Annotated in this window: 51 protein-coding genes (1 of these 51 cut by a window edge); 28 read left to right on the forward strand and 23 right to left on the reverse strand. The window is 72.6% G+C overall.

What is annotated here, in order from left to right; all coding sequences use genetic code 11:
• Nucleotides 1-337, reverse strand: a 337-nt coding sequence (locus ACLBYB_RS27770) for an SAM-dependent methyltransferase (RefSeq protein ID WP_447700697.1), incomplete at its 3' end; no start/stop codon positions are given.
• A 245-nt stretch (nucleotides 338-582) separates the two neighbouring features.
• Nucleotides 583-1686, reverse strand: coding sequence for an S-methyl-5-thioribose-1-phosphate isomerase (gene mtnA, locus ACLBYB_RS27775; protein ID WP_447700698.1), 1104 nt, complete (start codon nucleotides 1684-1686; stop codon nucleotides 583-585).
• A gap of 167 nt (nucleotides 1687-1853) precedes the next feature.
• On the opposite strand from mtnA, the gene ACLBYB_RS27780 reads away from it, so the two are divergent.
• The 6 genes from ACLBYB_RS27780 to ACLBYB_RS27805 all read left to right on the forward strand — a co-directional run bounded on the left by ACLBYB_RS27780 (nucleotide 1854) and on the right by ACLBYB_RS27805 (nucleotide 7456).
• Nucleotides 1854-4508 (forward strand): DNA translocase FtsK, encoded by a 2655-nt coding sequence (locus tag ACLBYB_RS27780; protein WP_447700699.1) that lies wholly within the window; start codon nucleotides 1854-1856, stop codon nucleotides 4506-4508.
• A 488-nt stretch (nucleotides 4509-4996) separates the two neighbouring features.
• Nucleotides 4997-5479: an Hsp20 family protein gene (locus ACLBYB_RS27785; RefSeq protein ID WP_447700700.1), complete on the forward strand. Its 483-nt coding sequence runs from the start codon at nucleotides 4997-4999 to the stop codon at nucleotides 5477-5479.
• Nucleotides 5480-5622: 143 nt separating this feature from the next.
• Nucleotides 5623-6141, forward strand: coding sequence for an Hsp20/alpha crystallin family protein (locus ACLBYB_RS27790; protein WP_447700701.1), 519 nt, complete (start codon nucleotides 5623-5625; stop codon nucleotides 6139-6141).
• A gap of 132 nt (nucleotides 6142-6273) precedes the next feature.
• Nucleotides 6274-6702 carry a hypothetical protein gene (locus ACLBYB_RS27795; RefSeq protein WP_447700702.1) on the forward strand — a complete coding sequence of 143 codons (429 nt, stop codon included), beginning with the start codon at nucleotides 6274-6276 and terminating at the stop codon, nucleotides 6700-6702.
• A gap of 16 nt (nucleotides 6703-6718) precedes the next feature.
• Complete coding sequence (locus tag ACLBYB_RS27800) at nucleotides 6719-7075, forward strand: hypothetical protein (protein WP_447700703.1); 357 nt, start codon at nucleotides 6719-6721, stop codon at nucleotides 7073-7075.
• A 24-nt stretch (nucleotides 7076-7099) separates the two neighbouring features.
• Nucleotides 7100-7456 (forward strand): hypothetical protein, encoded by a 357-nt coding sequence (locus ACLBYB_RS27805; RefSeq protein WP_447700704.1) that lies wholly within the window; start codon nucleotides 7100-7102, stop codon nucleotides 7454-7456.
• A 25-nt stretch (nucleotides 7457-7481) separates the two neighbouring features.
• On the opposite strand, the gene ACLBYB_RS27810 is transcribed toward ACLBYB_RS27805, so the two are convergent.
• The 3 genes from ACLBYB_RS27810 to ACLBYB_RS27820 form a co-directional block, all read right to left on the reverse strand.
• The gene (locus ACLBYB_RS27810) at nucleotides 7482-8522 is read right to left on the reverse strand and encodes an aldose epimerase family protein (protein ID WP_447700705.1); all 1041 of its coding nucleotides are present in this window, start codon (nucleotides 8520-8522) and stop codon (nucleotides 7482-7484) included.
• A 4-nt stretch (nucleotides 8523-8526) separates the two neighbouring features.
• The gene (locus ACLBYB_RS27815) at nucleotides 8527-9801 is read right to left on the reverse strand and encodes a nuclease (protein ID WP_447700706.1); all 1275 of its coding nucleotides are present in this window, start codon (nucleotides 9799-9801) and stop codon (nucleotides 8527-8529) included.
• Nucleotides 9802-10046: 245 nt separating this feature from the next.
• The gene (locus ACLBYB_RS27820) at nucleotides 10047-10979 is read right to left on the reverse strand and encodes a hypothetical protein (RefSeq protein ID WP_447700707.1); all 933 of its coding nucleotides are present in this window, start codon (nucleotides 10977-10979) and stop codon (nucleotides 10047-10049) included.
• Between the two features lie 215 nt (nucleotides 10980-11194).
• On the opposite strand from ACLBYB_RS27820, the gene ACLBYB_RS27825 reads away from it, so the two are divergent.
• The 3 genes from ACLBYB_RS27825 to ACLBYB_RS27835 are packed head-to-tail and all read left to right on the forward strand — an operon-like array spanning nucleotide 11195 to nucleotide 13717.
• Nucleotides 11195-12148, forward strand: coding sequence for a lipid kinase (locus ACLBYB_RS27825; RefSeq protein ID WP_447700708.1), 954 nt, complete (start codon nucleotides 11195-11197; stop codon nucleotides 12146-12148).
• A complete protein-coding gene (locus ACLBYB_RS27830; RefSeq protein WP_447700709.1) occupies nucleotides 12145-12915 on the forward strand; it encodes a TerC family protein in 771 nt (256 codons plus the stop codon). The genes ACLBYB_RS27825 and ACLBYB_RS27830 overlap by 4 nt, the downstream gene beginning before the upstream one ends.
• 16 nt (nucleotides 12916-12931) lie before the next feature.
• The gene (locus ACLBYB_RS27835) at nucleotides 12932-13717 is read left to right on the forward strand and encodes an ABC transporter substrate-binding protein (RefSeq protein ID WP_447700710.1); all 786 of its coding nucleotides are present in this window, start codon (nucleotides 12932-12934) and stop codon (nucleotides 13715-13717) included.
• Between the two features lie 359 nt (nucleotides 13718-14076).
• On the opposite strand, the gene leuS is transcribed toward ACLBYB_RS27835, so the two are convergent.
• On the reverse strand, nucleotides 14077-16662 hold the full coding sequence (gene leuS, locus ACLBYB_RS27840; protein ID WP_447700711.1) for a leucine--tRNA ligase: 2586 nt from the start codon (nucleotides 16660-16662) through the stop codon (nucleotides 14077-14079).
• Between the two features lie 268 nt (nucleotides 16663-16930).
• Here leuS and ACLBYB_RS27845 point away from each other — a divergent pair, with 268 nt between their 5' ends.
• Nucleotides 16931-17638, forward strand: coding sequence for a YggS family pyridoxal phosphate-dependent enzyme (locus tag ACLBYB_RS27845; protein WP_447700739.1), 708 nt, complete (start codon nucleotides 16931-16933; stop codon nucleotides 17636-17638).
• A gap of 15 nt (nucleotides 17639-17653) precedes the next feature.
• Here ACLBYB_RS27845 and ACLBYB_RS27850 read toward each other — a convergent pair whose 3' ends face one another.
• Nucleotides 17654-18211, reverse strand: a complete 558-nt coding sequence (locus ACLBYB_RS27850; RefSeq protein ID WP_020094281.1) for a L,D-transpeptidase family protein — start codon at nucleotides 18209-18211, stop codon at nucleotides 17654-17656.
• Between the two features lie 377 nt (nucleotides 18212-18588).
• Between ACLBYB_RS27850 and ACLBYB_RS27855 the strand changes: the two genes are divergently transcribed.
• The 9 genes from ACLBYB_RS27855 (at nucleotide 18589) to holA (ending at nucleotide 27862) form a co-directional block, all read left to right on the forward strand.
• Nucleotides 18589-19275: a response regulator transcription factor gene (locus ACLBYB_RS27855; protein ID WP_020094282.1), complete on the forward strand. Its 687-nt coding sequence runs from the start codon at nucleotides 18589-18591 to the stop codon at nucleotides 19273-19275.
• A 65-nt stretch (nucleotides 19276-19340) separates the two neighbouring features.
• Nucleotides 19341-19832 (forward strand): cyclic nucleotide-binding domain-containing protein, encoded by a 492-nt coding sequence (locus tag ACLBYB_RS27860; RefSeq protein ID WP_447700712.1) that lies wholly within the window; start codon nucleotides 19341-19343, stop codon nucleotides 19830-19832.
• Nucleotides 19833-19868: 36 nt separating this feature from the next.
• Nucleotides 19869-20744: a 2,3,4,5-tetrahydropyridine-2,6-dicarboxylate N-succinyltransferase gene (gene dapD, locus ACLBYB_RS27865; RefSeq protein ID WP_447693171.1), complete on the forward strand. Its 876-nt coding sequence runs from the start codon at nucleotides 19869-19871 to the stop codon at nucleotides 20742-20744.
• 26 nt (nucleotides 20745-20770) lie between these two features.
• A complete protein-coding gene (locus tag ACLBYB_RS27870) occupies nucleotides 20771-21625 on the forward strand; it encodes an alpha/beta fold hydrolase (RefSeq protein WP_447700713.1) in 855 nt (284 codons plus the stop codon).
• Nucleotides 21626-21786: 161 nt separating this feature from the next.
• Nucleotides 21787-22674 carry an acid phosphatase gene (locus ACLBYB_RS27875; RefSeq protein ID WP_447700714.1) on the forward strand — a complete coding sequence of 296 codons (888 nt, stop codon included), beginning with the start codon at nucleotides 21787-21789 and terminating at the stop codon, nucleotides 22672-22674.
• A 130-nt stretch (nucleotides 22675-22804) separates the two neighbouring features.
• A complete protein-coding gene (locus ACLBYB_RS27880) occupies nucleotides 22805-25036 on the forward strand; it encodes a TonB-dependent siderophore receptor (protein WP_447700715.1) in 2232 nt (743 codons plus the stop codon).
• A 107-nt stretch (nucleotides 25037-25143) separates the two neighbouring features.
• The gene (locus tag ACLBYB_RS27885; protein ID WP_447700716.1) at nucleotides 25144-26103 is read left to right on the forward strand and encodes an AEC family transporter; all 960 of its coding nucleotides are present in this window, start codon (nucleotides 25144-25146) and stop codon (nucleotides 26101-26103) included.
• Between the two features lie 169 nt (nucleotides 26104-26272).
• Nucleotides 26273-26818 carry an LPS assembly lipoprotein LptE gene (gene lptE / locus ACLBYB_RS27890; protein WP_447682445.1) on the forward strand — a complete coding sequence of 182 codons (546 nt, stop codon included), beginning with the start codon at nucleotides 26273-26275 and terminating at the stop codon, nucleotides 26816-26818.
• Between the two features lie 6 nt (nucleotides 26819-26824).
• Nucleotides 26825-27862, forward strand: a complete 1038-nt coding sequence (gene holA, locus ACLBYB_RS27895) for a DNA polymerase III subunit delta (RefSeq protein WP_020094291.1) — start codon at nucleotides 26825-26827, stop codon at nucleotides 27860-27862.
• 280 nt (nucleotides 27863-28142) lie between these two features.
• Here the strand turns inward: holA and ACLBYB_RS27900 are convergent, their stop codons facing one another.
• The 4 genes from ACLBYB_RS27900 to mnmG form a co-directional block, all read right to left on the reverse strand.
• Complete coding sequence (locus ACLBYB_RS27900; protein WP_026605106.1) at nucleotides 28143-29036, reverse strand: ParB/RepB/Spo0J family partition protein; 894 nt, start codon at nucleotides 29034-29036, stop codon at nucleotides 28143-28145.
• Between the two features lie 61 nt (nucleotides 29037-29097).
• Entirely contained in the window at nucleotides 29098-29955 is an 858-nt protein-coding gene (locus ACLBYB_RS27905) for a ParA family protein (RefSeq protein WP_020094293.1), read from the reverse strand.
• Nucleotides 29952-30587: a 16S rRNA (guanine(527)-N(7))-methyltransferase RsmG gene (rsmG, locus tag ACLBYB_RS27910; RefSeq protein WP_091927653.1), complete on the reverse strand. Its 636-nt coding sequence runs from the start codon at nucleotides 30585-30587 to the stop codon at nucleotides 29952-29954. Before rsmG ends, ACLBYB_RS27905 begins: the two co-directional genes overlap by 4 nt.
• Nucleotides 30584-32485 carry a tRNA uridine-5-carboxymethylaminomethyl(34) synthesis enzyme MnmG gene (mnmG, locus tag ACLBYB_RS27915; RefSeq protein WP_447700717.1) on the reverse strand — a complete coding sequence of 634 codons (1902 nt, stop codon included), beginning with the start codon at nucleotides 32483-32485 and terminating at the stop codon, nucleotides 30584-30586. The genes rsmG and mnmG overlap by 4 nt, the downstream gene beginning before the upstream one ends.
• A gap of 406 nt (nucleotides 32486-32891) precedes the next feature.
• On the opposite strand from mnmG, the gene ACLBYB_RS27920 reads away from it, so the two are divergent.
• Nucleotides 32892-33041: a hypothetical protein gene (locus tag ACLBYB_RS27920; protein ID WP_020094296.1), complete on the forward strand. Its 150-nt coding sequence runs from the start codon at nucleotides 32892-32894 to the stop codon at nucleotides 33039-33041.
• Between the two features lie 133 nt (nucleotides 33042-33174).
• On the opposite strand, the gene ACLBYB_RS27925 is transcribed toward ACLBYB_RS27920, so the two are convergent.
• Both ACLBYB_RS27925 and ACLBYB_RS27930 read right to left on the reverse strand, forming a co-directional pair.
• The gene (locus ACLBYB_RS27925) at nucleotides 33175-33396 is read right to left on the reverse strand and encodes a heavy-metal-associated domain-containing protein (RefSeq protein WP_026605107.1); all 222 of its coding nucleotides are present in this window, start codon (nucleotides 33394-33396) and stop codon (nucleotides 33175-33177) included.
• A 68-nt stretch (nucleotides 33397-33464) separates the two neighbouring features.
• Complete coding sequence (locus ACLBYB_RS27930) at nucleotides 33465-34343, reverse strand: MipA/OmpV family protein (RefSeq protein ID WP_056533515.1); 879 nt, start codon at nucleotides 34341-34343, stop codon at nucleotides 33465-33467.
• Nucleotides 34344-34577: 234 nt separating this feature from the next.
• Between ACLBYB_RS27930 and ACLBYB_RS27935 the strand changes: the two genes are divergently transcribed.
• Nucleotides 34578-36119: an EAL domain-containing protein gene (locus tag ACLBYB_RS27935; protein ID WP_447700718.1), complete on the forward strand. Its 1542-nt coding sequence runs from the start codon at nucleotides 34578-34580 to the stop codon at nucleotides 36117-36119.
• 52 nt (nucleotides 36120-36171) lie between these two features.
• On the opposite strand, the gene ACLBYB_RS27940 is transcribed toward ACLBYB_RS27935, so the two are convergent.
• The 5 genes from ACLBYB_RS27940 to bla form a co-directional block, all read right to left on the reverse strand.
• Entirely contained in the window at nucleotides 36172-37458 is a 1287-nt protein-coding gene (locus ACLBYB_RS27940) for an OprO/OprP family phosphate-selective porin (protein WP_091927657.1), read from the reverse strand.
• A 117-nt stretch (nucleotides 37459-37575) separates the two neighbouring features.
• Entirely contained in the window at nucleotides 37576-38424 is an 849-nt protein-coding gene (gene panC / locus ACLBYB_RS27945; protein ID WP_447700719.1) for a pantoate--beta-alanine ligase, read from the reverse strand.
• 96 nt (nucleotides 38425-38520) lie between these two features.
• Nucleotides 38521-38877 carry a hypothetical protein gene (locus tag ACLBYB_RS27950; RefSeq protein WP_091682708.1) on the reverse strand — a complete coding sequence of 119 codons (357 nt, stop codon included), beginning with the start codon at nucleotides 38875-38877 and terminating at the stop codon, nucleotides 38521-38523.
• 78 nt (nucleotides 38878-38955) lie between these two features.
• A complete protein-coding gene (locus ACLBYB_RS27955) occupies nucleotides 38956-39465 on the reverse strand; it encodes an aminoacyl-tRNA deacylase (protein ID WP_447700720.1) in 510 nt (169 codons plus the stop codon).
• Between the two features lie 11 nt (nucleotides 39466-39476).
• Entirely contained in the window at nucleotides 39477-40379 is a 903-nt protein-coding gene (gene bla, locus ACLBYB_RS27960; RefSeq protein ID WP_447700721.1) for a class A beta-lactamase, read from the reverse strand.
• Nucleotides 40380-40501: 122 nt separating this feature from the next.
• Between bla and mnmE the strand changes: the two genes are divergently transcribed.
• On the forward strand, nucleotides 40502-41827 hold the full coding sequence (mnmE, locus tag ACLBYB_RS27965) for a tRNA uridine-5-carboxymethylaminomethyl(34) synthesis GTPase MnmE (RefSeq protein WP_447700722.1): 1326 nt from the start codon (nucleotides 40502-40504) through the stop codon (nucleotides 41825-41827).
• A gap of 50 nt (nucleotides 41828-41877) precedes the next feature.
• Here the strand turns inward: mnmE and ACLBYB_RS27970 are convergent, their stop codons facing one another.
• Together ACLBYB_RS27970 and ACLBYB_RS27975 are read right to left on the reverse strand one after the other, a co-directional pair.
• Nucleotides 41878-42357 carry a hypothetical protein gene (locus tag ACLBYB_RS27970; protein WP_447700723.1) on the reverse strand — a complete coding sequence of 160 codons (480 nt, stop codon included), beginning with the start codon at nucleotides 42355-42357 and terminating at the stop codon, nucleotides 41878-41880.
• 118 nt (nucleotides 42358-42475) lie between these two features.
• Nucleotides 42476-44098, reverse strand: a complete 1623-nt coding sequence (locus ACLBYB_RS27975; RefSeq protein ID WP_020094307.1) for an ABC-F family ATP-binding cassette domain-containing protein — start codon at nucleotides 44096-44098, stop codon at nucleotides 42476-42478.
• A gap of 195 nt (nucleotides 44099-44293) precedes the next feature.
• Here ACLBYB_RS27975 and ACLBYB_RS27980 point away from each other — a divergent pair, with 195 nt between their 5' ends.
• The gene (locus tag ACLBYB_RS27980) at nucleotides 44294-44554 is read left to right on the forward strand and encodes a hypothetical protein (RefSeq protein ID WP_020094308.1); all 261 of its coding nucleotides are present in this window, start codon (nucleotides 44294-44296) and stop codon (nucleotides 44552-44554) included.
• A 147-nt stretch (nucleotides 44555-44701) separates the two neighbouring features.
• On the opposite strand, the gene ypfJ is transcribed toward ACLBYB_RS27980, so the two are convergent.
• Together ypfJ and ACLBYB_RS27990 are read right to left on the reverse strand one after the other, a co-directional pair.
• The gene (ypfJ, locus tag ACLBYB_RS27985) at nucleotides 44702-45613 is read right to left on the reverse strand and encodes a KPN_02809 family neutral zinc metallopeptidase (RefSeq protein WP_020094309.1); all 912 of its coding nucleotides are present in this window, start codon (nucleotides 45611-45613) and stop codon (nucleotides 44702-44704) included.
• A 155-nt stretch (nucleotides 45614-45768) separates the two neighbouring features.
• Nucleotides 45769-46674 (reverse strand): uracil-DNA glycosylase, encoded by a 906-nt coding sequence (locus tag ACLBYB_RS27990; protein WP_447700724.1) that lies wholly within the window; start codon nucleotides 46672-46674, stop codon nucleotides 45769-45771.
• A gap of 237 nt (nucleotides 46675-46911) precedes the next feature.
• Between ACLBYB_RS27990 and ACLBYB_RS27995 the strand changes: the two genes are divergently transcribed.
• From ACLBYB_RS27995 to ACLBYB_RS28010, 4 genes are all read left to right on the forward strand, one after another.
• Nucleotides 46912-48585 carry an electron transfer flavoprotein-ubiquinone oxidoreductase gene (locus ACLBYB_RS27995; RefSeq protein ID WP_447700725.1) on the forward strand — a complete coding sequence of 558 codons (1674 nt, stop codon included), beginning with the start codon at nucleotides 46912-46914 and terminating at the stop codon, nucleotides 48583-48585.
• A 279-nt stretch (nucleotides 48586-48864) separates the two neighbouring features.
• Nucleotides 48865-50733 carry a tetratricopeptide repeat protein gene (locus tag ACLBYB_RS28000; RefSeq protein WP_020094312.1) on the forward strand — a complete coding sequence of 623 codons (1869 nt, stop codon included), beginning with the start codon at nucleotides 48865-48867 and terminating at the stop codon, nucleotides 50731-50733.
• A gap of 223 nt (nucleotides 50734-50956) precedes the next feature.
• Nucleotides 50957-51916 (forward strand): OmpA family protein, encoded by a 960-nt coding sequence (locus ACLBYB_RS28005; protein ID WP_447700726.1) that lies wholly within the window; start codon nucleotides 50957-50959, stop codon nucleotides 51914-51916.
• 260 nt (nucleotides 51917-52176) lie between these two features.
• The gene (locus ACLBYB_RS28010) at nucleotides 52177-53850 is read left to right on the forward strand and encodes a formate--tetrahydrofolate ligase (protein ID WP_020094314.1); all 1674 of its coding nucleotides are present in this window, start codon (nucleotides 52177-52179) and stop codon (nucleotides 53848-53850) included.
• A 154-nt stretch (nucleotides 53851-54004) separates the two neighbouring features.
• On the opposite strand, the gene ACLBYB_RS28015 is transcribed toward ACLBYB_RS28010, so the two are convergent.
• Nucleotides 54005-55372: an 8-oxoguanine deaminase gene (locus ACLBYB_RS28015; RefSeq protein ID WP_447700727.1), complete on the reverse strand. Its 1368-nt coding sequence runs from the start codon at nucleotides 55370-55372 to the stop codon at nucleotides 54005-54007.
• Nucleotides 55373-55587: 215 nt separating this feature from the next.
• Between ACLBYB_RS28015 and ACLBYB_RS28020 the strand changes: the two genes are divergently transcribed.
• Nucleotides 55588-55606, forward strand: partial view of a MarR family winged helix-turn-helix transcriptional regulator gene (locus ACLBYB_RS28020; RefSeq protein WP_091682725.1) — the start only. The gene runs 509 nt beyond the window's last position; only the first 19 of its 528 coding nucleotides appear in the window; it begins with the start codon at nucleotides 55588-55590; the stop codon falls past the right edge of the window.

Raw genomic sequence — 55606 nt, forward strand, 5'->3', positions numbered from 1 at the left:
CGACCGGCAGCGACAGCGCCGTGTTCCGGGCGAAGCGGTAGTCCCTGGGACAGCGGCGCTTCGCGTAGTCCAGCAGGTCCTGGACGACGTCGAGGCCCAGATACGCGACGCTCGCGGTGCGGGCGAGATGCACCGCCAGGCGCCCGGAGCCGCACCCGAAATCGACCACCGACTGGCCGTCCCGGAGCCCGAAATGCTGGAGGATCTCGCACTCGATCGCGCCGATGCGGTCGTAGTCGCCGCCCACCGCCACGCTCATCGCCTCGTCCAGGGGCAAGTCGCGCATCAGTTGGCGGACGTACGCCTCGTAATCCTCGACGAAATGAAATTTCGCCATCGCGGCCACCTCGAAGGTGTCGAGATCGGACTGGGATGATCAGTCCATCCGCCGTCGAGATTTGTTCTTCCCCACGACGCTCCGGCATCCGTTCTGCCGAACACCGTCGAGCCGCGAAAGCGGCTGCGCGGATACGGGGCGCGAATTGCCCCCGAGGCTGCCTTTTCGGTCACACCGCGTTCGGGAAGACCCGGATACTGCGCCGGGCGGCCGCGGCCGCGGGAGAATCCGCCCTCACGCCGCCCTCACGCCGCCCGGCGGCGCTCCGGGTAGAGCCCGTACAGGCCCTCGGCGCTGGCCTCGCAGATGCCGCGCTCGGTGATGATCCCGGTCACGAGGCGCGACGGCGTCACGTCGAAGGCGGGGTTGGCCACCGGGCTGCCGGGGGAGACGACCTCGATCGTGGCGAAGCCGCCGTCGGGCAGCCGGCCGGTCATGTGGGTGACCTCGCGCCCGTCGCGCTCCTCGATCGGGATCTCCTTCACCCCGTCGTCGAGGGTCCAGTCGATGGTCGAGAACGGCAGGGCGGCGTAGAACGGCACGCCGTTGTCGTGGGCTGCCAGCGCCTTCAGGTAGGTGCCGATCTTGTTGCAGACGTCGCCGCTCGCCGTGGTCCGGTCCGAGCCGACGATGCAGAGATCGACGCCGCCGTGCTGCATGAGGTGGCCGCCGGCATTGTCGGCGATGACCGTGTGCGGCACGCCGTGGCCGTTCAGCTCGAAGGCTGTGAGCGCGGCGCCCTGGCTGCGCGGCCGGGTCTCGTCGACCAGGACGTGGACCGGCACGCCCCGCTCGTGGGCGGCGTAGATCGGCGCGAGCGCCGTGCCCCAGTCCACCGTCGCCAGCCAGCCGGCATTGCAGTGGGTCAGGACCGTGACCGGCCGGTCGCCGCCCCTTGCCGCGTGGAGGTCGGCGATGATCTGGCCGCCGTGGGCGCCGATCGAGCGGCAGCTCGCCACGTCCTCCTCGGCGATGCGGCCGGCCTCCGCGAAGGCGCGGGCGAAGCGCTCGTCCGGCGCGACCTGGCGCAGGTTGGTGGAGACCCGGTCCAGTGCCCAGCGCAGGTTGATCGCGGTCGGCCGCGTCGCCGCGAGGGTCGCCACCGCCCGGTCGATCCCGTCGTGGGACGCGTCGGCGCGCATGGCGAGCGCCAGCCCGTAGGCGGCCGTGACGCCGATCAGCGGCGCGCCCCGCACGATCATCGTGCGGATCGCCACCGCGGCGTCCTCCAGCGTGGCGAGGCGCTTCAGCTCGAACGCGAAGGGCAGGCGGGTCTGGTCGATCACCTGGACGCTGAGGCCGTCCGGGTCCGGGAAGATCGTGCGGTAGGGCTGGCCGTCGATGTTCATGGCCGCTCCTGTGCCACAGCGGGGCGGATTTTGCACCCGTGGGCGCGGACGGCGGCAGCCTGGGGATGCGCGGCCGGGCGCCGGTGAGCCTTCCTCAACCTTAGCAGGTCGTTAAGGGGGTCGTGCCTAGCCTCGGGGGTAAGTCCCCGTCCTGCGTCCGGTCCCGCATGCGCTCGCTTCGCCGTCCCGCATCGCCCTACGAGACTTTCGTCGACAGCGTTCGCCCCTTCCTGGGCAAGCGCCTGACGGAGCTCGGCGGCTTCGTGCTGTTCACCGGCGCGGTCGCGCTGACCGTGGCCCTGGCCACGTGGTCGATCGACGACCCGAGCCTCAACCACGCCACCGACCACGCCGCCCACAACGTCCTCGGCCAGCCGGGCGCCGTCGTGGCCGACCTCGCCATGCAGATCCTGGGCCTGGGTTCCCTGGCCTTCGTGCTTCCGCCGGTGCTCTGGGGCATCCGGCTGATGCGGGAGCGCAACCTGCCCGAGGGCGGGCTGCGCATCGCCCTCTGGATCATCGGCTTCTGCGCCGCGAGCGCGGTGGCGAGCGCGCTCCCGCCGACGACCCGCTGGCCCCTGCCCACCGGCCTCGGCGGCGTGGCCGGCGACGGCCTGCTGTCGATGGCGCGGGTGATCGTCGGCGCGGTCTCGTCGGCGGCGGCCCACCTCGTCGGCTTCGGCTACGCCGCCGTGGCGATCCTCAGCCTGACCGGCGCCTGCCGGTTCGGCGCCGTCGAGGAGGACAGCCTGCACGACGATCCCTACCCCGTCCGGCGCGCGCCGGCGCGGGGCCGGGATTCCGGCCGCGACGAGCGCGAGGATTCCGACGAGCCGAGCCTCGGCCTCGTGGGTGTCGGCGCCCTGGCGCAGGGCCTGATGGGCCTGCGCGGCGCCGCGGCCGACCGGATCGCCGCGTGGCGCGCCGGCCGGGCCGAGCCGATCGACGGCGCGTCGCCCGCCCTCGCGGCCCGCCGCGCCTTCACGGACGCCGATCTCCCCTGGGCCGAGCACCTGCCCGAAGGCCGGCAGGCCGGCGCGAGCCGGCGCGAGCCCGTCTTCGACACGTCCGAGGACGCCCCCGCGGCGCCGGCCCGCCGCGCCGCGGGGGCGCGGGACGATGCGGAGGACGATCCGGAGGCTTTCGAGGCGCCGCAGCGCCCGGTCCCGCCGCGGGCGGAGCCGACCGCGTCCCGGGTGGCGCCGCCGCCCGCAGCGCCCGTGCCGGCACGGCGCGCGCCCGCGCCGCTCGTCCGTCCCGAGGATTACGCCCTGCCCGCCCTCGACCTGCTGGCGGCCCCCCGCGGCCCGTCCCAGGCGAGCCTGATCTCGGCGGACGCGCTGGAGCAGAACGCCACGCTGCTGGAGGCGACCCTCGGCGATTTCGGCGTGCGCGGCGACATCCTGGCGGTGCGGCCGGGCCCGGTTGTCACCCTCTACGAGCTCGAGCCCGCGCCCGGCACCAAGTCCAGCCGCGTGATCGCGCTCGCCGACGACATCGCCCGGTCGATGTCGGCGGTCTCGGCCCGCGTCGCGGTCGTCCCCGGCCGGAACGCCATCGGCATCGAGCTGCCGAACGCCAAGCGCGAGACGGTCTACCTGCGCGAGCTCCTGGCCTCGACGGACTTCGCCGAGAGCAAGCACAAGCTGGCGCTCTGCCTGGGCAAGAACATCGGCGGCGAGCCGATCATCGCCGACCTCGCGCGCATGCCGCACCTCCTGGTCGCCGGCACGACCGGCTCGGGCAAGTCGGTGGCGATCAACACCATGATCCTGTCGCTGCTCTACCGGCTGAAGCCGGAGGAGTGCCGCCTGATCATGGTCGACCCGAAGATGCTGGAGCTGTCGGTCTACGACGGCATCCCGCACCTGCTCTCCCCGGTCGTCACCGACCCCAAGAAGGCGGTCATCGCCCTCAAGTGGGCCGTGCGCGAGATGGAGGAGCGCTACAAGAAGATGGCCAAGATCGCGGTGCGCAACATCGACGGCTACAACGCCCGGGTCGCCGAGGCGGCGGCGCGCGGCGAGGTGCTGACCCGGACCGTGCAGACCGGCTTCGACCGCCACACCGGCGAGGCGGTGTACGAGGACGAGGCGATGGACCTGGCGCCTCTGCCGTACATCGTGATCGTGGTCGACGAGATGGCCGACCTGATGATGGTGGCCGGCAAGGACATCGAGGGGGCGATCCAGCGCCTGGCGCAGATGGCGCGCGCGGCGGGCATCCACCTGATCATGGCGACGCAGCGGCCGTCGGTGGACGTGATCACCGGGACGATCAAGGCGAACTTCCCGACCCGGATCAGCTTCCAGGTGACGAGCAAGATCGACAGCCGCACGATCCTGGGCGAGATGGGCGCCGAGCAGCTTCTGGGCCAGGGCGACATGCTGTTCATGGCCGGGGGCGGGCGCACGACGCGGGTGCACGGGCCGTTCTGCTCGGACAGCGAGGTCGAGAGCGTGGTCGCCCACCTCAAGCGCCAGGGCCGCCCCAGCTACCTCGACGCCGTCACCGCCGACGACGAGGAGGGCGCGACCGAGAAGGGCGGCGGCAAGGGCAAGGCCGGCGCCGCGGAACTCGAACTCGACGGCGCCGTGTTCGACCAGGGCTCCTTCGGCGAGGCCGGCGGCGACCTCTACGATCAGGCCGTGCAGGTCGTGCTGCGCGACCAGAAGGCGTCGACGAGCTACATCCAGCGCCGGCTGCAGATCGGCTACAACCGCGCCGCCTCCATCATGGAGCGGATGGAGATCGAGGGCATCGTCGGCCCGGCCAACCACGCCGGCAAGCGCGAGATCCTGGTCGAGGAGGCGGTCGGCTGAGAGCGCCGGCCTGCCGCGCTCGCGGCATCCCCTCCCCCGTGCGGCCGACACGTGTTCGCGGTGCGGCCTGCGGCGGAGCGCGACGCGCCCCCTTTCCCGTATGGGAGAGTGTTGGGGTGAGGGATGGGAAGTCTCCGGACAGGGCACGCGTTTGACGCGCGGACGGGGCGCGCCGTCTTCTGAACATTAGCTTTCCTCACCCTGTCCCTCTCCCGCACGGGAGAGGGAACCCGCGCTCTCATCCTGACGGATGGACCAACCGAGGCCGCGAGCGCGTGCAGCCGGCAGCTCAGCGGGAGAGGCAATGCGGATCGGATCACCGTATTCGGCCAGCCCCCGCCCAACCCGAAAAATTTCGCGCGGCGCGGAACCGGCCCTTCGCCCGCACGTTACGCGCGTGCGAGGCCTGGAAACGGGCTCGCTCTGAGGGCGCCGGGCACGGTGTCCGGCGCTGCTTGTAGTCACGTTGCTCGTCGGAGGATGTGGTTATGAGGACGTACGACGTTTCGCCCCTGTTCCGGTCGTCCATCGGGTTCGACCGCCTGTTCGAGCTGATCAACCAGGCCGACCGCGTCGAGCCGTCGGCCGCCTGGCCGCCCTACAACATCGAGAAGGTGGCCGAGGACCAGTACCGCATCACCATGGCGGTCGCGGGCTTCACGCCCGACGAGATCGAGCTGACCCAGCAGGACACCACGCTCCTCGTCTCGGGTCAGAAGGCCGCCCAGGAGGGTGAGAAGCACTATCTCTACCGCGGCATCGCGGCCCGCACGTTCCGCCAGACGTTCAATCTGGCCGAGCACGTGAAGGTCGTGGGCGCGTCGATGGAGAACGGCCTGCTCACCGTCGCGCTGAAGCGCGAGGTGCCGGAGGCGCTGAAGCCCCGCCGCATCGCCATCGGCGGCACGACGGCCGCGTCCGGCCAGGACAACGCCCCGGCGCAGATCGCCCGCGAGGCCAAGGCAGCCTGAATGGCAGCCTGATCGGACGATCTGATCCGGTGTCCCGGGCGGCGCGCCCGGGCACACTTGTCGACACGGATGACATCCCTCACGGGTCCGCGGACCCGCGGGCCCGTTCCCACGACTGCACCGCATTCGATGGAGCGAGGACCATGAGCGTGAGAGATCTGATTCCCTGGAACCGCACCCCCGCCCCGGCGCCGACCGCCCTGTCGCAGGAGCCGGCCAGCCCCTTCCTGACGCTGCACCGGGAGATGAACCGCCTGTTCGACGACGTGTTCGGCGGGTTCGGCGGCGTGCCGAGCCTCGCGGGCCGCGGCTTCGGCTGGCCCCATATCGAGCTGGCGGAGGCGGACGGTGCGCTGCGCGTCTCCGCCGAGCTTCCCGGGCTCGACGAGAAGGACGTCGAGCTGCTCATCGCGGACGGCGTCCTGACCCTGAAGGGCGAGAAGCGCGCGGAGTCCACCGACACGGGCCGCGGCTATTCCGAGCGCAGCTACGGCCGCTTCGAGCGGTCGATCGCCCTCCCCGTGCCGGTCGACGAGGACAGGGCCGAGGCGACGTTCCGCAACGGCGTCCTCACGGTGACGCTGCCGCGCGCGGCCGAGGCGCCGGAGCGCCGCCGGCGCATCGCCATCAACGGCACCGGCGCGCCGGCCGCCAAGCACTGAGCCGGGCCCGGGGCCGACCCTGGGGGGTGACCGCCTGCGCGGTCACGGACCCGAACGCATGACGCGACGGCCGGCGCGGCCCGATCGGGCGTGCCGGCCACCCCAGCCTTTGCTCACGATGAGGAGGGTCGCATGCAGCCGATCGATCTCAACCCCGTCCATCCCGCGTTCCGTCCCGAGATCGGGCGCGTCGGTCCGGTGGCGGCCGCCAGCCTGAGGCCGCAGGCGGTCGAGCCGTTCGAGGCCTTCGTGGCGCCGGGCGACGTCTTCCGGCATCCCCGGGAGGTGCTGCGCTATCCCGGCCTGTCGCGGGCCGAGAAGCGGGCGATCCTGGCCTCCTGGGCCTCCGACGCCCGCGCGGTCGAGTCCTGCCCGACGCTGCGCTGCCTGCCGGGCTGCCGGGCCGAGCCCGTGCCGCTGAGCGCGATCCTGGAAGCGCTCCAGGCGCTCGATGAGGGTTCGGTACCGCCCGCAGCCCCGCCGCCCGAGCCCCCCGTCCCCGCGGCGCACTTCCGGCGCTGGGAGCGCGGTCCGGCCGGACCGGAGCCCCTGCTGAACTGAGCCGGGGAGCCGCGTGATGGCAACCTTCGACCTGCGGGGTGGGCACGGGCTCCTGCCCCGGTCGCGGCGCGGCCGGCGCCGAGGGCCGGCGCGGACCACCGACAGCACGGTGCTCGGCCGCTGGTTCCTGTCCGTGGCCCTGTGCCTCGCCCTGTGCCTCGCCCTGGCGGCGCCCTGCCCGGCGCCCGCCCTGCCCTGGGTGCTGGCGGCCCTGCTGAGCCTGTCGGGCTTCGCGTGGCTCGGCCGGGCGATCACGCGGGCCGGGCCGCCGGCCAACGCCCGGCACCTGACCGCGTGGGACGCGGCCCTGCTGTCCTTCGCGGCGAGCTTCGCCGTCCAATCGGCGGCGCGCCTCGGCCTCTTCGGCGGCTGAGCGCGCCCGTCCAGGGAGGCAACCATGCAAGATGGGACGATCGGAATCCGAAACGCCATCCCGCCCGGCCCGGCGGCCGCGCGCCTGCCCGACATGGAGCGCGTCCTGGTCAACCCGGCCGCGGTGTTCGACACCCCGGCCGCGTTGCGCGATCATCCCCGGCTGCTCCCGAGCTGCAAGCGGGAGATCCTGCGGCGCTGGGCCTGGGACGAGTACCTGAAGGAGGTCGCCGCCGCCGAGGGCATGGCCGAGGGCGAGCCGTCGCGGCTCGACGCCGTGAAGGCCGCCCTCCTGGCGCTCGGCGAGGCGCGGCGTCCCGATCCCGCCGCCCCGGCCGCCGCGATCCCGGCGCCCCGGGCGCTCGATCGCGCGGCGGCCTGAGCGCGCCGCGGCCGTCACACGACCATCACACGACCGAGAACCGGAACTCCGTGGCGGCCGCGAAGGTCTCGCCCGGCCGCAGGACCGCGGAGGGGAAGCCGGGCTGGTTCGGCGCGTCCGGAAAGCCCTGCGTCTCGAAGCAGACGCCGTCGCCCGACCGGTAGATCCGCCCGGACGGGCCGATCAGGCGCCCGTCGAGGGTGTTGCCGCTGTAGAGCTGCAGCGCCGGCTGCGTGGTCCAGACGTCGAGCCGCCGCCCGCTGCCGGGATCGACGCAGGTGGCGGCCGGCCGCAGCGTCCCGGCGGCCCCGCGCAGCGCGAAGGTGTGGTCGTAGCCCTTGGCGTAGGTGAGCTGCGGGTCCCCGGCGCGGATCCGCGCCTCCAGGGCCTGCGGCGCGCGGAAATCGAACGGCGTCCCGGCGACCGGCAGCAGCGCGCCGGTGGGGATCTGGGTCGCGTCGGTCGGCGCGAAGGCGTCCGCCTCGACCTGCACGACGTGGCCGAGGACGCTGCCCGCCCCCTCGCCGGCGAGGTTGAAGTAGCTGTGGTTCGTGAGGTTCAGGACCGTGGGCCGGTCGGTCACCGCGGCGTAGTCCACGCGCAGCACGCCCTCCGCGGGCAGGCTGTAGGTGACGCGGACGTCGAGAGTGCCCGGAAACCCCTCCTCCCTGTCCGGCGAGCGGCGGCTCAGGACGAGGCGCGTCGCGTCGCTGAGTTCCGCCCGCCACAGGCGCCGGCCGAAATTCTCCGGGCCACCGTGGAGGGTGTTGGGGGGCTCGTTCACCGGCAGCCGGTAGTCGTGCCCGTCGAGGCTGAAGCGCCCGCCCGCGATGCGGTTCGCGTAGCGCCCGACGATCGCGCCGAAGCTCGGGCTCACGGTCTCGTAGCCCGCCAGGGTGTCGAGGCCGAGCACGACGTTGGCCGGACGGCCGGCGCGGTCGGGCACCTCGATCGCCGTGACGGCCGCGCCGTACTCGATGACGGCGACGCGCAGGCTGCCCCGGCTCAGGGTGTGGCGGCCGACCGTTCGGCCGTCCGCCGTCGTGCCGAACGGTTCGGCCGGCATCCGGCTAGCGCTTCCAGACGCCGAGCCGCTCGCTCCGGGCGTGGTCCTCGGCCGCGACCAGTTCGGGGCTCGCCTCCGGGGCGGCGCGGCCGCCGCCGTTGAACAGCACCACCTCGGAGAGATCGCGCCCGTCCACGAGGCAGTTCATGTTCGCGCTGCCGGGGGCGGGCTGGCAGGTCACCGACCGGTTGCCGATGTACCGGGCCAGCTCCTCCGCCTGGCCGCCCCGCACCCACTCGACGCCGAACAGGTGCACGACCTTGCCGCCGACCTTGAGGGTCGCGGTATCGATCACCTGGGCCTGTCCGGTCACGGCGTTCGGCGGCAGCGGCGCGTCGGGCTCGGGATCGCCGCCTGTCTCGGGGGGCGGCGTCACCGTGTCGGGGGCCGAGGCCGGGGGACCTGCGGGCCGCGCGTTCGGCGCGGCGCCGCTCGGGGCTTCCGCGCGGGAATCCGTGCGGGAAGCGGTCGGGGCGGCGGGGCGCCCGGATTCCGGCGCGGAGCGGTCCAGCACGAGCCCCGCGGCGAGCACCGCCACCAGGGTGCCGGCGACGGCGCCGAGGAGCAGCCGGCGCTGCCGGCGCGCGCCGTCATCGATCCCGCCCCCGCCGAGGCTGAGGCGGTCGCGCACGTGGCCGAGGCCGTCGCGCAGCGTCTCGCCGAACCGTCCGGGACCGCTGTTCCACGCCGCCGCCGGATCCGCGCCCGCGGCCGGCCCGGCCTCCGCGTCGACGGGCGGGCGGGCGAAGCGTCCGCGCAGGTTCGTCCGCAGGCTGGCGAACCGGCCGGCGGCGGTCTGCGCCAGCACGCGGCCCTGCTCGGAGGAGCGCTCCGCCAGGGAGCGCGCCCGCTCGGACTGGGTCCCGACGAAGCGGGCGGTCGCGGCCTTCATCTCGTAGGCGCCGCTCAGCAGGGACGAGTCCCGGGCCTCCTCGGCGGTCGCCGGGGCCGGTTCGGGCTCGGGCTCCGGCGGCAGGAACAGGGCGGGATGGCGCGCGCGCAGCTCCGCGACGAGGTCCGCCAAGGTCATCGGCTCGGAGGTGCCCTCCCGCCGCCGCGCGGCCCCGTGGCGGTCGAGGACGCGGAGGCCGGTCCCGGACTCGTCCGGGGCGCAGGCGGCCTCGGCCAGGAGCTCCAGGGTCCGGACCGCGACGGGACGCGGACGCGCGCGCGCGATCTCGGCCCGGATCGTCTCGCGCAGGGCGAGGCGGCCGGGACTGTCGAGAACCGGCCGGGCCGGCTCCGTCTCCTGTTGCTCCACCACCGTTGAAGACGTCATTCACCCGATCCCGGCATCACCGACGCGCGGCGCGAAGGAGGCTCGATCGCGCCTCCCGACGAAGGGCGCCCGCGGGCGCCCCACGGAACGCCCGACCCGCAGGACCGATCCCGCGACGCGCCCCGCCGCACGCTTCCCTCGCTGGCGCCCTTCTAGCCGCCCTTGCGGGCGTTCTTGTAGGGGCCGCCGCAAACCCCGCGCGAGCCCGTGCCCGCCGCGAGGTGGCGGACCGCGACGCGCGGCTCTTACGCCTTGCCGGGCGAGGCGGCCAGGGTTCCGGCCTGGATGCTCCGCCGCAGGACGCGACCGGTCTCGCCGAGGATGTAGGGCCGCGTCCCGGCGAAACCCACCTCCAGGACCAGCTCAGCCTCGCCGCTGGACACGGCGCCCCGGCCCGGATTGGCGGTGCGGAAATCGACGATCGTGCGGATCGTGCAGGTCTCGGTGTCGCAGGCGGCGCGCATCGCCCGCGGCTCGTAGCGCCGCTCGGGCCAGCGCTGGACGAAGCTGCGCTTCTCGGCGACCAGGGCCGCCGTGGTGATCGGCCGCCCGTAGAAGCGCACGCGGGTCGCGTAGTACTGGGTCGCGGCCCCGACCATGGTGTCGCTCGGGCCGGAGACGGTGGCGAGGTAGCTCGTCGTCAGCGCCCGGGCGGCGGCCACGCGCTCCGCCGACGCGCCCGGCACCGGGGCGGGCGCGGCCGGCGTCTCGGCGAGCCGGTGCGGGTGGCGCGCGGGGTGGTGCAGGTGTTCCCGGACCGGCGGACGCTCCAGGGCGGCCGCCCGCTTCGGTCCCGGCGCCCGCGTGGCCGCCGCCTTCGGCAGGGCGTCCTCGCCCGGCTCGGGTCTGGCGGCCTGCCGGACCGGCTCGGCGGCGCGCACCGGCGCTTTCGCCGCGTCCTTCGTCGATTCCTTCGCTGCCTCCTGCGCCGATTCCTTCCCCGGACCCTGCGCGGAACCCTGCGCCTGCGCGGCGGCCCGGGGCGGCGGGTCGACCCAAGCGCTCTGGGCGGCGGCACCGCCCGCGAGGGCGAACGGCAGGAGCATGCCGAGGGCGAGGGCCTGGGGACGGACGGGACGTGTGGCGGACATCGGTGCCTTCCTGGCGGCCGGGGCGGGCATCATGGAGAACGCGCCCGCGTGGGTCGGGGGTTCCACGAAGGGCTCGGGCGCGCCCACATCCTGCCGAACTCCGCGCCGGCGACCAGCCCGGAATTGCGGGGATGATGGGGTTGCGTTCGTGCGTTTGGGTACCAAGTCGGGGACAGACTTGGCCTTTGGCCGGTCCCAGGTTCCCTACCGCGTTCCAGACTGCCCGCTCCCCCGTGCACCGAGGATCCCTTGGCCCGACCTGAGACCGAGTCGCCCGCCGGCCCGCTTCCCGGGAGCGCGCGATGAGCACGCAGCCGCGCCGGGCCCTGCTGCTCTGCAACGCCAAGGCGCGCAACGGCGCCCTGGATCTCGACGAGGTGCGGGAGATCCTGCGGGCGGGCGGCATCGAGCCGGAGGAGCCGCCGCCGGAAGCCGATTGCCGCGACGTGATCCGCGAGCGGGCCGGCGCGGTCGATCTCGTGATCCTGGGCGGCGGCGACGGCACCATGAACTACGCCGCGCCCGCGCTGGTGGCGAGCGGCCTGCCCTTCGCGATCCTGCCGCTCGGCACGGCGAACGACCTCGCACGCTCCCTCAACCTGCCGCTCGACCCCCTGGCGGCGGCCCGCTTCATCCCGACCGCGCAGGCGCGGCCGGTGGATCTCGGCTGGGTCAACGGCCACTACTACTTCAACGTGGCGAGCATCGGCTTCTCGGCGGAGCTCGCGGGCGAGTTGACGTCCGAATCGAAGAAGACCTGGGGCGTCCTCGGCTACGCGGTGGCGGCCGTCCGGGTCTTGCGCCGGGTCCGGCCCTTCACGGTGACGATCGAGCACGACGGCGTGGTGGAGAAGGTCACCACGATCCAGGTCTCGGTCGGCAACGGGCGCCACTACGGCGGCGGCATGACCGTGGAGGAGAGTGCCGCGGTGGATGACGGCAAGCTCGATTTCTACAGCCTGGAGATCAAGCACTGGTGGCGGCTCCTCGCGCTGCTGCCCGCCCTGCGGCGGGGCACGCATGGACGGGCCGCCGACGTGCGGGCGTTCCACACCCAGGAGATCCGGCTCTCGACCCGCAGGCCTCGGCCGGTGAACACCGACGGCGAGCTGACCACGCGCACGCCCGCCCATTTCAAGGTCTTCCCGAAGATCCTGCAGGTCCTGGCGCCCGAACCGGTGCGCGGACCGGCCCCCTTCGACCTGACGGCCCTCGGGAGCCGCCTGTTCCCGACCAGCGAGGCACCGCGCCCGTGACCGATCTGCTCCAGCTCGCCAGTCAGCCCGCCGTCTGGGCTGCCCTCGCCACGCTCGTGGTGATGGAGGTGGTGCTCGGCATCGACAACCTGATCTTCATCTCGATCCTGACCAACAAGCTGCCGCCCGAGCATCAGACGCGGGCGCGGCGCATCGGGATCGGGCTGGCGCTGATCCTGCGGCTGGGGCTGCTCGGCACGGTGGCGTTCATCGTGCACCTGACCGAGCCGGTCTTCTCGGTGCTGGGCCAGGACTTCTCCTGGCGCGACATGATCCTGATCGGCGGCGGCCTGTTCCTGCTCTGGAAGGCGACCAAGGAGATTCACCACACGGTGGATCCGGAGCCCGAGACCCCGGGCGTGACCGGCGGCACGATCGGCTTCGGCGCGGCGATCGGCCAGATCCTGCTCCTCGACCTCGTCTTCTCCATCGACTCGATCATCACCGCGGTCGGCATGACCGAGCACGTGCCGGTGATGATGGTGGCGGTCGTGGTCGCCGTGGTGGTGATGCTGGTCGCCGCCGAGCCGCTCTCGGCCTTCATCGCCCGGAACCCCACCGTGGTGATGCTGGCCCTCGGCTTCCTGATCATGATCGGCATGACGCTGATCGCTGAGGGGTTCGGCGCGCACGTGCCGAAGGGCTACATCTACACCGCCATGGCCTTCTCGGCCGGCGTCGAGGGCCTCAACATGCTGGCCCGCCGGCGCCGCCGTCCCGCCCGGGACGGCGCCCCTGCGTCGACCGGGCCGACGCGGCGCGCCTGAGGGCGGAACGATTCTCATGCGACTCGGTGCGGCCCTCCTCCTCCTGCTCCTCCCCGCCGCCGTCCACGCGGAGACGAAACCGATGGCGCCCGATCCGATGGTCCTGCACGACCTCGCCCCCACCGGCACGCTCCGGGCGGCGATCAACCTCGGCAACCCGGTCCTGGCCCAGGGCGGCGCCGACGGACCCGCGGGGGTCTCGGTCGACCTCGCGCGGGCGCTGGCGGCCCGGCTCGGCGTGCCGGTGGTATTCGTGACCTTCCCGGGGGCCGGCGCGGTCTCGGGCTCGGCGGGCTCCGGGACCTGGGACATCTGCTTCCTGGCGATCGACCCGAAGCGGGCGGAGGGGATCGCCTTCACGGAGCCCTACGTGCTGATCGCCGGCAGCTACCTCGTGCCGGCCGCCTCGCCGATCCGCTCCCCGGAGGCGGTGGACCGCGACGGCGTGCGCGTCTCGGTGGGGCGCGGGAGCGCCTACGACCTGTTCCTGAGTCGCGCGCTGCAGCACGCGACCCTGGTGCGGGCGCCGACCTCGGCCGAGGCGGTCACGGCCTTCGCCCGGGACGGGCTCGACGTCGCGGCCGGCGTCCACCAGCCCCTCGCCGCCTACGCGGCGGCCCACCCGGAGGTGCGGCTGCTGCCGGGGCACTTCATGGAGATCCCGCAGGCGATGGGAATGCCGGTCGGGCATCCGGCCGGCGCCGCGTATCTCGCGGATTTCGTCGCGCGGGCGAAGCGGGACGGGCTGGTGCGGCGCGGCCTGGAGGCCAGCGGACAGGATCCGGAGCTGGCGGCGCCATGAGTTATCGGCGGCCATCGAACCCGCACACCTCGTCCTGAGGTGCGAGCGGAAGGAGCCTCGAAGGAGCTTCGAAGGAGCCCTTTCAGGGCTCGTGCGGCCGACTGGATCCCTCCTTCGAGACCTGCCGGGGCAGGCACCTCACGATCGGATCTACGGACGGACAGAGGATCGAGCGGAACGTCACGATCCGGGGTTTTCTCCATGTCCCGAAGAGTCTCTCGGCCGGCGTCACGCGCTCCGTCATCACGAGCGAAGCGAAGTGACCCAGGGTAGCGCGACCTCGGTGGGCGTCGTGCCGCTGGATCGCTTCGCTGCGCTCGCAAAGACGGTCAGATCGATGCCATCGACCGGACGCCGGATCACACCACGAGGTTCACGATCCGCCCCGGCACCACGATCACCTTCCGCGGCGCCTTGCCCTCCAGCACCTTCTGGACGGCCTCCAGCGCCAGGGTCGCGGCCTCCACGGCTTGGGCGTCGGCGTCGCGCGGCACGGTCACGTCCGCGCGCTTCTTGCCGTTGATCTGGACCGGCAGGGTGATCTCGTCCTCGACCAGGAGCCCCGCCTCGGTCTCGGGCCAGGGCGCCTGGGCGACGAGGCCGCCGCGGCCGAGGACGGACCAGCACTCCTCGGCGAGGTGCGGCATCATCGGGGCGATGAGCTGCACCAGGATGCCGGCCGCCTCCTGGGCGGCACCGGCTGAGACCGGCCCGCGCAGGCCGTCCTCCAGGGCGTTGGCCAGGGTGTAGATGTGGGCGACGCAGCGGTTGAAGCGCAGGCGCTCGATATCGTCCTGCACGGAGGCGAGCGCCCGGTGGGCGGCCTTGCGCAGGGTCAGGTCCGCGGCGCCGTCGCCCGCCGCCTGTCCGGCCGCGTTCACCAGCCGCCAGACCTTCTGGACGAACCGGGCAGCGCCCTGCACGCCCTCCTCGGTCCAGATCACGTCGCGCTCGGGCGGCGAGTCGGACAGCATGAACCAGCGCGCCGTGTCGGCCCCGTAGCTCGCGATGATGTCGTCGGGGTCGACCACGTTCTTCTTCGACTTCGACATCTTCTCGATCGGGCCGATCGCGATCGGCGCCTGAGTTTTCACGTGAAACGCGCGGCGCTCACCCTCCTCGGTGGCGAAGCGGATCTCGGCCGGCGGCACCCAGGCGCCGGCCGCGTCCTTGTAGGTCTCGTGGACGACCATGCCCTGCGTGAACAGGCCGGCGAAGGGCTCGGCCACGCCGGCCCAGCCGGTCTCGCGCATCGCCCGCATGAAGAACCGGGCGTAGAGCAGGTGCAGGATCGCGTGCTCGATGCCGCCGATATACTGGTCCACCGCCAGCCAGCGGTCGACCACGGCCCGGTCGGTGGGCGCGTCCGCCAGCCAGGGCGCGGTGAAGCGCGCGTAGTACCAGGACGAGTCGACGAACGTGTCCATCGTGTCGGTCTCGCGCCGGGCCGGCGCGCCGCAATGCGGGCAGGGCACGTTCCGCCACGCCGCGTCGCGCTCCAGCGGGTTGCCGGGCTGATCGAACGACACCTCCTCGGGGAGCTTCACCGGCAGGTCGGCCACCGGCACCGGGACCGGGCCGCAGCTGTCGCAGTGGATGATCGGGATCGGGCAGCCCCAGTAGCGCTGCCGAGAGACGCCCCAGTCGCGCAGGCGGAACTGGACCTTGCGCCGGGCGACCCCCTCCCCTTCGAGGCGCCGGGCCACGGCCTCGAAGGCCTCGTCCGTGCGCATCCCGTCGAGGAAGCGCGAGTTGATCATCCGCCCGTCCTCGACATAGGCGGTGTCGGTGATGACGAACGTCGCCGGATCCTGCCCTTCCGGGCAGACCACGGGCGTGTTGCCGAGCCCGTACTTGTTGGCGAAATCGAGGTCGCGCTGATCGTGCGCCGGGCAGCCGAACACCGCGCCGGTGCCGTACTCCATGAGCACGAAGTTCGCCACGTAGACCGGCAGCTCCCAGGACGGGTCCAAGGGATGGCGGACGGTCAGGCCGGTGTCGAAGCCGTGCTTCTCGGCGGTGTCGATCGCGGCCTGGGCGGTGCCGGTGCGGCGGCACTCCTCGATGAAGGTCTGCAGCTCCGGCCGTCCCTCGGCCAGCGCGGCGGCCAGGGGATGGTCGGCGGCGATCGCCAGGAACTTGGCGCCGAACAGGGTGTCGGGCCGGGTCGTGTAGACGGGCACCGGATCGGCCGCGCCGGCCACCGGTCGGGCCAGGGCGAAAAGAACCTCCAGGCCCTCCGAGCGGCCGATCCAGTTCTTCTGCATCAGCCGGACCTTCTCGGGCCAGCGGTCCAGACCGTCCAGCGCGGTCAGCAGGTCCTCGGCGAAGTCGGTGATCTTGAAGAACCACTGGGTCAGCTCGCGCTGCTCCACCAGCGCGCCGGAGCGCCAGCCGCGGCCGTCGATCACCTGCTCGTTGGCCAGCACCGTGTGGTCCACCGGGTCCCAGTTCACCTTCGCGGTGCGGCGGGTGACGAGGCCCTTGGCCAGGAAGTCCAGGAACATGCGCTGCTGGTGCTTGTAGTAGTCGGGATCGCAGGTCGCGATCTCCCGGCTCCAGTCGAGCGACAGGCCCATGGCCTTCAGCTGGTCGCGCATCGACGCGATGTTGGCGTAGGTCCAGTCCCGCGGGTTGACCTTGCGCTCCATGGCGGCGTTCTCGGCCGGCAGGCCGAAGGCGTCCCAGCCCATCGGGTGCAGCACGTTGAACCCGCGGGCGCGCTTGTAGCGGGCGACCACGTCGCCCATCGCGTAGTTGCGGACGTGGCCCATGTGGATGCGCCCCGACGGGTAGGGGAACATCTCGAGCACGTAGTATTTCGGGCGGCCGTCGGCATTGTCGGTCTCGAACAGCCGCTTCTCGGCCCAGGCCTCCTGCCAGCGCGGCTCGGCATCCTTGGCGTTGTAGCGCTCGACGGGCTGGGGGGCGGTGCTGGCGGTCATGGATCCGGCTGCGTCAGGGGCTCGTCGGTCATTCCGAAGGATGACCACGGCACGGTCGCGCCGCGATAGCATATCTGCGCCGCAGCCGGTCAACGCGGCGCGCGATTCGGGCTTGCGCGGGGCGCGCGAACGCATAGGTCGGCGGGGATCAGGCGCGACGACGACGCGCGCCGAGGCTCATACCACGCAGACCGACGCCCGGCAGCGACAGGACAGGCACGCCATGGACGACGCGACGACCGGCACGAATGCCCCTCCGACCGACGGGATGGGACAGAGGACCGACAAGCTCCCCGTCGGTCAGGCCGATGTCGCGGCCGGGCTCGCCGAGGTGCGCGCCGCCATCGCCCGCGCGGCCGAGGATTCGGAGCGCGACCCGGCCGAAGTGCAACTCGTGGCGGTCTCCAAGACCGTCCCGGCCGAGGGCATCCTGCCGGCGCTGAAGGCCGGCCATCGCGTCTTCGGCGAGAACTACGTCCAGGAATCCACCGCGAAGTGGCCGGCCCTCCGCCACCGCTTCCCGGACGTGGAGCTGCACCTCGTCGGGCCGCTGCAATCCAACAAGGCCCGGGAGGCGGTCGCCCTGTTCGACGTCATCCACTCCCTCGACCGGCTGTCGCTCGCGGCGGCCCTGGCCAAGGAGATCGAGCGGTCCGGCCGGACCCCGAAGCTGCTCATCCAGGTCAACACCGGCGCGGAACCGAAGAAGGGTGGCGTGCTCCCGGACCAGCTCGCCACCCTCCTCTCGGAGTGCCGGGAGACCCACGGGCTGGCGATCCAGGGCCTGATGTGCATCCCGCCCGCGGACGACCCGCCCTCGGCCCATTTCGCCCTGCTGGCCCGGCTCGCCCACGAGCACAACCTGCCGATCCTCTCCATGGGCATGAGCGCGGACTTCCCGGCGGCGATCCAGCTCGGCGCCACCCATGTCCGGGTCGGGACCGCGATCTTCGGGGCCCGGACTCGGAAGGCCTGACGCTGGGCCCGGGCCTCAGCCGATCCGCAGGTGCGTCCGCGGCCCGAGGCGCCCGAGCAGGCGCAGGAGATCGGCCCGGGCCAGGGCGACGCAGCCCTCCGTGGGGCGGTAGCCGTCCCGGGCGATGTGCAGGAAGATCGCCGAGCCCCGCCCCTTCCGGATCGGGGCGCGGTTGTAGTCGAGGTCGATCACCACGTCGTAGAGCCCGTCGCCCCGCCACATCGATTCGGCGCTGACCCCCGGGGCCGGCAGGCGGATCGGCCGGTTGTAGCGGCGGTCCCGGCTCTCGTCGCACCAGCCGTCGTCGGGGCGGGTCGCCCGCAGGGGCAGCAGCGTGCGCGGCCGGACCGCGAGGTGGTCGGGCCGGTACGCGCCGCCGCGCAGGCGGAAGCGCCCGCGCGGCGAGCCGCCGTCGCCCTCGCGCTTGTCGCCGACGATCCCGCCCGCCCCGAGGGCGCAGGGAATCACCGCCGGTCCGACGAGGAGCTGCCCGCGCCGCCGGTCCCCGACGAGGGCGCGGACGCGGATCTCCCCCAGGGTCAGGCGGATGGGTCCCCTGCTCGGCCGCCGCATCTCCGTCCTCCCCGATCCGTCCGATCCCGGGGCCTTATGCCCGGGATCGGTACTTCGAACCGGTGAAAAATTGCGCACAAGGCAACTTCCGGCCACAAAGGATGCTCTATCTCTCGGTTGAACCCGGGCCGCCGAGCCGGGATTCGGGAGCGCGCCAGCCCCCCGCCGCGCCGCGGGGACCGCCGCCGTGATCCCGGAGCGGCGCGCCCCCGATCCCGCAGCCCGTTCGCCGGGGCGCTTGTCACGGCGGCGAAAGGATGCGGAAACACAAGCCTGGGTAGGGTCGTCGCGCGATCCTGCCGAGATCTGACATCATCGCATGCTGCACCCGGCAGGCGGCCCTCGCCCCTCCCGCAGCACGCACTGGGGCCCGGACGATGCCGAATGTCTACCGCCTGCTGATCTGCGACGACGACGCGGTCCTGCGCGATACCCTGACCGAGCAGCTCGATCTCTGCGACGAGTTCACGGTCTTCACCGAGGCCAACGCCACCGACGCGATCCGACGGGTCGCCGCGGAGCGGATCGACCTCGCCGTCATGGATGTCGGCCTGCCCGACCTCGACGGGCGCGAGGCCGTGCGCCGGATGCGCGCCGCCGGCTTCCGCGGCCCGGTGATCATGCTGACCGCCCAGGATTCCGAGGCGGACCACGTCGAGGGGCTGGAGGCCGGCGCCAACGACTACGTCACCAAGCCGTTCAAGTTCGGCATCCTGCTGGCCCGGATCCGCGCCCACCTGCGCAGCCACGAGGCCTCCGAGGACGCGGTCTTCCAGATCGGCCCGTACACGTTCCGCCCGGGCGCCAAGCTCCTCGTCGGCGAGCGCGGCTCCAAGCTGAAGCTCACCGAGAAGGAGACCGCGATCCTGCGCTTCCTCTACCGGGCGGGCCGGGCCGTGGTGAACCGCGACACCCTGCTGGCCGAGGTCTGGGGCTACAACGCCCAGGTGACCACGCACACGCTGGAGACGCATATCTACCGGCTGCGCCAGAAGATCGAGCCGAACCCCGCCACCGCCGCGATCCTCGTGACCGAGGGCGGCGGATACAAGTTGCTGCCCTGACGAATTGAAGCTTTACGTGTAGGCGATCCGGCGGGTTCGCGTATGCGCAGGGTGGTGAGGCGTTCTTGGGGCTCGACGACGATATCGCGATCCTCGCGGCCGCGCCGCTGTTCGGCTTCCTCGACCGGGACGCCCTGCGCCTGCTGACCTTCGCGGCCGAGCGGCGCGACCTCGCGGACCGCGACCTGCTCTTCGCCCGCGGCGACCCGGCCGATGGCGGCTTCGTGGTGATGGCGGGCACGATCCGCCTGGAGCCCCGGGTTCCGACGGCCGAGCCGGTGCGGGCCGGGCGCTCGGCCCTGATCGGCCAGCTCGCCCTGTTCGTGCGCGGGACGCGCCCGACCGAGGCCCGGGCCGAGGGGAGCGCCGCGGTGATGCGGATCACCCCGATGCTGATGCGCCGCGTGCTGGAGGAGTTCCCCGCCGCCGCGCGGGCCGTCCACGACACCCTGGCGGACGACCTCGCCGGGCTGGTGACCGATCTCGATCAGGTCCGCGAACTGCTCGAGCTCATCGACGGCATCTCCTCAGGTGACAGCTCCGGTGCCCGCTTGTAAGCACGGGCTCCCGCCGCAAGAGTTCTGACCCGTTCCATGTCCCAGGCCGGCAAGCCCCATTCCGATCTCGCCCATTCCGATCTCGCCCAGACCATCGAAGCCGCCTGGGAAGACCGCGCCAACGTGTCGACCGCCACCCGGGGCGCGGTGCGCGAGGCGGTCGAGGCGGCCCTGGACCTCCTCGATTCGGGCAAGGCCCGCGTCGCCGAGAAGTCCGGCAACCACGACTGGGTGGTGAACCAGTGGCTGAAGAAGGCGGTGCTGCTCTCCTTCCGCCTCAACGACATGGCGACGATCGAGGGCGGCCCCGGCGGCGCGCCCTGGTGGGACAAGGTCGCGTCGAAATTCGCCGGCTGGGGCGAGGCCGAGTTCCGCGCCGCGGGCCTGCGCGCCGTGCCGGGCTGCTTCGTCCGCCGGGGCTCCTACATCGCCCCCGGCGCCGTGCTGATGCCGAGCTTCGTCAATCTCGGCGCGCATGTCGGCGAGGGCACGATGGTCGACACCTGGGTGACGATCGGCTCCTGCGCGCAGGTGGGGAAGAACTGCCACATCTCGGGCGGTGCCGGCATCGCGGGCGTTCTGGAGCCGCTGCAGGCGAACCCGGTGATCATCGAGGACGATTGCTTCATCGGCGCCCGCGCCGAGGTGGCGGAGGGCGTCATCGTCGGCCAGGGCAGCGTCCTGTCCATGGGCGTCTATATCGGCGCCTCCACCAAGATCGTCGACCGGACCACCGGCGAGGTCATGTACGGCCGGGTGCCGCCCTACTCGGTGGTCGTCTCGGGCACGATGCCCGGCAAGGCGCTGCCGGACGGCACGCCGGGCCCGGGCCTCTACTGCGCGGTGATCGTCAAGCGCGTCGATGCCGGCACGCGGTCCAAGACCGCCATCAACGAGCTGCTGCGCACCTGATTCATCCGGGACCTGGCGGGAGCGCGATGGAGACGTCCGAGCTGACCCTGACGGTGGCGGGCCGGACGGTGCCGACCCCCTGCGACCGGATCGGGACGGGGCCGGACGCGCTCCTGCTCCCGGCCCTGTCGACCATCTCGGCGCGGGCCGAGATGCGCGGCCTCGCCGGGCGGCTCGGGACGGAGTACCGCTGCCTCGTCCCCGACTGGCCGGGCTTCGGCGCCCGGCCGCGGGCGCGGGTCCCCCTCGCCCCGGCGACCTTCCACGCCTTCCTGGACGCCCTGCTGGCGGCCGCGCCCGGACCCTACGCCCTCGGCGTCGCGGCCGGCCACGCCGCCGGCTACCTCGTGGCGGCGGCGCGGCGCCACCCGGGGGCCTTCGGGCGGCTGGTCCTGGTGGCCCCGACCTGGCGGGGACCGCTGCCCACCGCGATGCCGGGGCGGGCGCACTGGTTCCCGCGCATCCGACGGGCCGTGGAGGCCCCGCTCCTCGGCGAGGCGCTCTACCGGATCAACATCAGCCCGCCGATCATCGGCCGGATGATGCGCGCCCACGTCTACGCCGACGCGGCCCGGGTCACCCCGGCGGTGGTCCGCGACAAGCACGCCATCACCCGCCAGCGCAACGGCCGCTTCGGCACCGCCGCCTTCGTCACCGGCGGCCTCGACCCGGTGGGCAGCCGCGACGCGTTCCTGGCCCTGTTCGGCGACGGCCTGCCGCCGACCCTGGTGCTGCGCCCCGCGGGCGCCCCGCGGCGCTCGGGCGCCGAGATGGACGCCCTCGTCGCCGGCGGCCGCGTGACCGGCGCCGCGATCCCCGGCGCCCTGAGCCCGCACGAGGAGCATCCGGACGCCGTGGCCGCCGCGATCCGGGCGGCGTGAGCGCGGTGCGCGGGCCGGCGCGTGTGACAAGCGGCCCGGATCGCCGCCGCCCCGCCCTGGACAGGCGTGTGTGCCTGTGCAGGGACTGAACGGGCCGGCTGAGCCGTTCCTCCGGCAGCGGGCGCGCCCCGCAGATTCCATCCGAGAGAGTCCCGGATCCGATGCTGCGCACGCCGTCCCTGCCCCTCCTCGCCCCGGCCGCCCTCGCCCTCCTCCTGTCCGTCGCGGCCCGCGCCGAGGATTCCCCCCGCCCCGCCCCCTCGGCCCCCCCGGCAACACCGGCGGCCCCGTCCCTCGGCGCCGACACGCTGAAGCCCGGCAAGCCCGCCGTGAAGCCCTACCTCGCCGACGGGGCGGTGCCGGACGCCGTCCAGTTCCTGCCCTCCCCGCCGGCCCACGACGCGCCCCTCGACAAGGCCGACCGGGCGGCCTTCAACAGCACCCGCGCCCTCAAGGGGTCGCCGCGCTGGGAGCTGGCCGCCAACGACGTGTCCGAGGGCGCCGCCGCCGTCCTGGAGAACTTCGCCTGCGTGCTCGGCACCCGGATCGATCAGGCGCGGGTGCCGGCGGTGATCAACCTCCTGGAGCGCGCCCGTCTCGATCTCGCCCGGGCGACGCGCGGACCCAAGGTCCATTACCGGCGCCTCCGCCCGTTCGTCGGCAACGAGGCGCCGATCTGCGTGCAGCGCAGCCAGGCCCTGGCCGACAGCTTCAGCTACCCGTCGGGCCACGCCACGCAGGGCTGGGCCTACGCGCTGATCCTCGCGTCCCTGGTGCCCGAGAAGGCGACCCCGATCCTGGCCCGCGGCCGGGCCTACGGCGAGAGCCGGATCGTGTGCGGCGTGCACTGGCTCAGCGACGTGGCCGCGGGACGCCTGACCGGCACCGCGGTCTTCGCCGCCCTGATGGGCGACGCGGCCTTCCGCGCCGATCTCGACAAGGCCCGCGCCGAGCTTCGCGGCGCCCTCGCCAGCCCCGGGACGGTTCCCGATCAGGCCGCCTGCACCCGGGAGGCGACCGCCCTGCGGGAGCCCCCGCTCGAGTTCTAGGCGCGAACGATTGTAGATTTGAACGCTTCCAAGTGTGTGATTTACAACACGTTTTCGGCTTGATCGAGCGGCCGTGATCGATGGTACGGGAGCCCCGGGCGCCGTGTAGAGGCGCGTTCGTGGGTCCCCGATGTCGTTTCGTTCCGCTCCGTCCGGTCTGCTCCTCGCCACCACCGCACTGACCACCGTCGCCCTGGTCCCGGCGGCCGCCGCGCAGGGCGCCGCCGTCCAGCTCGACGAGATCTCCGTGGAGGCCGCCCGCCCGGCGGCCGCCGCGGCCCCGACGGGCGGCGTCGGCGGCGGCAATGTCAGCCGCGGCGACGGCGGCGGCGCGGCCACCAGCGGCGGCGGCGGCGGCCCCTCCGGCGTCACCGGCTACGTGGCGCGCGTGAGCCCCGCGGCGACCAAGACCAACACGCCCCTGCTCGAGACCCCGCAATCGGTCTCGGTGGTCACCCGCGAGCAGCTCAACGACCGCAACGTGCAGGATCTGGCCCAGGCGATCGCCTACACGCCGGGCGTGTCGAGCAGCGTGTTCGGCTTCGATCCCCGCTACGATGCCTTCTACATCCGCGGCTTCAGCGCGACCTACAACGGCATCTTCCGCGACGGCCTGCGCCTCAATGCCGTGGGCCTGACGATCCCGCGCAGCGAGCCCTACGGGCTGGACGCGGTCACCATCCTGAGGGGTCCGGCCTCGGGCCTCTACGGTCTCGGCTCGCCCGGCGGCATCGTCGACTCGACCTCGAAGCGGCCGGTCTTCGTACCCTTCGGAGAGGTGCAGTTTCAGGCCGGCAACTACGACCGCTTCCAGGGCAATTTCGACATCGGCGGCCCGGTGGCGGGCACCGACGGGACGATGGCCTACCGCGTGACCGGCGTGAAGCGCCAGTCCAACACCTACCTGCCCGGCGGAGACGACGACCGCACCTTCATCGCCCCGTCCTTCACGTGGCGCCCGGATTCCGACACCAGCTTCACCTTCCTCAGCGAGTATTTCGAGTCGCGCCTGCCGGGAACGTCCTTCTTCTACAACGATCCGGGCTTCCGGGTGACCAATTTCTACTCCGGAGATCCGGCGCTCAACCAGTACAAGCAGCAGCAGTATCGCGTCGGATACGCCTTCGAGCACAGGTTCTCGCCGGATCTGATCTTCCGTCAGAACTTTCGCTACTACGACGTCCGCGCGGATTACGATTACACCTCGATCACGGGGCTGAACCCGGCCCGGACCCTGGGCGCGCGGACGGCCGGCGCCTACCTGGACACGCTGGGCCAGATCTCCCTCGACAACCAGCTCGAGGGCCGCTTCACCAGCGGTCCGATCCAGCACACCCTGATCGGCGGGGTCGATTACGCCCATTACGACTACACGCGCGCCTTCGGTTTCGGGGCCGCGCCGGACCTCAACCTCCTGATCTTGAACTACGGGCAGCAGGTCATCGCCCGGCCGCGCTACACGAACTTCCAGAGCCAGGCGCAGGATCAGATCGGCGCCTACTTGCAGGATCAGGCCAAGCTCGGGCGCTTCGTGCTGACCCTCACCGGCCGGCACGACTGGGTCTTCCAGAACACGAGCGACCGGACGGCCGGCACGGTCGCCGACCAGACCGATCGGGCCTTCTCGGGCCGCATCGGCCTGAATTACCTGCTCACCGACTTCCTGGTGCCCTACGCCAGCTACGCCACGACCTTCACGCCGCAGGTCGGCGTCGACGTGAGCGGGAACCCGTTCAAGGCCGCGACCGGCGACCAGATCGAGGCCGGCGTGAAGGCGGCCATCCCGAACACCAATATCACGACGTCGTTCTCAGGGTTCGACATCGTGCAATCGTCGCTCCTGCGGCAGGATCCGAACAACATCGCCAATCAGGTCGCGACCGGGTCGGTCGAATCGAAAGGGTTCGAGGCCGAGCTGACGGCGAACTTCGCGCCGGGAACCAACCTGACGCTGTCCTACACCCATCTCAACCTTCGCTATCTGCGCCAGACCTCCCTGGTCACCGGGCGGCCGATCGACGGCAACGCCCTCTCGGGGATCCCGGGCGACAGCTTCACCGCCTTCGGGACCTATCAGTTCGCACCCGGCTCGCCGCTGGCCGGCCTGCAACTGGGCGGCGGCATCCGCTACGCCGGGACGAGCTTCGCCGACGACGAGAACACCGTCCGCAACCCGACCGTGACCCTGTTCGACGCGCTGGTCGCCTACGATTTCGCGGCCCTCGACCCGAAGTACAGGGGCTTCCGCGCGCAGATCAACGCGTCCAACATCTTCGACCGCAGTTACACGACCTGCCAGGCCGGGTTCTGCTACCGCGGCGCGCCCGCGACAGTCATCGGCAGCCTGATCTACCGCTGGTAATGTCCGGGAGCGGGGGCCGCGGCATGGCAGGTCCCCGCCCCCGGCACTGGAGCCGGGATCGGAAACCGTCCTAAGGCCGGAGCATCGTCCTCCGACCCGGACCCGCCATGCTCTCGACCCTGCTGGTCGTGCTGCCGATCTTCGCGCTGATCTTCGCCGGCTGGCTGGCCCGGCGCGTCGGCGTGCTCGGGGCCGCCGCCACCACCGAACTCAACCGGTTCGTGGTCTTCCTGGCCCTGCCGGCGCTGCTGTTCGACGTGACCGCGCACGCCCACTGGAGCACCATCTGGAAGCCCGGCTTCATCGGGGCCTTCGGACTCAGCAGCCTCGCGATCTTCGCCCTCGCCGTGCTGATCCGCGGCGGGGCGGGGCGGCCGCTGGCCGACGCCGCGGTCGACGGGCTCAACGCCGGCTACGCCAATACCGGCTTCATGGGCTTCCCGCTGGCGCTCGTCGCCTTCGGGCCGGAGGCGCTCGCGCCCACCACGGTGGCGGCGATCCTCACGGTCTGCGGGGTCTTCGCGGTGGCGATCGTGCTCATCGAGACCGGTCTGCGGCGCGAGGCGGCCGCGTCGGGGAGGGGCGGCGGGGCGCGCCGGCCCGTGTGGTGGACGGTCGGCCGCTCGCTGGTGCGCAACCCGCTGCTGGTGGCACCGGTGCTGGGCGCGCTGGTGCCGAGCGCCGGCCTCGCCGTGCCGGACGCGGTGGCCACGTTCCTGAAGCTCCTCGGCGGCGCGGCGGCGCCCTGCGCCCTGGTGGCGCTCGGCCTGTTCCTGGCCCAGCCCCGCCAGACCGGGGACGGGCAGGGGCGCACCGCCGCGCTGCTCGTCGGCCTCAAGTTGGTGCTCCACCCGCTCCTGGCCTACGGCCTCGGCCGCTACCTGTTCGACCTGCCCCCGCTCCTGCTGCACACCGCGGTGCTCATGGCCGCCCTCCCCACCGGCACCGGGCCGTTCATGCTGGCGGAGTTCTACCGGCGCGAGGCCGACCTGACCGCCACCGTGGTGCTGGTCTCGACCGTGCTGGCCGTCGTGACGGTCTCGGCCTACCTCGCGGCGATCGCCTAGGCGGCCCGGTCGATCCCGGGCTCTCCGGACGGCCGCGGCCTCACATTCGGAAACCGGGCGACCACGCTCCTGCCGCAGAGGAATCGTAACGTTTGCCCCGTAGCGTCGTGGCGCGGAACGCCGTGTCCGCGCTAGAACGATCCGACAGGCAGGGGCGGAACGACGGCGGATGGTGGGTTCGGGAGTTTCCATCGCGGGGCGGATCGCCCGCCTCGCCTGCGCGACCGGCCTGGCGCTGAGCCTCTCGGCCTGCTTCCGGCCGCTCTACGGGCCGACCGCCTCGGGGGAATCCGTCCAGGCCCTGCTCGCCTCGGTCCAGGTCGACGACGTCGCGATGGCCCAGGGCCAGGAGCGCCTCGGCCACTACCTGCGCAGCGAGCTGGTCTTCGACCTCGACGGGTCCGGCCACCCGGCGACCAAGCGCTACCGGCTGAAGCTCTCGGGCTCCGAGATCGTGCAGACCCCGATCGTCTCCTCCACCACCGGCCGCGCCGAGGCCGGCACCCTGGTGGCCAACATCAAGTACAGCCTCGAGGACATGAGCGGCACCAAGGTCTACACCGAGGGTGTCGCCACCTCGACGGCGACCTACGACCGCTCGATCCAGCGTTTCGCCAGCCAGCGGGCGGCGCGCGACGCCGAGATCCGGCTGGCGAGCGTGCTGTCCGACCAGATCAAGAGCCGCCTCGCGGCCGTGCTCTCGACGAAGCCGTAATCCGACGTGACGGCGGTCAAGGCCGGCGAGATCGAGGGGCTGATCCGGCGCGGGCCCGATCCGCGCATCCCCGTCATCCTGGTCTTCGGGCCGGATACCGGCTTGGTGACCGAGCGGGCCCGGAAGCTCGCCGAGGATTTCGTCGACGACCCGGCCGACCCGTTCGCGCTGGTACGGATCGACGGCGACGCCCTCGCCTCTGATCCGGGCCGGCTGTGCGACGAGGCCGGGACCCTGGGGCTGTTCGGCGGCCGGCGGTCGATCTGGGTCCGGCCCGGCACCCGCAACTACGCGCCGGCCGTCGAGGCCGTGCTGGGCGCGACGGTCGCCGACGCCCGCATCGTGGTGGAGGCCGGCGACCTCGCCAAGAACAACCCGCTCCGCACCCTCTGCGAGCGCTCGCCGAAGGCGCTGGCGATCCCGTGCTACGCCGACGACGAGCGAACCCTCTCGGACCTGATCGAGCGCACGCTCCAGGAGCGCGGCCTGCGCATCGACCGCGCCGCCCGGGAGGTCCTGGCCCGCAGCCTCGGCGGCGACCGCCGGGCGAGCCTGATGGAGATCGAGAAGCTCGCCCTCTACGCCGCGGGGGAGGGGGACCGGACCGTGACCCTCGAGCACGTGGAGGCCGTGACCAGCGACGTCGCGGCGAGCGTGCTCAACACCCTGATCGACGCCGCCTTCGACGGCCGCCGCGACGCGGTGGAGCGCGACTACCGCCGCTTCCGGCACGAGGGCCTCGACCCGGGCGTGGTGCTGGGCTCGGCGCTGCGGCACGCCCTGACGCTGCTCACCACCCGCCTCGACAATCCCGACAAGACACCCGCCACGATGGTGGCGACGTGGCGGGGCCTGCATTTCAAGCGCAGGGCCAGTATCGAGGGCCAACTCGGTGCGTGGCCGCCCGGGACCCTCCGGCAGGCCGTGGCGGCCCTGCAGGAGGCCGTCCTCGCCTGCCGGCGGGCCGAGCCCGACTTGGCCCACGCGCTGGCCTCGGCGGCCCTCCTGCGGGTCGCCGAGGCGGGCGCGCGGCGGCGGCGCTGAGGCCGCGCCGCCGGTGGCGCGGATTGCCTTTCCCGCACCGGAGAGGGGGGTACCGCGCGACAGTCTTGGCCGGAGGGGCCCGCAGGCGAGACGGCTGCGACACGACCCGACACGGACAGGGACGCGCGATGTCGGTGCTCCATCGCCCGGCCCGGACCGCCTGACCTGAGCGAGACACCACGCCCTCTACCACCGCGCGCCGCGGCCTGCTGACCGGGCCCACGCCGGGCCGGCGCCGGGCTCGCTCAGCCCGGGCCCCCGGGCTGGCCGGGACGGTTCCTCAGGCGTCCGAGACCTTGAACCGGTTGAGGAGGGCCTGCAGCTCGTCCTGAGTCTCGTAGCGGATGCGGATCTCGCCCGAATCGGCGTCCTTGGGCTTGTAGGAGACCGGGACGCCGAGGGCCCGGTGGATCCGCAGTTCCAGGTCGCGCACCGTCGCGGGACGCTCGGCCGAGAGGCGCGGGCGCCCGGGGCGAGGCGTCTCGGCTGGGGCTGCCTCCGCGGAGGCGATCGCCTCCACGTCCCGGACCGATAGGCTCTCGGCCACGACGCGCCGCGCCGTCGCCTCCGGATCGCGCACAGCCAGCAGCGCGCGCGCGTGGCCGGCGGTCAGCTCGCCCGCGGTGACCCGCTCCTGCACGGACAGCGGCAGGTTGAGCAGCCGGAGCGTGTTGGCGAGATGGCTGCGGCTCTTGCCGAGGATCTCGGCCAGCTCCTTCTGGGTGTACGAGAAATCCTTCATCAGGCGCTCGTAGCCGGACGCCTCCTCGATCGCGTTGAGGTCGGTGCGCTGGACGTTCTCCAGGATGGCGAATTCCAGGGAGCCGCGGTCGTCGATCTCGACCACCACCACCGGCACCTCGTCGAGGCCGGCGCGCTGGGCGGCCCGCCAGCGCCGCTCGCCGGCCACGATCTCGAAGGTCCCGGGCACGTCGCCGATCGGGCGGACCACGATCGGCTGGATGATGCCCCGCTGGCCGATCGAGGCCGCCAGCTCGGACAGCTCCGTCTCGGCGAAGCTCCGGCGCGGGTTGCGCGGGTTGGCGCGCAGGAACTCGATCGGAACCCGGCGCTGCTCCTCGGCCTTGGCCGAGGCCTTGCCGGCCTCGTTGAAGTCACCGATCAGCGCCGCGAGCCCGCGCCCCAGTCGAGGCTTCGCCCCCTCCTCCGCCATGATCGCCACCCGTGTCACGCTCCACACTCGCCCCTCGAACCGGGAGGGGGACTCAAACCCGTCAGGCCGCAGCCGGAACCCGGCCCTCGCGCTGGATCACCTCCGAGGCGAGGCGCAGGTAGGCCTGACTGCCGGCGCATTTCAGGTCGTACAGCAGCGCCGGCTTCCCGTGCGAGGGCGCCTCGGAGATCCGGACGTTGCGGGGGATCACGGTCTCGTAGACCTTGTCGCCCATGAAGCCGCGCACGTCCGCCACGACCTGGGCGGAGAGGTTGTTGCGCGGGTCGAACATCGTCAGCACGATGCCCTGGATCGTCAGCTTCGGGTTCAGGGCGCCGCGGACCTGCTCGACGGTGCGCAGCAGCTGGCTGAGGCCCTCCAGGGCGAAGAACTCGCACTGCAGCGGCACCAGCACCGCGTCGGCGGCGGCCAGCGCGTTGATGGTCAGCAGGTTGAGCGAGGGCGGGCAGTCGATCAGCACGTAGCTGATCCGGCTGAGGCTCGGCGCCTGGGTCAGGCTCTTCAGCACGCCGCGCAGCCGGTGCGCCCGGTCGGGGAGGGTGGCCAGCTCAAGCTCCAGGCCGAGGAGGTCCATGGTCGAGGGCGCCAGCGACAGCCGCGGCACGGCGGTGGGGACCACCGCCTGCGCCAGCGAGGCCTCGCCGGCCATGACCTCGTAGGTCGAGACCCGGCGCTTGGCGCGGTCGATCCCGAGACCCGTGGAGGCATTGCCCTGCGGGTCGAGATCGACGACCAGCACGTCCTCGCCGATCGCCGCCAGGGCGGTGCCGAGGTTGATCGCCGTCGTGGTCTTGCCGACGCCGCCCTTCTGGTTGGCGAGCGCCAGAACGCGCAGAGGGCGTCGCATGGATGAATCCATGGACCTGTCGGCGGGGTCGCCGAGGATCGCTTCGCTCATCGGTGGCTCGGGGCGGCGAGGGCAGTGACGCGCACGATCCGGGCTTCGGAATCGGTCCGGCTCGGCACGAGGTCGTTAACGACTCTCCACTGCGCGCCGGCCTGGGTCAATTCGGCTTGTACGTCCCGCCCCTTCGGAAACAGGCCGGTGGTGCCCGTTTTCAACAGAGGCTCCGTCCAGGCGAGGAGCTGCGCCATCGGGGCGAGGGCGCGGGCGCAGACCACGTCGGTCCCGACGTACTCGCCGATCACCGCCTCGATCCGGGCATTGCGCACCCGGGCCGGCGCCCCGGTGAGCCGGGCGGTCTCGGTGAGGAACGCGCACTTGCGCGCGTTGCTCTCGACGAGGTCGACCCGGACGCCGCGCTCTTGGCCGGCAATGGCCAGGATCAGGCCCGGGATGCCCGCGCCGGAACCGAGATCGAGCCACGTGCGGGCCTCCGGCGCGAGGTCGAGGAGCTGCAGCGCGTCGTCGATGTGGCGGCTCCAGACCTCGGCCAGCGTCGCGGGGCCGACGAGGTTCTTGATCGGCTGCCAGCGCCGCAGCTGCGCCACGTAGAGGTCGAGCCGCTCCGCTGTTTCACGTGAAACACCGGCCGCCGCGAGGATACGGGCGCGATCCGGATCGCTCATGCCGGGAGCCGGTCTGCGGGGGCCGACGCCGCGCGGGCCCCGCGCCGCGCGTGGGCGGCCAGCAGGGTGAGGGCGGCCGGCGTCACGCCCTCGATCCGCGCCGCCTGTCCGAGGGTCCCGGGGCGCACGGTCTCGAGCTTCACCCGCGTCTCGTTGGAGAGTCCGCTGATCGCCGCGTAGTCCAGCCCCGCCGGCAGGCGCACGGCCTCGTCCCGGCGGAAGGCCGCGATGTCGGCGTCCTGCCGGTCGAGATAGACCGCGTAGGTCGCGTCGGTCTTCATCCGGTCGGCGATCCGCGGGGCGACCTCGGCGAGGTCCGGCCACACCGCCGCCAGGTCGGACCAGCCGATCTCCGGGTAGGCGAGGAGCTGGAAGCCGGTGCGGCGGATGCCGTCGCGGTTCAGGACGATCCCGTGGGCCGCGGCCTGGCTCGGCGTCAGGCTCACCGCGTCGAGGCGGGCGCGCGCCGCGTCGAGCGCCGCCTGCCCGGCCGCGAAATGGGCCGCCCTGTGTCCTCCGACGCAGCCCAGCGCGATCCCGCGCGGCGTCAGCCGGGCGTCGGCGTTGTCGACCCGCAGGGACAGCCGGTACTCCGAGCGCGAGGTGAACATCCGGTAGGGCTCGCTGACTCCCTGGGTCACGAGGTCGTCGATCATCACGCCGAGATAGGACTCGGCCCGGTCGAAGCCCGCGATGCCGAGGCCGCCCGCGTGCCGGGCGGCGTTGAGGCCGGCCACCAGCCCCTGGCCGGCGGCCTCCTCGTAGCCCGTCGTGCCGTTGATCTGGCCGGCCAGGAACAGGCCCGGCAGGCTCTTCACCTGAAGGCCGACGTCGAGTTCCCGGGGGTCCACGTAATCGTACTCGATGGCGTAGCCCGGCCGCAGGATGGCGGCCCGCTCCAGCCCGGGTATCAGGCGGACGAGGTCGTGCTGCACCTCCTCGGGCAACGCCGTCGAGATGCCGTTCGGGTAGATGGTGGGATCATCGAGCCCTTCCGGTTCCAGGAAGATCTGGTGGCCCTCCCGGTCGCCGAAGCGCACGACCTTGTCCTCGATCGACGGGCAGTAGCGCGGGCCCCGGCTGGCGATGCCGCCGGAATACATCGGCGAGCGGTGCAGGTTGGCGCGGATCAGGTCGTGGACGGCCCGGCTCGTCCGGGTGATGCCGCAGCGGATCTGCGGCGTCGTGATCCGCTCGGTCAGCGTCGAGAACGGCACCGGCTCGGCGTCGGCCTCCTGCATCTCCAGGCCGGACCAGTCGATGGTCCGCCCGTCGAGGCGCGGGGGCGTGCCGGTCTTCAGGCGCCCGAGGCGCAGGCCGAGCCGGTCGAGGGTCCGCGCCAGACCGACCGCCGGCGCCTCGCCGACGCGGCCCGCCGGGATCTGCCGCTCGCCGATATGGATCAGGCCGCGCAGGAAGGTGCCGGTGGTCAGCACCACCGCGCCGCAGGCGAGGGTCCGGCCGTCGGCCAGGACGAGGCCGCGGAGGCGGCCCTCGGCGTCGAAGGCCAGGTCCTCGCAGGCGCCGGCGATGACCGTCAGCCCCTCGGTCCCGGCCACGGCCGCCTGCATGGCGGCCGCGTAGAGCTTGCGGTCGGCCTGGGTCCGGGGGCCGCGCACCGCCGGACCCTTGCGGCGGTTGAGCAGGCGGAACTGGATGCCGGCCGCGTCGGCGACCCGGCCCATCAGCCCGTCCAGGGCATCGACCTCGCGGACGAGGTGGCCCTTGCCGAGGCCGCCGATCGCCGGGTTGCAGGACATCGCCCCGATCGTCGCCGGATCGTGGGTGACCAGCGCGGTGCGCGCGCCGCAGCGCGCCGCGGCGGCGGCGGCCTCGACGCCGGCATGGCCGCCGCCGACGACCGCGACGTCGAACCGGGCGGAGGAGGGGGTGAGCATCGGGTACCGAGCAGCCTTTCGCGGACATCCCGCCGCGGGTGCGAGGAGCGCCCCGGGCCGTGCACGGCGGGTGGGCGCGGGACCGGCGGATCTGCCGGGAGGTCTAAGCGCGCGCGGGCGCGCCGGTCAACGCGTCCCGCCCGCCGGAACGACGCCCCCTCCGCCGGCGGCGGCGGATCCTCTGGATGCGGTATTCAGAACGCCCGCTGCGCGAAGATCTGTCGTTCCCGCGCCCATTGCTGTCGCGGATCCCGCGAGGACTTGGGCGTCGCGCCTTGCCAGTCTCTCCGGGCCGTGCAAATCTTGCGCCGTGACGCGATCCTGTGCGGACAACGCCGTCCGGCAGGCCCACGAGAGGGACTGTTTTCGCCGCGCCGCCGAGCGACGCGCGAGGAGGAGACTCGAGATGTCGTCGCTGACAATCGGCCTAGGCGCCGCCTGTTGCGCGGCCGGCGCCGCCGCTCATTTCCTCGACCGCACCCGGCGCAAGGAAGGCCTGTTCGGCCTCGCGGGCTTTGCCCTGCTCCTGACCGGGATGTTCCTGAGCCGCTCCTGAGGGGAAGCGGGGGCGCGTCGTCTCGGGCCAGGCTTCCCGGCCGAGCGTCGCGCCGGCCGGGATGACCGCACCGCGCGCGCGGACGGCCGCACGGTGCCTCCCGCGGCCCGCGAACGCGGGGCGCCGAGCCGGCTCAGCCGGTCATGGCCGTCGCAGTGTAGCCGGCCTTGGTCAGGGCCTCGGCGATGGTCAGCGCCTGCGCGTCGGTGCGGATCGCCACGCGCGCGGCGTCCCGGTCGACCTGCACGTCGGCCGCGGGATCGATCCGCTTCACCGTGCGGGTCACCGCGGCGGCGCAGCCGTCGCAGGTCATGCCCTCGACCCGCATCAGCAGGTCGGCGCGCGTCTCGTCCATCGGGGCCTCCATAACCGCCTCCCCGGGATGTCGGGGCCCGGCGGGGCCAGCGCAAGCCGGGTGTCGGCTCAGAACAGCGCCGGCATGCGGAAGGCGTAATCGATGCGCAGGCCGAACTGATACTGGTTGGGGTTGCCGAACGGGCGCCGCACCAGCGGGCTGTTGCCGGAGGCGCCCAGGATCCGGGTGTAGCCGGCATAGGCCGTGTAGGCCCAGGTCTCGCTCTGCGTGTAGGTCACGCCGCCGAGCACGCCGGCCGAGTAGAAGCTGCGCGGATCGTAGGGGGTGACGCGCCCGTTCAGCGCAGCCTCGATCGGCGAGACGCCGAAGTACTTCCGGGCGTAGCTGGCATCGCCGACATTGAGGCGCGGCCCGATGGAGAACAGGAACTTCTCCGCCGGGATCAGGTAGTCGGCCGCCACCGAGCCGACCGTTCCGTGGTGCCCGTAGACGCCCTGGCGCAGCTCGACGCGGGTCCGGATGAACGAGACCGGGTAGAACTCCGCGAACACGCCGGGCTCCACGGCGAAGCGGGCGTCGCGGAAACCGTACAGGTGGCGCCGGTCGTCGCCGTAGTAGCGCCCCGGCACGAAGCGCGCGGTCGGGCCGATGCGGAACGACTCGGTGTCGAAGAGCGAGAAACTGAACCCGTCATCCGGCGTCGAGAACCGGCGCGGCTCGCCGACCCGGCGGATGTCGATCGACGGGTAGCCGACGGCCGTGTAGTCGCTCGCGCCCGGATAGCGCGGCACGGCCTGGATCGAGCCGCTGAGCGTGACGATCCAAGTGTTGGGATCGACCATCGCGAAGGTCGGCGTGGTGCGCGGAAGATCCGCGCCGAGATCCGCGGCCCGCGGCGCCGTCGTGCCGAGGGTCGCGAGGAGCGCGCCGGCGCCGAGAACGGCGCGAAATCGGGGAGTACGCGGGGGGGCGGGCGTCATGGCCACGCTTTATGATCCTTTTTCATCCCGTCCGCATTCGCAAGCCGCGCAACCCTCCCCGGATCGCCCCGCAATCGGGTCCGCCGTGATGAATCCGCAACGTTCCAGCGGGCGCGGGCGTCACACCGCCCGGAATTAACAGGCGGCGGCGCGCCATCGCGGTCCCTGAGCCTTGCCGGGCGGGGTGCGGGCGGCCAATGATCCTGCGATTCGGTTCGCGCCCGGTGGGGATCGCTCGGGATGTCCCCCGGCGACCGGCGCGCGTTCCTGGCAGGTGTTCAGACGATGGTCCCGGTCCTCGGCCGGTACGCGGGGCTGCTGACGGTCGGCCTTCTCGGGCTCGTCGTTCTCGGGCCGCTCGCGGTGTTCCTGCCGCTCTGGAGTGCCCTGACGCTCGGCGCCGCGGCCGCCCTGGCGGGCGGTCTCGCCCTGACCCGTATCGCCACCCTCAAGGCGCGCTGCGAGAAGCTGTCCGGCGAGGTCGATCTGCTGTCCCGGCGCCTGCTCAAGGTCGAGACGGCGGCCGCGACCGCGGCGGCCCAGCCGCGGCCCGAGACCGCCGAGGCCGCCCTGCGCGCCCAGATCGAGGAACTGACCGTCGAGTTCGGGCTCCTCAGCGGGATCGTCCGCGACCTCACCACGGTCGTGAGCGCCCAGGATGCCGAGATCGCGGGCCTCAAGGCGAGGCCGGAGATCGCGCCCGAGATCAGGCCCGTTATCGGGCCCGCGATCGCACCCGCCGAGGCGCCCCGGCCCCTGCCCACGGTGCCCGGCGCAGCCCTTCCGGATGCCGCAGCGGCCCCGTCGCCGCAGCCAGCGCCGGTACCGCCTCCGCAGGTTCAGGCCGCCTCGCTCGAGCAAGTCCCGCCCCGGTCTCAGCTCGCCCCGGCCCCGTCCGTCCCGGCGCGGCCGATTCCGCCGCGGCCGATCCCGCCCCGCCCCGCGATCCCCCCCGCGGACGAGGGCGCGATCGTCGCGGCCTTCGAGGGGGACGGTCTGGAGATCCATCTGCAGCCGGTGGTCACCCTGCCGCAACGCAAGGTGGTGGCCTACGAGGCGCTGGCCCGGCTGCGGATCGGCGGCCCCGGCGCGCCGCCGGCCGAGCCCGAGGTTTTCCTGCCGGTGCTGGAGCGCTACGGGCGCACCACCGAGCTCGACCGCCGCATGCTGCAGCGGGCCACGATCGTGGCGCGCCACCTCGCCCGGCGCGGCAGCGAGACCCTGCTGACCTACGGGCTGTCGCCGCTGTCGCTGTTCGAGCCCGGCCTCCTGCGCGAGCTGGCCCGCACGGCCGCCGACGATCCGGCCCTGGCCGGCCTGACCATCGCGTTGCCGCAGGAGAGCTGGCGCCGTCTCGATGCCGGCCAGCGGGGCCTGCTCGCGCCCCTGCAGGGTCGGATCGGGTTCAGCCTCGACCGCCCGGACGACCTCCGCTTCGACGCGGCCGAACTCGCGGCGCTCGGCATCGGGCAGGTCAAGGTGCCGGCGGAGATGCTGCTCCGGCCCGGCGCGGGCCGCGGCAGCCTGTCGGACATCGCCCTGGAGGACACCGCGCCGGCCCTGGCCCGGGCCGGGATCCGCGTCGTCGCCACGGGCGTCGCCGACGAGGCCGACGTCCCGGACCTGATCGACCTCGACGTGCCGTTCGCGCAGGGGACGGCCTTCGCGGCCCCGCGCCCGGTGCGCGCGGAGGTCCTGGCGACCCAGCCCGCCGAGGAGCCGACGCCCCCGCCGGAGCCGGAGCGGCGCCCGTTCCGGTCGGTCCTGCGCAGGGCCGTGTGAGAGCCCGTGCGAGGGGCCGCGCCCGGGCACGCTGCGGGCCCGGCGAGCCCGGTCACCAGTAGATCTGCAGGCGCGCGATCACCGTGTCGACCGTGAACGGGCGGGTACCCAGCGTCTCGGCCTGGGCCACCCCCGGCTGCACGCGCCCGTGCACGACGTTCCCGATCAACCGGAGGTTGGGCTCGGGATACCAGCTCAGACCGAGGGTCACGTCCTGCTCCATGCCCCCGCGGAAGCCCCGGGCGTCCAGGTCGACGGCGCTGTAGCGCACCGCAAGCTCGAACACCCCGATCCCGCCCCGGGAGAGCCGCTGCGCCTCCGGAACCGTCACGCCGCGGAAGGTCGCGTAAGTGGTGCCGCTCTGCGGCGTCAGCGCGTAGGCGCGGCCCTCGCCGTTGAGCACCAGGGCCGCCTCGACGTAGCCGCCCTGGAAATCGAGCGCGGTGCCGGGCTGGCCGGGACCGCGGAACGGCTGCAACGCGGCCCGGATGTACTCGGCCTGCAGCAGGAACGGGCCGCGGCGATAGGCCAGCTCGGCGCCGAGGCGCGACACGCTGGCGGCGTCGGGGAGGTCGCCCGTATCCACCAGGGGGCGCTCGAACAGGAAGGCGCCGGCGGGGCTGGAGAAGCTGAAGGCCCCGTCCGACCGGGACCGGCTGCGGAAGACCCCGGCGAGACCGAGATGCAGGGTCTCGTCCCCTTCCATGATCGGCGCGACGGTGGCGCGGGCCGCCACCGCGACACCGTCCCCGTCGATGCCGCTGCTGGCGGCGTTGCCGAAGACGCCGACCACCGCGGTCCAGGCGGCCCCGTGGTGCCCGGCCGCGAAGCCGAACCGGCGCTCCGGCACGAGGGCGTTGGCCACCGAGCGCTCGGCGAACAGCGTGTCGTTGTTGCTCTGCAGCCATTCCAGGCTGAAGGGCTCCTTCATGTTGCCGAGCGTCAGGATCGTGTCCGGCAGCCCCTTCCAGGCGACCAGCGCGTCGTTGATCGGCAGCATCGGGTCGGCGAAATCGTACTGAAAGGCGATCACCCAGTCGCGGCCGATCGTGAGCGTCGGCTCGATCCAGGCCCGGCGCACGGCGACGTTGTCGGGGAAGGCCTCGGGCAGGTCCGGCCGGCTGAAACCCGCCGCGCCGCCGTCGATGTGCAGCCGCCCGCCGATCCGGAGCTTCACGTCGGGCTCGGGGAAGGTGAGCGTCAACCCCTTCGCGTCGTAGCGCAGGCGCTCGCCGTAGGGGCCGGCCATCCCCTCGAACGCGTCCTCGCCGGCGCCGGCGGGGCCCGCCAGGGCGAGGGACACGGCCAGGATGGCCGGTGCGGTGCGCGTTCCGATCACGCGACCAGCAGAGAGCAGGTCGGCCGGGCGGCGCCAATCACCTGGCGCAGTTGAAGCCGGAAATCCGCGCGTCGTGGCCCGGCGGCCACGACCGTCGGTGGTCGGACCGGCGCCGGCCTAGACGGCGCGATTGTCGATCAGCCGGGTCCGGCCCAGGAAGGCCGCGGCGATGACGCGGGCCGGGCCGTCGACCCGCTCCACCGGCACCAGGGTCCGGGCGTCGCAGACCGCGAGGTACTGGACGCGGAACCCCGCCGCCTCCAGCGCCGCCCGCCCGGCGGCGATCCGGCCGGCCACCGGGGTGCCGTTGCGGGAGGCGGAGGCGATCTCGGCCAGGACGGCCTGGAGCTTCGGGGCGACGGCGCGCTCCTCGGCCGAGAGGTAGCGGTTGCGCGACGACAGCGCGAGGCCGTCGGGCTCGCGCACGGTCGGCACGCCGCGGATCTCCACCGCGAGGTCGAGATCCGCCGCTACCTGCTGGAGCACGCGGAGCTGCTGGAAGTCCTTCTCGCCGAACAGGGCGACGTCCGGCCGGACCTGGTTGAGGAGCTTGGTCACCACCGTGGCGACGCCAGCGAAATGGCCGGGCCGGAACGGCCCGCACAGCCCCTCGGTCAGGCCCGCGACCTCGATCCGGGTGGCGAAGCCCGGCGGGTACATGGTCTCGGCGCCGGGCGTCCAGGCGGCGTCCGCGCCGGCCCCCGCCAGCAGGGCCAGATCCGCGTCGAGGTCGCGGGGGTAGCGGGCGAAATCCTCGTTCGGGCCGAACTGGGTCGGATTGACGAAGATGCTGGCCACGGTCCGGCGGCCGATCCGCCGCGCCTCGGCCACGAGGGCGAGGTGCCCTTCGTGCAGGGCGCCCATGGTCGGGATCAGGACGACGCGCTCGCCCGCCGCGCGCCACGCGGCCACGCATCCGCGCAGGGCTGCGAGGTCGCGGAAGGACTGGAAGGTCGACTCGGACACGGCACGGGCTCCGGGGGAGGGCAGGGCCGGTCTAGAGCATGATGCGGGGCGGTGGAATCCGGCAGTCGACGCCGGACCGAGTCGTCGCGATCGGCGTCAGGGGCAGTAGGGCAGGAGGGAGCGCCCGAAGGGGTCGTCCACGCCCAGCGGCGGCGTGAAGCCGTAATAGCTCGGATGCCCCAGGCCGTACTCGGAGCCGACGTAGCTCGGATCGTCCGGGGCGTTGGTCGGCACGGGCACCCGCCGGGGCGTGCAGCCCACCGGCACGCGACGGGACCGGACCGCGTAGACCGGCCGACGGTCGAGGCCGTCGTTGCGCGGGAAGAAGCGGGGGCTGCCGCCCACGCCCGCCTCGGCGCCGTAGCGGAGGTCGAGATCGGCCGCCCGGCCCGGTGCCGCGAGCAGCAGGACGAGTCCGAGCGCCGTCACCGCCCTGCGCGCCGTCTCCCGCATGCCGCCCCTGCGCCGCCTTCGTCTCTGTCGGAAGGCGACACCGTGCGACGGCAGGGTAAACGAGTGATTACCGCGGGATCACGTCAGCGACACGACGAGGGCGTCCAGGACGGCGGCCAGATCGCTCTCGGTCAGCCGGATCTGCAAGCCGCGGCCGCCGCCGTTGACGTGGATCTCGGCCGCCGGCTCGGTCAGGGATCCGGCGTCGATCGCGGTCGGGAAAGACCGCTTCTGTCCGAGCGGGCTGATCCCGCCGACATGGTAGCCGGTCAGCCGCTCGGCATCGGCCGGCTTGAGCATGGACGCGGCCTTGCCCGAGAAGGCGGCGGCGACCCGCTTCATCGACACCTCCCTGTCGGAGGCCACGAGCAGGCAGACCGTCCGTCCGTCCACCGACGCCATCAGGGTCTTCAGTACGCGTCCCGGGTCCACCCCGAGCGCCTCCGCGGCCTGCAGGCCGATGCGCGGCGCGTCCGGATCGTACGCGTAGACGTGGAGGCTGTACCGGATGCCGGCCTTGTAGAGGGCGAGCGTCGCGCGGGTCGTCTTGGAAAATGTCTTGTTGGGTGTCTTGGCGGCTGTCTTCATGGTTCGTCCGGTCAGGTCGAATGGGCGCGCGCGGCGATGAGGCGGCCGATCTCCGCGTAGGCCGCCGCGCAGGTGTCGGGGGAGGCGGTCGATTCCGTGACGTAGACCGCCGCGAGGATCGGCGCGCGCCCCGGCGGCCGGAGGATCGCGACGTCGTTGACGGTGCCGTTGTCGCCGCTCCCGGTCTTGTCGCCCGCGATCCAGTCGGGCGGCAGGCCGGCCCGCAGGCGCTTCCGGCCGGTCTCGCAGGCGACCATCCAGGCCTCCAGCCGGGCGCGCGAGTCCGGCGACAGGACGGTTCCGAGGAGGACACGGCCCAGGGTCGCCCGCATGGCGTCCGGCGTGGTCGTGTCGCGCGGGTCGCCGGGCAGTGCGGTGTTGAGGGTCGGCTCGGTCCGGTCGAGGCGGGTGACGGGATCGCCGGTGGTCCGCAGCCACGCGGTCAGCGCCTCGGGCCCGCCGAGATCCGCCAGGAGCAGGTTGGCGGCCGTGTTGTCGCTCCAGATCAGCGTGGCCGCGCACAGGTCCGCGACGCGCATCCGCCCGGTCCCGGCGCCGGCCTCCAGCGCCTTCCGGGTCACGGGCGCGTAGCTCAGGAGGTCGCCGGGCCCGTAGCTGACGACCCGGTCGAGGGTCTCGCGGCCGACATCGACCCGCGCCAGGACCGCCGCCACCGCCAGCGCCTTGAAGGTGCTGCACATCGGGAAGCGCGCGTCGGCGCGGTATGCGGCGAGGACGCGGTTCACCGAGGCGGCCGCGATCCCGAGGCGGCCGCCGAGCCGGCGCTCGATGGCAGCCCAGTCCGGCTCGGCCTCCGCGGCGCGCGCGGACAGGACCGGGGACGCGGGGAGGGCGGCGGCGAGGGGCGCGGCGAGCAGGCCGAGGCCGACGGCGCGGCGGGTCCGGACGATCATGGCGCATCCCCATTCGAGATCGCGACGGCGCAAGCGGGTGCGGCGCGTCGGCGCCGGGATGGTATAGGGCGACCGCGATTGTTTCACGTGAAACTCCGCCCCTCGCGCGGCCCTGTGGGACCATGACCGATACCGACACGCTCTTCGCGCCGGCCAGCGGCTACGGCCGGGCCGCCGTCGCGGTGATCCGCATCAGCGGCCCGGCCGCGCGCGACGCGCTCGTCGCCCTGGGCGGACGCCTGCCGCCGCCCCGCCGGCTGTCGCTGCGGAGCCTCCGGGATCCCCACGACGGCACCGAGCTCGACCGGGCGCTGGTGGCGTGGTTTCCCGGGCCCGACACCTACAGCGGCGAGGATATGGGCGAGCTGCACCTGCACGGCGGCGCGGCCGTGCGGATGCGCGTCCTCGCCACCCTCGCCCGCCTCCCGGGCTGCCGGGCCGCCGAGCCCGGGGCTTTCACCCGGCGGGCCGTCCTCAACGGGCGGATGGATCTCGCCGAGGCGGAGGCCGTCGCCGACCTGATCGACGCGGAGACCGAGGGCCAGCGCCGGCAGGCCCTGCGCCAGCTCGACGGCGCGCTCAGCCGGCAGGTGGCCGCGTGGCGCGCGGAGGCGATCGACTGCCTCGCCGCCGCGGAGGCCGCGCTGGACTTCGCCGACGAGGGGGACGTGGACGATGCCGGGCTCGACGCGGCGCTGCTCGACCGCGCCGCCCGCCTGCGCGACGCGATCGCCGCGGCGCTGCGCGACGGCCAGCGCGGCGAGCGCCTGCGTGACGGGTTCATGGTGGTGCTGGCGGGGGCTCCGAACAGCGGGAAATCGACCCTGCTGAACGCGCTGAGCCGACGGGACGTGGCCATCGTGTCGGACAGCCCGGGGACGACCCGCGACGCCATCGAGGTGCGGCTCGACCTCGGCGGCCTGCCGGTCCTGCTGGTCGACACGGCCGGGCTCCGCGAGACCGCGGAGCCGATCGAGGCGGCGGGGATCCTGCGGACGCGGGCGCGGATCGACATGGCCGATCTCGTGGTGGCCCTCATGCCCCCCGGCGGCGCGGTTCCGGACCTCGGGCCGGCGCGCTGTCCGGTCCTGACCGTCCGGACCAAAGCCGATCTTTTTGCCGGCTCAGAACAAGCCGGGAATCCGGCCGACGTGGCGGTCTCGGCCCATACTGGCGCCGGCATGGGCGCCCTGCTCGATGCCATCCAGGCCGCGGCCGAGGACGGTCTCGGCACCGGCGACGCGCTGATCACCCGCGCCCGGCACAGGGCCGCGCTGGAGGCCTGCATCGGCCATCTGGATCGCGTCTCGGGGAGTGCCGGCGGTCTCCCGGAGCTGGCCGCGGAGGATCTGCGGCTCGCGGTGCGGGCGCTCGGCGCGGTCGCGGGCCATGTCGGCGTCGAGGATGTCCTCGACCGGCTGTTCGGCGGGTTCTGCATCGGGAAATAGATTTAAAGCCGGCAATCAATCGAGCTGGAATCGGGCCCGACGCGGCTTCGCTACTGGGGGATCCGCAGGATCCGCGGCCGCCAGATCCCGAGCGCCACGTTCGCGGTCGCGACCGCCAGCAGGACCCAGAGGGTGCCGCGCTCGCCGGTCAGCGAGACGGCCAGCACCGCGGGATCGACGAGGCCCGCCAGCGCGCGGGCACTCTGCTCCGCCTCCTGCTTCATCGGGCCCTGGACGTAGACCAGCCCGCCCTCGAACATCAGGACGCCGGTGGCGAGCTTCACCCACGCCCATCCGGCGTTGAGGAAGGCGCGGTTCAGCGCCATCGCCAGCAGGCCCGACATCAGCGTCACCGCCAGGGCGGGCAGGAAGATCCAGGTGGCGACGGCGCCCATCGCGCCCCGCATCGCCGCGTAGCCCGTCAGGGCGGACGGCGCGGGCGCCAAGCTCAGCATGACGACCAGGGACGCCATGGCCCCCAGCAGCCCCGCGCACCCCATCGTGTGGAGGAATTTCAGCAGGCGTCGCACGGCGTCTCACCCGGGCCGTTTCGGCGCAGCCTAGCGCGGGGCGCCAGGGGGCGATAGCGGCGCGCCGGTCGCAGGGCTCCCGGCCGGAACGCGGCGCCCGCGAGGACGGAGCGGACCGTCAGCTCCGGAGGCCCGGCGCCTCCTGGCCGGTGCGGGCCACGTACTCGGTGTAGCCGCCGCCGTACTGGTGGATCCCCTCCGGCGTGACCTCGAGGACCCGGTTCGAGAGGGCGGCCAGGAAGTGCCGGTCGTGGGACACGAACAGCATCGTCCCCTCGTAATTGGCCAGCGCCTCGATCAGCATCTCCTTGGTGCCCATGTCGAGGTGGTTGGTCGGCTCGTCGAGCACCAGGAAGTTCGGCGGGTCGTAGAGCATCAGCGCCATGACCAGCCGGGCCTTCTCGCCGCCCGAGAGCACCCGGCAGCGCTTCTCGACGTCGTCGCCCGAGAAGCCGAAGCAGCCGGCCAGCGCCCGCAGCGACCCCTGGCCGGCCTGCGGGAAGGAATCCTCCAGGGTCTGGAACACCGTGCGGTCGCCGTCGAGCAGATCCATGGCGTGCTGGGCGAAGTAGCCGAGCTTGACGCTGCCGCCGACCGTGACCGAGCCGTCGTCGGGCGCGGTGGTGCCGGTGACGAGCTTGAGCAGCGTCGACTTGCCGGCGCCGTTGATGCCCATCACGCACCAGCGCTCCTTGCGCCGCACCGAGAAGTCGAGTCCCTCGTAGATCGTGCGGCTGCCGTAGCGCTTGTTCACGCCCTTGAGCATCACGACGTCGTCGCCCGAGCGCGGTGCCGGCTGGAACTCGAAGGCCACCGATTGCCGCCGCCGGGGCGGCTCGACCCGCTCGATCTTGTCGAGCTTCTTCACCCGGCTCTGCACCTGGGCGGCGTGGGAGGCCCGGGCCTTGAACCGCTCGATGAAGGCGATCTCCTTCGCCAGCATCGCCTGCTGGCGCTCGTACTGCGCCTGGGCCTGCGCCTCGTTGAGCTTCCGCTGGCCCTCGTAGAAGGCGTAGTCGCCCGAGTAGGTGGTGAGCGCGCCGGCGTCGATCTCGATGATCTTGGTGACGATGCGGTTCATGAACTCGCGGTCGTGCGAGGTCATCAGCAAGGCGCCGTCGTAGCCCTTCAGGAACGATTCGAGCCAGATCAGGCTCTCGATGTCGAGGTGGTTGGACGGCTCGTCGAGGAGCATCACGTCCGGGCGCATCAGCAGGATGCGGGCGAGCGCGACGCGCATCTTCCAGCCGCCCGAGAGGGCGCCGACGTCGCCGTCCATCATCTCCTGGCTGAAGCTCAGCCCGTCGAGCACCTCGCGGGCCCGGCCCTCCAGGGCGTAGCCGTCGAGCTCCTCGAACCGGGCCTGGACCTCGCCGTAGCGCTCGACCAGGGCGTCCATCTCGTCGGCGCGGTCCGGGTCGGCGAGCGCCGCGCCGAGCTCGGCGAGCTCGGCCGCGACCGCGCTCACCGGGCCGGCGCCGTCCATCACCTCGGTGACGACGCTGCGGCCCGACATCTCGCCGACGTCCTGGCTGAAATAGCCGATGGTGATGCCCCGGTCGGCCGCGACCTGCCCCTCGTCGGGCTGCTCCTGGCCGATGATCATCCGGAACAGGGTGGTCTTGCCGGCCCCGTTCGGGCCGACCAGGCCGACCTTCTCGCCCCGCTGGAGGGCGGCCGAGGCCTCGATGAAGACGAGCTGCCGCCCGTTCTGCTTGGTGATCTTGTCCAGGCGTATCATGGCGGCGGGCGCTGTCCGGGAGGTCGCTGTCCGGAAGGTGTCCGGGAGTATCCCGGCCGCTTACGGCATCGGCCGACGCGGCGCAAAGGCAGGATGCCGCAGTGCGGGATAATGCTTGCGTCCGGCGCAGGCCTGGGCGCATCCCGGGACCCGGGATGAGGCTCGGCCGTTGCCCTGGGCAACATGAGGATCGCGATGCTGTTCGGTTGGTGGATGACGGGCATGGACATGGCCATGCTGGGGCTGGAGGCGCAGGGCGTCATCGCGCAGCGCATGGCGATGTTCGCCCTCGGCGGCCCGGCGGCCCAGGCCGAGGCGCAGCTCATGGTGACCGAGAAGATGCTGGCCGCCGGCGAGGCGGCGCTCATGCTCGCCGCGGGCGCCTCGAACGGCAAGGTGATCCGCAGCTACCGGCGGAAGGTCCAGGCCAACGCCCGGCGGCTGAGCCGGGGGTGAGGCGCGTGCCCGCCGGATCTCCGCGCGCCGTCAGTGCGAGAGGAGCGAAGCAATCCAGCGGCGCCACATCCGGCGACGTCACGTTACCCTGGGTCGCTTCGCTGCGCTCGCGATGACGGAGGCGGCTCGTGAAGCCGCGATCCGCCTTCAGTTATTGGCCGTCCGGAACGTGTCGCAGGACTTGGTCTGGCCGCTCTTGTAGCCGGCCATGAACCAGCGCTGGCGCTGGGCTGAGGAGCCGTGGGTGAAAGAATCCGGCACCACGTAGCCCCGCGAGCGCTGCTGGAGCGCGTCGTCGCCGATCTGCGCGGCGGCGTTCAGCGCTTCGTCGATGTCGCCCTGCTCGAGCTCGGCGTACTTGTCGTTGGAGTTCTTGGCCCAGACGCCGGCGAGGCAGTCGGCCATCAGCTCGATCCGCACCGAGAGGGCGTTCGCCTCGGTCTTGCTGGAGGCCTGCTGCTGGCGCTGCTGGACCTTGCCGAGGATGCCGAGCACGTCCTGGACGTGGTGGCCGACCTCGTGGGCGATGACGTACGCGTAGGCGAAGTCGCCCTTCACGCCGAACTTCGAGGCCATCTCCTTGAAGAAGCCCGTGTCGAGATAGACCTTCTTGTCCAGCGGGCAGTAGAACGGGCCCATCGCCGCCTGGGCCGAGCCGCAGCCGGAGCGCGTGCCGCCGGTGTAGAGCACCAGCGTTGTCGGGGTGTACTGCTTGCCGGTCTGCTGCGGGAGGATCTGGCTCCACACGTCCTCGGTGTTGCCGAGGATCTTGGACGCGAACCGGCCGCTCTCGTCAGTCGGGGCCTGGCGCCGCTTGGCCTGGGTCTGCGGGTCGACCTGCTCCTGCTGGCTGCGGCCGCCGCCACCGATCTGCTGGGCGCCGCCAATCAGGATCGCCGGGTTGATGCCCGTGAAGTAGCTGATGATCAGCAGCACCACGATGGTGCCGATGCCGAGCCCGCCGGCGCCGCCGCCGGGAAAGCCCATGCCGCCACCGCCGCCGCCCTCGCCCCGGCGATCCTCGACGTTGTCGGAGCTGCGTAGATCTTCCCAGCGCATGGTTGGGTCCCGCCATCGGTGCTGCGCCGGCCGCCTCGGGCGGGCCGGGATTGGCTGTGCGTCGTCGTGTCCGGCCGATGGCGCGCCAGCAGCGGGAACGAAGCTCTAATGGCGGGAGGGGAGAGCCGGTTCCGTCACTCCGGTCAAGCTCGCGGTCACGCTTTCCCGTCGAGGAGGGCGCGCAGGGACCGGAAGTCCCGCCACGCGAGGCGCTTCTGGACCGGCTGGCGCAGCAGGAAGGCCGGGTGGAGCGTGGCGAGCAGCTTCACCTCGCGGTTCGGCAACTTGTACGGGAAGAGGCGGCCTCGGGTCCGCAGGATGCCGTCCTTGGTGCCGGTCAGCGTCTGGGTCGCGGGCGCGCCGAGGCAGACGATGATGTCCGGGTCGACGAGTTCGATCTGGCGCTCCACGAAGGGCCGGCACACGGCCACCTCCTGGGGGGTCGGGTTGCGGTTGCCCGGCGGCCGCCAGGGCACGATGTTGCCGATATAGGCGCTCGTCCGGTCGAGCCCGACCGCCTTCATCATCTTGTCGAGGAGCTGGCCTGAGCGGCCCATGAACGGCTTGCCGATCCGGTCCTCGTCGGCGCCGGGCGCCTCGCCGAGAAACATCACCCGCGCCTCGGGATTGCCGTCGGCGAAGACGAGGTTCTTCGCCGTGAAGCGCAGCGGGCAGGCGTCGAAATCCGCGAGAATCCGTTCGAGCTCGTCGAGGGACTTGGCCTGCCGCGCCCGGGCACGGGCGTCGCTCGCGGCCTCGTCGGGCTGGGCGCTGGCGGCGCGGCCGAAGGTGCGCGGCGCCGCGGTGGGCGCGGCCGTGCCCGGGGGCGCCGATCCGGGGGGCGGCACGAGCGTGTTGGCGACCGGGCTGACCGGCTGCTCGGCGGCCCGGGGGGGCGCCCGGCGCGGCGTGCGCAGGGTAGGCGCGGGCGTGTCGGCCTCGTTGAAGCGGTCGTGCGGGTGCTCGTCGAGCGCCGCGTCGGCCCCGGCCTCCACGTGGAAGTCGAGATAGGCGATCAGGTCGGCTTGCGCGTCGGTGGGGCTCGGCATGGGACTCAGCATGTGGGATCGCCGGGGCCTGTGGACAACTCGCCGAATCGCTCCGGGTGGCAAGCACTTGCGTGACCGAACAGCGCGGCGCGGCGCAGCGCTGTGACGCCGTTCCCTGCGGCAAAGGGAACTTTGCCTTGAGCTTGAGCGTCGGCAACTTGCCTTTCTAGCTTGGAATCGCTTGAGACGGCATCAGGAAGGCCGGCCCGGCGACGAACCGGGCGCCGGAACAAGAAAAGGAACCCGAGGATGGCGCTGCCCGAACGCGAGAGCATGGATTTCGACGTGGTCGTGGTGGGCGCCGGCCCGGCCGGCCTCGCCACCGCGATCCGCCTGAAGCAGCGCGCCGCCGAGATCGGCGAGGAGATCTCGGTCGTCGTCGTCGAGAAGGGCTCGGAGGTCGGCGCCCACATCCTGTCGGGGGCGGTGATCGACCCGATCGGCCTCGACCGGCTCCTGCCGGAGTGGCGCCAGGACCCGGAGCGGCCGCTCAAGACGGAGGTGCAGCGCGACGAGTTCATGATGCTCACCAAGAACAGCGGCATCACCCTGCCGAACGTGTTCTTCCCCAAGCTCATGTCGAACCACGGCAACTTCGTCGGCTCGCTCTCGAACGTCTGCAAGTACCTCGGCGCCCAGGCCGAGGCGCTCGGCGTCGAGATCTACCCGGGTTTCCCGGCCTCCGAGGTGCTGTTCGACGGCAACGGCGCCGTGGCGGGCGTCGCCACGGGCGATCTCGGCATCGGCCGGTCCGGCGAGCCGCGCGAGGACTACACCCGCGGCATGGAGCTGCGCGCCAAGTACACGGTGTTCGGCGAGGGCGCCCGCGGCAACCTGACCAAGGGTCTGATCCAGCGGTTCGAACTCAACCGGTACAGCGACCACTTCAAGTACGGGCTCGGCGTGAAGGAGCTCTGGCAGCTCGCGCCCGGCAAGTTCGAGCCCGGGCTGGTGCAGCACACGATGGGCTGGCCGCTGCCCAACAAGGCCGGCGGCGGCTCCTGGCTCTACCACTTCGATGACCACCTGCTCTCGGTCGGCTTCGTCACGCACCTGAACTACGAGAACCCGACCCTGTCGCCGTTCGAGGAGTTCCAGCGCTTCAAGACCCACCCGATGATCGCCGAGACGTTCGAGGGCGCCAAGCGCATCGGCTACGGCGCGCGCGCCATCATGGAGGGCGGCTGGCAATCGGTCCCCAAGCTGGTCTTCCCCGGCGGGTGCCTCGTCGGCTGCTCGGCCGGCTTCGTGAACGTGCCGCGGATCAAGGGCTCGCACAACGCGATCCTGTCCGGCATGCAGGCGGCCGACGCCATCGCGGACGCCCTGAAGGCGGGCCGCGCCGGCGACGAGCTCACCGCCTACGAGGCCGGATGGCGCGACAGCCCGATCGGGCAGGACCTGAAGGCGGTGCGCAACGTCAAGCCGCTCTGGTCCAAGTACGGCACGCTGGTCGGCGTCTGGCTCGGCGGGATCGACATGTGGGCGACCAGCATCCTCGGCGCCTCGCCGTTCGGCACGCTGTCCCACGGCAAGCCGGATCACGCCTGCCTCAAGCCGCTCTCGGAGGTGACGCCGATCGTCTACCCGAAGCCGGACGGCAAGCTGACCTTCGACCGGCTCTCCTCGGTCTACCTGTCGAACACCAACCACGAGGAGGACCAGCCGCCCCACCTCAAGGTCCGCGATATGGAGCTGCAGAAGCGCTCCGAGCACGACGTCTACGGCGGCCCGTCCGGCCGCTACTGCCCGGCCGGCGTCTACGAGTGGGTGGAGGATTCTTCAGCCCGCGACGGCGTGCGCTACCAGATCAACGCGCAGAACTGCGTCCACTGTAAGACCTGCGACATCAAGGATCCGAACCAGAACATCGACTGGGTGACGCCGGAGGGTCCGGGCGGGCCGAACTACCCGAACATGTGAGGTCAGCCCTCGGCCGAGGGGCCGAGGCTCACGTCTTTGCGAGCGCAGCGAAGCAATCCAGTGAACCGCTCCGTGGGCAGACGTCCCGCCGCCCTGGGTCGCTTCGCTGCGCTCGCGATGACGGGACGGCCGACCAACCCGGCCTCAACCCCCGCGCCATCCTTTCGCCTTGCGGGGCTGGCGGGATGGGTTCAGTGTCCCCAACGTTTTTTCGGGGATGCCCCGCCATTCTCGCGCCCGGCCCCCGACGGGCCGGCGCCCAGGAGCCGCGATCGGTTCATGATGATGACACGCGCCCGCCGGAGCGTTTCGGCGCTCGCCCTGCTGCTCGCCGCCGGGCTCCCGCAGACCGTGCTCGCCGCGCAGCCGAAGGAATCGACCCCGGTGCTCGACTACGAGCCCGCGGACTCGCTCGAGGGCAACTTCCTCTCCGCCTACATCGCGGGCGCGTCGCGGGACACGGCGGCGGCGGCGACCTTCTACCGCGAGGCGGTGAAGGCCGACCCGCGCAACGCGGAACTCGTCGAGCGCGCCTTCATCTCGCTGCTGGCCGATGGCGCCCTGCCGGACGCGTTCCGCACCGCCGAGAAGCTGATCGCCCGCGATCCGACCAACGGCCTCGCCAACCTCTCCCTCGGGGTGCGCCAGATCAAGGCCGGCCAGTGGGCCGCCGCCCGCCAGAACTTTTCCCGGAGCGGCCGGGGCGCCGCCACGGACCTGACCGCGACGCTGCTCACCGCCTGGTCCTACGCGGGCGCCGGCGACAGCAAGAAGGCGCTGGAGACGGTCAACAAGCTCCGGGGTGAGCGCTACTACAACACCTTCCGGGACTACCATGCCGGCCTGATCGCCTCGGTGACCGGCGACAACGCAGAGGCCGAGCGCCGCCTCAAGGCCGCCTACGACGCCGACCACAACACCCTGCGCATCGTCGACGCCTACGCCCGCATGGAGGCCAGCCTCGGCCGCACCGACCTGGCGATCCAGGCCTATTCCGACTTCGACCAGCTCTCGCCGCGCCACCCGCTGGTGCGCGACGCCCTCGAGAAGCTGAAGGACGGCAAGCCGCTCACGCGGCTGATCGGCACCGCCCAGGAGGGCGCCGCCGAGGTGCTGTACGGGCTGGGCTCCGCCGGCTCGACCCAGGGCGACGAGCTGCCCGCGGTGATCTACCTGCGGCTCGCCCTCTACCTCGCCCCCGACCACGCGCTGGCCCGGCTGACGCTCGCCGACACGCTCGACCGGATGAAGCAGCCCGAGCGCGCCAACGAGGCCTACGCGCAGATCCCGGCCAATTCCCCGCTCAAGCTCAACGCCGACATCCAGATCGGCCTGAACCTGGAGCAGATGGGCAAGGGCGACGAGGCGCTGGCCCATCTCGACGCGGCGATGAAGGCCCACCCGGACGACATCGACGTCATCACCGCGCTGGGCAACGTGCAGCGCGCCCGCAAGAAGTACGAGGAGGCGGCGGCCACCTACACCCGCGCCATCGACCTGATCGGGAACCGGCCGCAATCCAACTACTGGACGACCTACTATTTCCGCGGCACTGCCTACGAGCGCGCCAAGCAGTGGCCGAAGGCCGAGGCCGACCTGAAGAAGGCCCTGTCCCTGGTGCCGGCCAACCAGCCGGCCGCCAAGGCCCAGGTGATGAACTACCTCGGCTATTCCTGGGTCGACCAGAACATCAACATCGACGAGGCGTTCAAGCTGCTGCAGCAGGCCGCCGACGCGAGCCCGCGGGACGGCATGATCGTCGACAGCCTCGGCTGGGCCTATTACCGCCTCGGCCGCTGGGACGACGCGGTGCGCGAGCTGGAGAAGGCGGTCGAGCTGAAGCCCGGCGATCCGACCATCAACGACCACCTCGGCGACGCCTACTGGCGCTCGGGCCGGCGCCTCGAGGGCAAGTTCCAGTGGCAGCACGCCAAGGACCTGAACCCCGAGCCGGACGACCTCACCCAGATCAACGCGAAGCTGAAGGACGGGCTGCCCGACATCGAGAAGCCCACCGCCACCGCCGAGACGGTGCCGGCCCCGGTCGCCGCCCCGCACAATCCCGACAACCCGGAACTCCCGAAGGGCGCGCCCCAGCCGCACGAGGCGCCGGGCTCCGCCGACAAGGCCAAGAAGTCGGGGGGCTAGGCCTCCCGCCAAGTCCCGCCTCGGGGCGGTGCGGCTGCCGCGCCGTCCCGACGATGCGCGGGCCATTTCGGGACGCGAGGCCGCGAGATCCGGCCCGCGCCCGCCGCCCTGTCGCGGCTTCGGGCGCCCGCGCTGCGGCCCGGAGGCCGTAGGTCGAGCGACCTAATTGCCCACCGATCCGCGCCCGCTATCGTCGCGCCTCCGCAACGTTCCGGAGTGCGACGTGAGAGCGCTGAAGCCTGTCTGTGTCCTGCTGGTCCTCGCCTGCGCGGGGTCCGGGATCGGGGCCGATCCCGCGCGGGCGCAGGACGCGGCGGCGGCGCCGAAGGCCTTCGCGCTCGATTCCGTTCCCGTCTCGGCCGCGCCGCTCGGCCGCTTTCCCTACTTCGCGCTGCCCGACGGCTACCAGCCGGTGAACCCGCCCGAGACGCGGGAATTCGGGCATTTCCTGTTCTGGACCGGCGCGGCGCTCCACGAGGTCGAAGGCAAGGTCTTCCAGTCCCTGATCGGTCCCAAGGACGGCAAGACCTACTCCGCCTACGAGCTGAAGAAGAACATCGAGGCCGTGCTGACGCAGGCCGGCGGCCGGAAGATCGCCGACGGCCGGATCCCCAACTCCGTGACGGAGACGCTGCCGGAGGAGATCCGGATCGGGATGTATGAGGGCCTGGGCGACATCTACAACGTGCCCGCCCAGACCTGGGTGATCCGCCGGCCGGACCGGCAAATCTGGGTGCATTTCGTGCCCGACAGCTTCACCGCGGCCTGGACGATCCTCGAGACGAAGCCGTTCGTGCAGACCGCCGGCCTCCTGCCCGCCGAGCGGCTGAAGCAGGATCTCGACAAGACCGGGAGGGCGGTGATCCAGGTCAACTTTGCCACCGACAGGACCGAGATCCTGCCGGCCTCCGCCCCGCAGATCGACGCGGTGGCGGCCCTGCTGCGGACGGATCCCGGCCTGCGGCTCGCGATCAACGGCTACACGGACGGGACCGGGGCCGCTTCGCATAACCAAGCCCTATCCGACGGCCGTGCCAGAGCGGTCATGGCGAGGCTCGTCGGCGCCGGCATCGCGAAGGACCGGCTGAAGGCCAAGGGCTTCGGTTCAGCCAGCCCGGTCGCCGCGGACGACAGCGAGGCGGGGCGGGCGCAGAACCGGCGCGTCGAGCTGGTCAAGTTCTGAGCGGCGCGGGCACGCGAAGACCCCCGCCGGCCGGGCTCGGACGGACCATCCGGGAGCGCTCCGGCGTCGGAGCGGGGGACAGCGCGATCGACAAGAGTATTTTGTCCGCCAGCTCATAAAAATCGACGCGCATTTTCGCGAGCTTTGACGCACAGTGCGTGGCCGTTCGCGGGCGGCCACGCCGCGTCCCGCCCGGCAGGAGATTCGCACGGCAAGAGCCGGCGGGCGGGCACGTGCCCGCGACCCAGGGAGGAAGGCCCATGCCGTCAGACATCGAGATCGCCCGCGCCGCGACCCTGAAGCCGATCGCGCAGGTCGCCGAGAAGCTCGGCATCCCGGATGACGCGCTCCACAATTACGGCAAGCACATCGCCAAGATCGACCACGGCTACATCGCCGGGCTGGAGAGCCGGAAGCCCGGCAAGCTCGTGCTGGTCACCGCGATCTCCCCGACGCCCGCGGGCGAGGGCAAGACCACCACCACGGTGGGCCTGGGCGACGCCCTGAACCGCATCGGCGAGAAGACCATGATCTGCCTGCGCGAGCCCTCGCTCGGGCCGTGCTTCGGCATGAAGGGCGGCGCGGCCGGCGGCGGCAAGGCGCAGGTCGTGCCGATGGAGCAGATCAACCTGCACTTCACCGGCGACTTCCACGCCATCACGTCGGCCCACAGCCTCGCGGCCGCGCTGATCGACAACCACGTCTACTGGGCGAACGAGCTCAACATCGACGTGCGCCGCATCCACTGGCGCCGGGTCGTCGACATGAACGACCGGGCCCTGCGCGCGATCAACCAGTCGCTCGGCGGCGTCGCCAACGGCTTCCCCCGCGAGGACGGGTTCGACATCACGGTGGCCTCCGAGGTGATGGCGGTGTTCTGCCTCGCCAAGGACCTCGCCGACCTGGAGGAGCGCCTCGGCCGGATCGTCATCGCCGAGACCCGCGACCGCAAGCTCGTCACCCTCAAGGACGTGAAGGCCACCGGCGCCATGACGGTGCTGCTCAAGGACGCCCTGCAGCCGAACCTCGTGCAGACCCTCGAGGGCAACCCGGCGCTGATCCACGGCGGCCCCTTCGCCAACATCGCCCACGGCTGCAACTCGGTGATCGCCACGCGGGCCGGCCTGCGGCTCGCCGACTACACGGTGACGGAGGCCGGCTTCGGCGCCGATCTCGGCGCCGAGAAGTTCCTGGACATCAAGTGCCGGCAGGCGGGCCTGACCCCCTCGGCCGTGGTGGTGGTGGCGACGGTCCGCGCCCTCAAGATGCACGGCGGCGTCGACAAGAAGAACCTCGGGTCCGAGAACATCGACGCCCTGGAGAAGGGTTTCGCCAATCTCGCCCGTCACGTCACCAACCTGCGCGGCTTCGGCCTGCCGGTGGTGGTCGGCGTCAACCACTTCCACGCCGACACCGACGCCGAGCATGCCAAGCTCAAGGACCTGTGCCGCGAGCGGCTCGACGTGGAGGCGATCACCTGCCGCCACTGGGCCGAGGGCGGCGCCGGGGCCGAGGAACTCGCCCGGGCGGTGGTGAAGCTCAGCCAGGCCGAGCCGGCGCCGATCCGCCACGCCTACGAGACCGAGAGCCGGCTCACCGACAAGATCCGGGCGATCGCCACCAAGCTGTACGGCGCCGCCGACATCCAGATCGAGACCAAGGCCGCCGGCAAGCTCGCCACCTTCGAGAAGGACGGCTACGGCCACCTGCCGATCTGCATGGCCAAGACCCAGTACTCGTTCTCCACCGACCCGACCCTGATGGGCGCCCCCGAGGGCCACATCGTCGGCGTGCGCGACGTCCGGCTCTCGGCCGGCGCGGGCTTCGTGGTGGCGATCTGCGGGGAGATCATGACCATGCCGGGCCTGCCCCGGGTGCCGGCCGCCGACACGATCCGGCTCGACGCCAACGGGCAGATCGACGGGCTGTTCTGAGAAACGTCGCGCGGGGCTCGCCCACGGGCGGGCCCCGCCGTTCGTCGTTGCGAGCGGAGCGAAGCAATCCAGGGACACACCGCATCCGGAGATCGCGCGCTGCCCTGGGTCGCTGCGCTCGCGATGACGGAGCGGGTCGGATCAGGGGCCGCCCCTACGCGTCCCCGAACAAGTCCACCGCCAACCGGGAATGCGCCTCGCGCAGCATCCCGGTATCGACCCCGAGCGGCTGCCCGTCGATCACCCGCCAGCGCCCCGCGACCATCACCCGGTCGGCCCGGGTGGCGCCGCACAGGACGAGCGCCGCCAGCGGGTCGTGGGCGCCGGAGAAGCGCAGCTCGTCCAGGGTGAACAGGGCGAGGTCCGCCTCGCGGCCCGGCGCGATCCGGCCGATATCGGAGCGGCCGAGGCAGGCGGCCGAGCCCTCGGTCGCCCAGCGCAGGGCGTCGAGATGCGTCACGGCCTCCGCCCCGTAGGTGAGCCGGTTGATCATGAGGGCGTGGCGCACCCCCTCCATCAGGTTCGAGCTGTCGTTCGAGGCCGAGCCGTCGACGCCGAGGCCGACGGGCGCGCCCGCCGCCTCCAACTCGCAGGTGCGGCAGCGGCCCGAGGCCAGGGTCATGTTCGAGGTCGGGCAGTGGCAGACACCGACGCCGGCCGCGCCGAGCCGCGCGACTTCGGCATCGGTGAAGTGGATGCCGTGGGCGAGCCAGACCCGGTCGCTCAGCCAGCCGACCTCTTCGAGGTACTCCACCGGGCGGCAGCCGAACATCTGCTGGCAATAGGCCTCCTCGTCGCGCGTCTCGCCGAGATGGGTGTGCAGCCGGCACCCCCTGCGGGCGGCGAGCTCCGCGCTCGCGCGCATCAGGCGCTCGGTCACCGAGAAGGGCGAGCAGGGGGCGAGGGCGATCTGCACCATCGCCCCGGAGGCGGGATCGTGGAACAGGTTCAGCACCCGCTCGCAGTCCGAGAGGATCGCGTCGTCGTCCTGGGTCAGGGCCGCGGGCGACAGGCCGCCCGCCCGGTCCGACAGGCTCAGGGATCCGCGGGTGAGCGCGGCCCGGATCCCGAGGTCGCGGGCCTCCGCGACCTGGATGTCCATCGACGCCTCGAGGCCCTTCGGGAACAGGTAGTGGTGGTCGCCCGCCGTGGTGCAGCCCGAGAGCAGCAGCTCGGTGAAGGCGACCCGCGTGGCGAGCCGGAACGCCTCCGGGGTGATCCGTCCCCAGACCGTGTAGAGCGCCTCCAGCCAGGGGAAGAGCGGCTTGTTGAGCGCCAGCGGATGGGCGCGGGTCAGCGTCTGGAAGGCGTGGTGGTGGGTGTTGATCAGCCCCGGGATGACCACGTGGCGCGACGCGTCGAAGGTCGCGTCCACGGGCGCGGCGGGCCGCGCGCCCGCCGGCACGCACTCGACGATCCGGGTGCCCGCCACCACGATCCCGCCGCCGGCGCCCTCGGCCAGGACGGCGCGCGGGTCGCGGATCCAGAGGCGTCCCGATCCCGGTTCCCCTGCCTCGGCCATGCGCGTCCGCTCCCGTCGCCCGAGGGCCTGCGTAGCGGAGGCGTCGGACCGGGGGCAATCCCGCGGGTACACGCTTGAGGATCCGGGGCGGTCGGCGCCCCGGCCGCCCCGGCCAGGGTTGACGGGCCCCGGCCGCCTTGAGAAACGTCATGGGGACTGACCTATCACCCGTTGGGAGCGGCCGCGCCGTGACACGGACAGCCCCGCGCGAGGAGATGTTCGCGCCGAAACCCG

It is taken from the genome of Methylobacterium sp. D54C (genome assembly GCF_053345595.1).

Bases quoted from the DNA above. Each gene is read 5' to 3' on its own strand.
- ACLBYB_RS27920 (WP_020094296.1), top strand. From the start codon at position 32,892: ATGTCGTCGCTGACAATCGGCCTAGGCGCCGCCTGTTGCGCGGCCGGC.
- ACLBYB_RS27990 (WP_447700724.1), bottom strand. From the start codon at position 46,674: ATGCTGAGTCCCATGCCGAGCCCCACCGACGCGCAAGCCGACCTGATC.
- ACLBYB_RS27845 (WP_447700739.1), top strand. From the start codon at position 16,931: ATGGGACAGAGGACCGACAAGCTCCCCGTCGGTCAGGCCGATGTCGCG.
- ACLBYB_RS27835 (WP_447700710.1), top strand. From the start codon at position 12,932: ATGCGACTCGGTGCGGCCCTCCTCCTCCTGCTCCTCCCCGCCGCCGTC.
- ACLBYB_RS27995 (WP_447700725.1), top strand. From the start codon at position 46,912: ATGGCGCTGCCCGAACGCGAGAGCATGGATTTCGACGTGGTCGTGGTG.
- ACLBYB_RS27825 (WP_447700708.1), top strand. From the start codon at position 11,195: ATGAGCACGCAGCCGCGCCGGGCCCTGCTGCTCTGCAACGCCAAGGCG.
- ACLBYB_RS27850 (WP_020094281.1), bottom strand. From the start codon at position 18,211: ATGCGGCGGCCGAGCAGGGGACCCATCCGCCTGACCCTGGGGGAGATC.
- ACLBYB_RS27795 (WP_447700702.1), top strand. From the start codon at position 6,274: ATGCAGCCGATCGATCTCAACCCCGTCCATCCCGCGTTCCGTCCCGAG.
- ACLBYB_RS27800 (WP_447700703.1), top strand. From the start codon at position 6,719: ATGGCAACCTTCGACCTGCGGGGTGGGCACGGGCTCCTGCCCCGGTCG.
- ACLBYB_RS27975 (WP_020094307.1), bottom strand. From the start codon at position 44,098: ATGATACGCCTGGACAAGATCACCAAGCAGAACGGGCGGCAGCTCGTC.
- mnmE (WP_447700722.1), top strand. From the start codon at position 40,502: ATGACCGATACCGACACGCTCTTCGCGCCGGCCAGCGGCTACGGCCGG.
- ACLBYB_RS27950 (WP_091682708.1), bottom strand. From the start codon at position 38,877: ATGCGGGAGACGGCGCGCAGGGCGGTGACGGCGCTCGGACTCGTCCTG.
- ACLBYB_RS27980 (WP_020094308.1), top strand. From the start codon at position 44,294: ATGCTGTTCGGTTGGTGGATGACGGGCATGGACATGGCCATGCTGGGG.
- dapD (WP_447693171.1), top strand. From the start codon at position 19,869: ATGTCCCAGGCCGGCAAGCCCCATTCCGATCTCGCCCATTCCGATCTC.
- bla (WP_447700721.1), bottom strand. From the start codon at position 40,379: ATGATCGTCCGGACCCGCCGCGCCGTCGGCCTCGGCCTGCTCGCCGCG.
- ACLBYB_RS27790 (WP_447700701.1), top strand. From the start codon at position 5,623: ATGAGCGTGAGAGATCTGATTCCCTGGAACCGCACCCCCGCCCCGGCG.
- ACLBYB_RS27900 (WP_026605106.1), bottom strand. From the start codon at position 29,036: ATGGCGGAGGAGGGGGCGAAGCCTCGACTGGGGCGCGGGCTCGCGGCG.
- mnmG (WP_447700717.1), bottom strand. From the start codon at position 32,485: ATGCTCACCCCCTCCTCCGCCCGGTTCGACGTCGCGGTCGTCGGCGGC.
- ACLBYB_RS27875 (WP_447700714.1), top strand. From the start codon at position 21,787: ATGCTGCGCACGCCGTCCCTGCCCCTCCTCGCCCCGGCCGCCCTCGCC.
- ACLBYB_RS27885 (WP_447700716.1), top strand. From the start codon at position 25,144: ATGCTCTCGACCCTGCTGGTCGTGCTGCCGATCTTCGCGCTGATCTTC.
- ACLBYB_RS27780 (WP_447700699.1), top strand. From the start codon at position 1,854: ATGCGCTCGCTTCGCCGTCCCGCATCGCCCTACGAGACTTTCGTCGAC.
- ypfJ (WP_020094309.1), bottom strand. From the start codon at position 45,613: ATGCGCTGGGAAGATCTACGCAGCTCCGACAACGTCGAGGATCGCCGG.
- ACLBYB_RS27880 (WP_447700715.1), top strand. From the start codon at position 22,805: ATGTCGTTTCGTTCCGCTCCGTCCGGTCTGCTCCTCGCCACCACCGCA.
- ACLBYB_RS27805 (WP_447700704.1), top strand. From the start codon at position 7,100: ATGCAAGATGGGACGATCGGAATCCGAAACGCCATCCCGCCCGGCCCG.
- ACLBYB_RS27785 (WP_447700700.1), top strand. From the start codon at position 4,997: ATGAGGACGTACGACGTTTCGCCCCTGTTCCGGTCGTCCATCGGGTTC.
- ACLBYB_RS27905 (WP_020094293.1), bottom strand. From the start codon at position 29,955: ATGAGCGAAGCGATCCTCGGCGACCCCGCCGACAGGTCCATGGATTCA.
- ACLBYB_RS27855 (WP_020094282.1), top strand. From the start codon at position 18,589: ATGCCGAATGTCTACCGCCTGCTGATCTGCGACGACGACGCGGTCCTG.
- ACLBYB_RS28010 (WP_020094314.1), top strand. From the start codon at position 52,177: ATGCCGTCAGACATCGAGATCGCCCGCGCCGCGACCCTGAAGCCGATC.
- ACLBYB_RS27955 (WP_447700720.1), bottom strand. From the start codon at position 39,465: ATGAAGACAGCCGCCAAGACACCCAACAAGACATTTTCCAAGACGACC.
- ACLBYB_RS28015 (WP_447700727.1), bottom strand. From the start codon at position 55,372: ATGGCCGAGGCAGGGGAACCGGGATCGGGACGCCTCTGGATCCGCGAC.
- leuS (WP_447700711.1), bottom strand. From the start codon at position 16,662: ATGACCGCCAGCACCGCCCCCCAGCCCGTCGAGCGCTACAACGCCAAG.
- mtnA (WP_447700698.1), bottom strand. From the start codon at position 1,686: ATGAACATCGACGGCCAGCCCTACCGCACGATCTTCCCGGACCCGGAC.
- ACLBYB_RS28000 (WP_020094312.1), top strand. From the start codon at position 48,865: ATGATGATGACACGCGCCCGCCGGAGCGTTTCGGCGCTCGCCCTGCTG.
- ACLBYB_RS27870 (WP_447700713.1), top strand. From the start codon at position 20,771: ATGGAGACGTCCGAGCTGACCCTGACGGTGGCGGGCCGGACGGTGCCG.
- ACLBYB_RS27935 (WP_447700718.1), top strand. From the start codon at position 34,578: ATGTCCCCCGGCGACCGGCGCGCGTTCCTGGCAGGTGTTCAGACGATG.
- ACLBYB_RS27925 (WP_026605107.1), bottom strand. From the start codon at position 33,396: ATGGACGAGACGCGCGCCGACCTGCTGATGCGGGTCGAGGGCATGACC.
- lptE (WP_447682445.1), top strand. From the start codon at position 26,273: ATGGTGGGTTCGGGAGTTTCCATCGCGGGGCGGATCGCCCGCCTCGCC.
- rsmG (WP_091927653.1), bottom strand. From the start codon at position 30,587: ATGAGCGATCCGGATCGCGCCCGTATCCTCGCGGCGGCCGGTGTTTCA.
- ACLBYB_RS27810 (WP_447700705.1), bottom strand. From the start codon at position 8,522: ATGCCGGCCGAACCGTTCGGCACGACGGCGGACGGCCGAACGGTCGGC.
- ACLBYB_RS27815 (WP_447700706.1), bottom strand. From the start codon at position 9,801: ATGACGTCTTCAACGGTGGTGGAGCAACAGGAGACGGAGCCGGCCCGG.